The following is a 56,650-nucleotide window of genomic DNA, read 5'->3' as shown; positions in this document are numbered from 1 at the left end:
TCAATATCCCCAACATTTGCATTTTGATTCTCTTGTGAATAAGAAGGTTGATTTGAATTGGTTTCATTATTGTTCATGATATTCCTCCTTTTTGAGAACAGCACTAGTCTCATTTGCATCATATGCTTTAAATGTAAAAAAGGAGACTGAAAAGGAATATTGTTGTAGAAAAATTTAGTCGCATCTAACCAGATGTGGCTTTTTACTATGCATGATTGAACGGAGCATTTTGGTTATTGACAAATTAATTAATCAATAATATCGTTTATTTATTAATTGATTAATTAATTAATAAACGAAATGTTTGGAGGTCTAACATGTTAAGAGTAGAAAATTTGGTTAAAAGTTATCAAAATGGTCGTGAATTGCTTTATGCATTAGATTCAGTTTCATTGTCAATTGATGATGGGGAATTCGTTGTCATTTTAGGCCCTTCTGGATCCGGTAAATCTACGCTTCTTAATGTAATTTCAGGTTTAGAGCAGCCAGATTCAGGGAGTGTTACTTATGATGACTATGAGATTTGTGGGTTAAATCAGAAAGAACTAACGTTGTTTAGACGTGATAAAACAGCTTTTATCTTTCAAGCATATTATTTACTCCCATTTTTAAATGTAGAATCTAACATTAAAATGGGTGCTGATTTAAAAGGGAACAAAAATATTACTGAAATAATGGATGGTTTAGGACTTCGAGGATTAGAAAAACGTCTTCCTTATGAACTTTCAGGGGGACAACAACAACGAGTGTCTATTGCCCGTGCATTAGCGAAAAAACCGGATTTTTTGTTTTGTGATGAGCCTACTGGAGCATTAGATGAAGAAACGAGCAAACAAATCTTAACTTATTTGAAGCAACTTCAAAAACAATTGAAATTTACAATTATTATGGTAACTCACAATGTTAGTATTGCTCAAATCGCAACAAAAATTATTAAAATGGGTAGCGGAAGAATCGTAGAAGTATCTAGCAATGCTGATCCAAGAGATGTTAATGAAATTACATGGTGAGAAAGGGAGTACATTTGATGAGAGTAAAAAAACAGTTTCCGCTCGTAATGGTTGTTGCCTGTGCAGTATTTATTTGTACGTTACTGGTTTTCTATCTTCAAAACATAGACTCCATAAAGAAGGTACAAGAACATCAACATCAGCAGGACTTTACGCTTATTCTACAAGGAGGGGATATAACGGACCTTTCAAATAAGTATTCTTTTACGTATGATCCTGTAACATATAAAGTCATTTATGATGAAAAAAATATATATCGTGTTATGCGAAATACGCGCAACATTGATATTCCAATATACTTGGAAGGCGTTGCTCCAAAAAGAACAACTGAAATTGCAATAGATAAAAATTATTCACAGGAGAATAAATTAGCACTAGGAGATACAGTTACTATTAGCAATACAACATATTCAATTAGTGGAGTTTTTACTTTACCTGACGCAATTTCACCGCTGGTAGCTAATAATGGTGCTGGCTACAAACCTACTACTCAAGCATTAATACTATGTAGTGAAGAAGTTTACTCAAATTGGGATGAGCAGGAAAAAACAAGTTATTCGGGCCGTTTTTTTGAAAGTGTATCTGAGGAACAGAAACAACTCCTTCTAGAAAAAATGCTTATGGATTCAAATATAAAGTCCGTGTTGAAGAAAGAGGATAATCCACAAATACTTTCTACATTAATCGCAAAAGAAAAAATGTTTAAAATCTGTCTTATTAGCGCTTTAAGTTTCTTCGGTTTAACTGTAATGGTTTTGCTTGTTACTATCATTATCCAAAATATAAATGAAGCAAAATCAAATATGGGTGTTTTAAAAGCACTTGGCTACTCTAAGCTACAAATTGCTAAAAGATATTTCCTAATTGGACCTTTCTTGTTTATAGGCGCAGTTGTAGGATATTTAGTTTCCTATGCAGTTAGCCCTCTGTTCATTAATAGAATGAATGCTACATTTCTCGTGCCAAATGTTTCACTAAATTTTGATCTTGTACAATTCATACTGTTTATAACAATCCCCGCGCTGTTTTTCTCTATAATGGCTTTTGGGATTGCCGTATTTACCTTGCGTAAACCGCCATTAGAAATGATTCATAATGCAGAATCAGTAAAATTAAATTTTCTTGTTAAGCGAATTAGGAAAAACAGATCAACTAATCCTTTTAAGAAAGCGGTCTTTAAAGCAATCGTATTAAATAATTTTCTGTTAGTCTTTTTGGCGTTGCTGACAGGATTTATGGCTAGCGCTAATTTACAGATTGCTTTTTCTTTGCAGGCAATGTCTGATAAGGTATCCTCTTTAACACTTAAAGGTTCCGAATATAAAAGTAATGTTCGATTTATTGAGGCGAAGGAAATGAAACTTTTAGATTCTGAAACACCTTATTTTTCAGAAGACTGTAAAATAGAATTTCCGAATGGTGATGTATTAAATAACGGCCAATTTATGGCATTATCTAGTAGTCGTTCTCTTTTTAAACTTTATAGTGTTCAGAAACAGGAGAATATAGATATTTCAAAGCAGGAAGGCCTTGTGGTGAATGATTGGATGCGCAAGAAATATGATTTGACGATTGGTGACGCTGCGAAAATTCATATAAATAATGTTACGTATCAGTTACCTATAACAGCTTTTGAGCAATCAGTGTATGGGGAAGTAGTTTACAGTAATATGGATGTTGCAATCAATACTGGCCTTTTAGAAAAAGAAGGATATAATGGTGTATTTACTAAAGACAATGTCGAGTTTGACAACAAGCAGCATATGTTTGTTTCAAAACTTGAAGACGTATTATTTGCAAGCTCTCAGCAAAAAGGTACGTATTTCGCACTATCCTTTTTATTCATCTCAATTGGCTTAGCTTTAAGCATTTTAACGATTAGTATTGTAATGAAAATCATTATTTCCTCTAATCGTAAATACTTGGCGATGATGAAAGCATTTGGATATACAAATGCAGAATGCAATCGTATCGTATTATCGGGCTTTCGAATAATTGCCTACATCGGATTTATAATTGGCACACTCTATGCTATTGTTTTAACTAAATTTTTATTTGATTTATTGGCTAAAGCATCAACTGTAGCAATACCAATGACACCAGATAGCAAGGTAATAACAATTTCTCTCGTGATCTTTGCTGTTTCATACGAGGTCATTATGTTACTCTATAAAAAAAGCATGAATGCAGTAACTTTGCAGGAGGTTATGATGAAATGAATAAACGCCGCGAACAGAAGGAAGTTAGACGAGAGCAAATTCTAAACGCGGGCTTGGATTTGTTTATTAGAAACGGTTATCAAGGAACTACAACAAAAGAGATTGGTGACTCAGTTGGAATAAGCCAAGGATTACTGTTTCATTATTTCGGTTCTAAAGAAGAGGTATACCTTGAACTTTTAAATCGAGCTAAAACTAGTATGTCTGTTATTGGTATTTCTGAAGGGGAATTTGCACAACCGTTAGAGTATTTAAATGGAATAGTTACTTCAATACTTGATTCCTTTAAAACTCACCCATTATCGCCAAAATTATTAATGTTAGTTGCGCAAACGCAAATAGCAAGTAACTTACCAGATACTATAAAACAAGTTGCTAAGGATCTTGCAGCATCTGAGGGATTTGAAAGTTTAGTAAAAGAGGGTCAAGTTAAGGGAGTAATACGAGATGGTGATCCTAAAGCACTCGCAGGTTGTTTTTATTCAGCCATTCAAGGTGTTGCTCAAACGTACGTATGCTTCCCAGATATCCCGTTACCACAAAGTAGTTGGTTAGTTGATATTTTGAAGAAGTAAAAGCGAATAAATACTGTTTTGAAGGCCTGACATTTCTTATGGGGAATGTCAGGTTTTTTAGATTCTCCATAATTTACCTCGAAAATCAAATAACTTCGCAAAATTGTCAAAAAAATTTTTGCTATGTTAGAAAAAGAAATCAATTTGTAAAAACAGCGCAGTTTAGCGGTTTAAAGCGGCAAATTGAATGAAAAGATAAAATATTTAGCTGGATTTAAAAGTCAGAACATTCATAATGTTGTTGACGAACCTTGATAATAACGATAATATAGCGATACGTTCACACTTTGCTTGGATAAAGTGTGATAAATATCAGAGATCAAAATCGGGGGGATTATTTGTGAAAAGCAATTTAAAAAAGCTTTCGTTCCTGTTATTGGGGTTAGTTTTAATGCTTGCTGCTTGTGGTAGCAGTGGTTCTAGTTCGTCGGATTCAAAAGGGAACGAAACGAATAACGCAAGTGAGAGCGGCAATGCAGATGATAAAACATATAAGATCGGGATTACTCAAATTGTGGAGCATCCATCTTTAAATGCTGCAACTGAAGGTTTCAAAAAAGCAATTGAAGAATCTGGCTTAAAAGTTGATTACGATCCGCAAATAGCGCAAGGTGATAACAGTCTTAACACGACGATTGCAAACAATCTAGTAAGTGCCAATGTAGATTTAATCTTTGCTAACTCTACGCCATCTGCACAGGCGGCGGCGACGGCTACTAGTGATATTCCAATTGTCTTTACTTCTGTAACAGATGCTGTTGGAGCACAGCTCATTGACTCTATGGAGAAGCCAGGGAAAAATGTAACAGGAACAATCGATTTACATCCTGATACTATTTCGAAAACAGTGGCATTCTTAAAGGAATTGGGTGCGAAAAAAGTAGGTATGGTTTACAACGCTGGTGAGCAAAACTCAGTAGCGCAAGTAAAAGAAGTGAAAAAAGTGATGGGTGAACAAGGCTTAACAGTGGTTGAGGCATCTGCGGCAACGTCTGCAGAAGTAAAACAAGCTGCTGAATCGTTAATCGGTAAAGCCGATGCATTCTATATCATTACTGATAATACAGTAGTTTCGGCACTAGAGTCTGTCATTGATGTAGCGAATGCAAATAAATTACCATTAGTTGTAGGTGAGCTTGACTCTGTGGCACGGGGTGGCTTAGCGGCATATGGTTTTGAATATTATGACATCGGTTATGAAGCAGGGCAAATGGCTGTGAAGATTCTAAAAGGTGAAGCAACTCCTGCTGATGTTCCAGCTCAATATCCACAAAAGCTAAAACTATTAATAAATAAAAAAGTAGCGGATGATTTAGGAATCGACATTAAAGATTCTTGGGGTGCAGAGCTTGTAGAAAAGTAATGGCCTAACATGATCATCTTATGAGACGAAGCGGGGGAGAACTAAAACTGCCTCCGCTTTATCTACTTTTAGAGTAAAAATTGAAATCAATTATGCGGAAGAATCACCGTTCTATTTAGAATTATGTATTGATTCACAAGTATGATGGGATAATCTTTTCTAGTTTCACCTTATTGAGAAGGTTATGGTTCAAGTCTTGTTAAAAGTATGCCATGTGGATAAGTTGATTGGAGTGGAGGCTGGGCGACTTCTTGGGGATTAGCGATAGAGGAACGAAGGCTAAAACCATCACATCCTGTGATAACGCCTTCGTGACCAACATCGGTGCTGTTGCTGTCGCTTCGTTGCACTACGCTTTTGCACAGAATGAAACCCTTTTGCTGCCGCTACGTTAGCACTTCGCTTTCGCGCAAAAAACATCTGTTGGCCCAAGCGGCTCATTGGACGCCCCCAGGAAGCTTTGCTCTGCGCGAAAGCGAAGCGTCAGCAACAAATGTTTTAACTGTGCGAAAGCGAAGCGTCAGCAACAAAGCGCCCAGCCGGAACGGAAATCAACTTCAAGTTATGGTGATGAGCCAAATTATATATTAAGAAATTATTAGGAGATGATTCAACTATGTTTATAGCAATATTTGGCGCGATGGAGCAAGGGATCATCTATGCAATTATGGCACTTGGTGTGTATTTAACATTCCGTGTGTTAGATTTTCCGGATTTAACGGTTGATGGAAGCTTTGTAACAGGGGCGGCTACAGCGGCGACGATGATTCTGCTTGGCTACCACCCGATCTTAGCGACTTTAGTGGCAATTGTTGCTGGATTTATTGCTGGATGTATGACAGGAATTCTTCACACAAAGGGGAAAATTAATCCTCTATTATCAGGGATTTTAATGATGATTGCTTTGTATTCTATTAACCTACGTATTATGGGGTCAACGGCAGAAAATACGATAGGTCGTCCAAATATTCCACTATTAAATTCAGAGACTTTATTTTCAAAGTTTCAAGCGTTTTGGAGTAATTTAGGAATCGATACGGCATTAAATAACCTACTAAAAGGCTTCGGCGTTCAGCAACTACCTTCAACATGGAGCACAATAATCGTAGTGTTAATCATCACGATTTTAATTAAGTTCATTGTAGACTGGTTCTTAAAAACAGAGATCGGCCTAGCTATTCGAGCAACTGGTGATAATAAGCGTATGATTCGTAGCTTCTCGGCTAATACAGATACTCTTATTATTCTTGGGCTAGGACTTTCTAATGCACTTGTTGCATTTTCGGGTGCTTTAATCGCGCAATATTCGAAGTTCTCAGATGTAAGTATGGGGATCGGGATGATTGTGATCGGTCTTGCATCTGTTATTATCGGCGAAGCAATCTTCGGTACAAAAACGATTATGCGCACAACTTTCGCTGTTATAGCTGGAGCGATCATTTACCGCATTATTTTAGCATTAGCATTACGAGTAGATTTCCTAGATTCAGGGGATATGAAATTAATAACAGCTATCATTGTTATTATAGCGTTGATTTTACCTCAATTTATCAATAAGAGGAAGGCGCGCAAACGCAAGGTGAAACGCGCAGCAGAGAAGACACGCGTAAAGACGGTTGAGCAGGGAGGAAATGGCCTTGCTTAAATTAAACGGCATTAATAAGGTATTTAATGAAGGTACACCTGATGAAAAAATGGCACTTGCAGAAATTAATTTGCACTTAAAGCCAGGAGATTTCGTTACAATTATCGGCAGTAATGGTGCTGGTAAATCGACCATGATGAATATGATTTCTGGCGCACTAACACCAGACTTTGGCACGGTTTCAATTGATGAAAATGAGGTTACGACTTTACCAGAATATAAGCGCTCCCACTACATCGGTCGCGTATTCCAGGATCCAATGGCTGGTACAGCGCCAACAATGACGATTGAGGAAAATTTAGCATTAGCTTATTCACGTAATAAGAGTAGAGGCATGCGTATCGGTGTTGATAAAAAGCGCCGAGAATTTTTCAAGGAATCCTTGCAGATGTTGGGCTTGAATTTGGAAAATCGCCTATCTGCAAAAGTTGGCTTACTTTCCGGAGGGGAGCGTCAAGCGCTGTCTCTTTTAATGGCAACATTCACGAAGCCTTCGATTTTATTGCTAGATGAGCATACGGCGGCACTTGACCCATCTCGTGCTGAGTTAATCACACGTATTACAAAATATTTAGTTGAGAAAGACAGCTTGACGACATTAATGGTCACGCACAACATGCAACAAGCATTAGACTTAGGAAATCGACTGATTATGATGGATAAAGGTCAAATCATTTTAGAGGTTGGCGAAGATCGCAAGCATGAATTAACCATCCCGGATTTAATGGCAGAGTTCGAACGTATCCGCGGTGAGAAAATGAACTCAGACCGTGCATTACTAGGATAATAAATGATAAAACGCTCATACAAAATGTGTGGGCGTTTTTCGCTTGATGTCGATATTTTGGGGAGTTGGTTGATAAATTAAAAAAGTTGGTAGATAAATTAAAAAAGTTGGTAGATAAATTAAAAAAGTTGGTCAATAAACAATCAAAAGTTCTCGATAAATAAGCAAACTCTATCGATAAAGTGCATTATAATCTAGCTAAAGGAGGTGAAACTATGTTACTAAAAAAGCGCGAAGTTTCATCGAAGCAACTCGTGTTAGAAATGATCGAAAGAAGACTATCTAAATCTCACGCTAAGTATGATTATTTTCAAGAAATGCTAGGAAGAACAAAGGCTGGCATTGTTGGCGAGCAAAGAGTAGATCGAGAATGGCGGGAAATCTATTTGGAGCATGCATATTATTTATTGCATGATGTACAGCTTAATACTGGAGCTGGATCGATACATCAAATTGATACATTATTTATGTCGCGAAATTTTGTTTTAATAGTGGAAATAAAAAATATCGTTGGGCGTATAGAATATATGGAAGATCATCATCAATTTATTCGAATTACTTCTGATGGCAGAGTAGATGGCTTTAGAAATCCCTTTGATCAAGTGAAGCGGCATGCTAGGTTTTTGCGTCTGATTTTTCAAAAGGCAGGCGATCATATACCTATTGTTTATATGATCGTCTCTGCAAATCCGAATATGATTATGACGTCAAGTTTGTCGGCGCAACCGATTATTCATGTGAGTGGCTTGGCTGAAAAGATAGAGCAGTTGTTTTTACGATATTCACAAGTCTGTTTGAGTGAAAAAGGTTTGGAACATATCGCTGATCGCTTTCTAAAGAAGCATGAACCAACCCAATGGATACCAGATATCGAGTGGGATGAACTAAGAAAAGGGGCACTATGCTCGCAATGTGAGTACCAGCATACGGTCCAGTATTTCTTTGGAAAATGGCGTTGTAGCAATTGTCAACGGACAGATAATAAATCGATGCTAGTAGCATTACAAGATTATCAGCTAATGATGGGAAACAATATTTCTAATGCTCAATTTCGTAATTTTTTTGATATTGACTCAGAGAGAGTAGCTCATTACTTATTGAAAAAGTTAAAGTTTGAAGTGATTGGTGAAAATAAAAATAGAAAATATATAATCCCTGCTAAATTATTGGATTAAATGTAAGCGACGAAACTATCAGTGCGGTCAGATAGTGTCGCCTGTAAGGTAGATGTCGATATTTTTGGAAAGTTGGGTGATAAATTAAAAAAGTTGGTCGATAAATCGATAAAGTTGGTAGATAAATCGATAAAGTTGGTAGATAAATTAAAAAAGTTGGTAGATAAACAATCAAAAGTTCTCGATAAATCTCAAAAGTGCTCCGATAAACCTAAAAAAGCCACACTCACATAGTAAGTGTGACTCTTTATTTTAGACTAGTAAGCCAAATAGTTGAATGTCGTTGTTTACTTCTTTGTAATTGAAGCCGAATTCATTCATGCGTACTAGTAAGCCTTCGTAGTCTTCGCGATTACCAAGCTCGATACCGACTAAGGCAGGACCACTTTCTTTGTTGTTTTTCTTTGTATATTCGAAAGTAGTAATGTCGTCGTTTGGTCCTAGAACGCTTGTTAGGAATTGGCGAAGCGCGCCCGCACGCTGTGGGAAGCTTACGATGAAGTAGTATAGTAAGCCCTCGTGAATTAAAGATTTTTCTTTAATCTCCTGCATACGACCGATATCATTATTACCACCACTAATGATGATAACGACTGATTTCCCTTTGATTTCCTCTTTATAAGAGTCGAGAGCTGCTACTGATAATGCTCCAGCAGGTTCTGCGATAATGGCGTGTTTATTATAAAGATCTAAGATTGTTGTACATACTTTTCCTTCTGGTACTAGGACGATGTCGTCTAAGTAGCGACGACAAACATCATATGTGTGATTTCCGACGCATTTTACTGCAGCCCCATCTACGAATTTGTCAATCCAATCAAGAGCCACTGCACCGCCTTCAGCAAATGCAGCCTTCATACTGCCTGCCCCAGCAGGCTCTACACCGATAATTTTGCTATTAGGTGAAAGGTTTTTCACATAGGCAGAAACACCTGACATTAAGCCACCGCCACCAATACTACCAAATACGTAGTCAATCGGTTCCTCCATATCATTCATAATTTCAACAGCAACCGTTCCTTGACCAGCAATGACATCAAAATCATCAAATGGGTGGATAAAGATTTTATCGTGTTCATCACAGTAAGCGAATGCACTTTCTGCAGAATCATCGAAGGTATCACCAGCTAAAATAATTTCTACATAATCACGACCAAACATACGCACTTGATCAATTTTTTGCTTAGGTGTTGTTTGAGGCATAAAAATACTTGCTTGAATTTTCAATTGTGCACAGGCGTAGGCAACACCTTGGGCATGATTGCCCGCACTTGCACAAACAACGCCAGCTTTACGAGCCTCTTCTTCAATTTTTTTAATCTTATAATAGGCACCACGAAGTTTAAATGAGCGTACATGCTGTAAATCTTCGCGTTTAAAATAAATATTAGCTCCGTATTTCTCGGATAAATAGTCATTTTTTTGTAGTGGCGTGTGTACCACTACGTCTTTTAAGAAATGATGTGCAATCAAGATATTTTCTACTTGCACGGTTCTAGTGTCAGCAGCTTCCATAATGTTCATCCTCCGTTATGCGTATAAAACATTTATTTATGATAGCACACTTTATAAGCTTTTTGTCATTAATTTTTAGTTAATTCTAAATTTTCTGTGTCCACTTAATGCAAAATAGATTTCTTCGAGAATTTTTTTTGGAGAAATAAAGGATGCACACATTTCCTCATAACGAAAATGGCCAAGCATATACTAGAATACCTTAGGACAAGTAGGAGGGTATGTAATTGGAAATCATTCAAGGAATTCTATCTACATACATTCAATTTTTCAATTGGGAAATGTGGAAGGAAATTTTGACTGACCCTGTATCTTGGGGGTTAATATCAACACTCATTATAATAGAAGGTTTACTTTCGGCTGATAACGCACTTGTATTAGCAGTGCTAGTAAAGCATTTGCCAAACAAGCAACGTAAACGAGCTTTAATGTACGGGATGTTGGGGGCCTATTTTTTTCGATTTTTATTTATTGGGATAGGTGTTTATTTAGTAGAATTTTGGTTTGTTAAATTGCTAGGAGCGCTGTATTTAGGTTGGCTATGTGTCGCTCATTTCCTACAGATTGGGGAAGCGGATAGTGCCAAGGAGATGAAAAAAACAGGGTTGTTGGTTCGTCTTTTTGGAACGTTTTGGGCAACGGTTATTTCGGTAGAACTGATGGATATTGCCTTTTCAATTGATGCGATTTTTGCAGCTTTTGCGATATCCAATCAAATTTGGATATTACTAATCGGGGGAATGCTAGGTATTTTAATGATGAGAACGATTGCAGGTTTATTTTTAATCATTATTGAAAAAATACCAGAATTAGAGGCAACAGCATTTATTATTATTGGCATTATTGCACTGAAAATGCTAGCAAGCGTTATCGGTATTCACATTCCACATTATATGTTTTTTGTTGTGTTAATTATTATATTTGCTATAACCTTCATGATTCATTTCTTAAAAAAAATGAAGGTCGCTTAACATAAAAGCGGTTCTGTTCTCTATTTAGAAAGAGAACAGAACCGCTTTATTGTTAGTAAAGAAACTATAGCTTCTTATTTTACATACTGATCAGGATTCACAATATAGAACTTTTCAATATTAAGCCAGCTTTCGCTCATTGGCTCACCGTCATCAATACGTTTTTCTGTTTCTTGCATCATCCAAGCAGTTTGGGATGCGTGTGCTTGTAAGGCATTAATTTTATCCGTCTTCATTTCACTTATATTGACGACAACATGTGGCTCTCCATTTTTTTCAATGGTATCATTTGCAAAGGCACAGCCTAACACTTGTGGGCGTGCGGCTTTTGGCATACGACGAACAGCTTCTACTACAGCACGTGCAGTTGCCTCATGGTCAGGATGAACTGCGAAACCTGGTAAGAATGTAATGATAAGAGAAGGCATTAACTCTTCTATTAAACCTTCAACAAGCTTTACCATTTTTTCATCGTCTTCAAATTCAATCGTTTTATCACGGAAACCAAGCATACGTAAATCTTGTATTCCCATAGCATCTGCTGCTGCAATAAGCTCCTTACGTCGAATTTCTGGTAAGGATTCACGTGTTGCAAAAGGTGGATTTCCTAAATTACGCCCCATCTCGCCTAAAGTTAAACAGGCATATGTAACAGGTGTATTCATTTTCTTTGTATAGTAGGCAATTGTTCCAGCAACTGAAAAAGCCTCATCATCTGGGTGAGGGTAAACAATTAAAATATGACGTTGCGGTTGTAAATTCAAAAAGTCGTCCCCCTTAGTAAGTAAACGGCGTTTCGCTAATTTCAAGTGCAATCGCCAATTTTCCTGAGTAGTCTAGTCCAGCCATTAATAAACGGCCTAAATCATCTAATTCAAAATGTGTGATGCCTTGCGCATAAACCCAGCCATGTGCCATTTTCAAGCCAACACGATGGGGTGAATCATCTACCACTTTAGCAAGTTCATAGTTGATTTTAGCATTACGAATAAAAGCACCTGCATTAAAAAAATTCTCATCAAAGTGTGCTGCATAAGAACCGTTCGTCGTCTCAAGATGGATATAAACGTCTTTGTTGGCGAAAGAATTCAATAATTCCTGTAACGTCTTTACTTGTACTTCTTGCATCTTAACACTCCTCTCGATTATTTCTATTTTAAGTATAGTCAAAAAAGATGACAAAGGGAAATTGAAAGGCTTTTGTTGCCAACCTAATAAAAAACGCCGTTGATAAATACAGAAATTTCTTTATTTTAAAATAATTATTATTCACTATTTATATAGGGTTAATTACTTGAAAAAACTATTCTGATGTATCAATATAGGACACATGAAACAGATTAATATAAATTGTGTCGTTATAATTTGTATGCGGTTTCATAAATAAAATATGGGGAGATTGATACTATGATTTATGCAAATCCTAATACTCCGGGAGCAGTAGTAAATTTCAAAGAAAAATATGATAACTTTATCGGTGGCGAATGGGTTCCTCCAGTAAAAGGTCAATACTTTGAAAATAAAACACCTGTAACAGGTCAAGTTTTCACAAAAGCAGCTCGTTCAACAGTTGAAGATATTGAGCTTGCTCTTGATGCAGCACACGCAGCAAAAGATGCATGGGGTAAAACAAGCGCAACTGAGCGTGCATCTATTTTAAATAAAATCGCAGATCGTATTGAAGAAAACTTAGAAATGATTGCTGTTGCAGAAACATGGGATAATGGTAAAGCAGTTCGCGAAACTTTAAACGCAGATATTCCTTTAGCAATTGATCACTTCCGTTATTTTGCAGGTGTCATCCGTGCACAAGAAGGGCGTACAACACAATTAGATAACGACACTGTTGCATATCACTTCCAAGAGCCACTAGGTGTAGTTGGCCAAATCATTCCTTGGAACTTCCCAATCTTAATGGCTGCTTGGAAAATTGCTCCTGCACTTGCAGCAGGTAACTGTATCGTGATGAAACCAGCTGAGCAAACGCCAGTTTCATTATTAGTATTAATTGAAACGATTCAAGACATCCTACCAAAAGGCGTCCTTAACATTGTAAACGGCTTTGGTGTTGAAGTTGGTAAACCACTTGCAACGAACAAACGAATTGCAAAAATTGCTTTTACAGGTTCAACAGCTGTTGGTCGCCAAATTATGCAATATGCAACTGAAAATATTATTCCTGTAACGTTAGAGCTAGGTGGTAAATCACCAAACGTATTCTTTGAGGACGTAATGGCTTCAGATGATGAATATTTAAATAAAGCAATTGAGGGCTTTGTGATGTTCGCATTAAACTCAGGTGAAATTTGTACTTGTCCTTCACGTGCACTTGTTCAAGAATCCATTTACGATAAATTCATTGAACTTGCATTAGAGCGCGTAAAAGCTATTAAAATTGGTAATCCATTAGATACAGAAGTCATGATGGGTGCTCAAGCTTCTAATGAACAAAAACAAAAAATCCTTTCTTACCTAAAACTTGGTAAAGAAGAAGGTGCTGAGTGCTTAATAGGTGGAGAAGAAAATATTCTTGAAGGCGACCTTGCAGGAGGTAACTACATTAAACCAACAGTTTTCAAAGGTCATAATAAAATGCGAATCTTCCAAGAAGAAATCTTTGGCCCAGTGCTTGGCGTGACTACATTCAAAGATTTTGATGAAGCAATGGAAATTGCAAATGATACAGAATATGGTTTAGGTGCTGGTGTTTGGTCACGTTCTGGTGACATTGCTTACCGTGCAGGTCGAGCTATTCAAGCTGGTCGTGTGTGGACAAACACTTATCATCAATATCCAGCAGGTGCTGCATTTGGTGGATTCAAACTTTCTGGTATCGGTCGTGAAAACCACGCAATGATGTTAGATCACTACCAACAAACTAAATGTCTTTTAGTGAGCTACAAAAAAGAAGCACAAGGATTTTTCTAATACCAAAGGATGAATAACAACATGGTAGAACGAGTGATTGCAACAAAAGAGGCTTTAAATTTGATAGAGCTAATTAAGAGTCAGCATGGCGCTATCATGTTTTATCAATCTGGGGGTTGCTGTGATGGCTCAGCGCCGATGTGTTATGTAGAAGGAGATTTTAAAATTGGTGAAAACGATATCTATCTTGGTACAATAGGTGACGTTCCTTTTTACATTCATAGAGCGCAATATGAATATTTTAAGCATACGCAATTGATTATTCATGCGATTGAGGGCAGAGGTGCAAGTTTTTCTTTAGATAGTGTTGAAAATATGCATTTCATTACGAACTCTAGAGTATTCACAACAGAAGAGTACTAAGAAGTAATTATAGAGGGATTCAGTCTAAAAACGCCACATCCTGTGGCATTACCGAAATGACTGACATCGTGTCGGCCTAAGCACAAAACCGATTCCGGACGCATTGTTTATCTGTGCGAAAGCGAAGCGACAGCAACAATTATGCCGAGGCATAATAGATTTGATTGCATCTTTAAATCTATGAAGATTTTTCGAGCAATATTCTTGAAAAAATTATTGAAATATATCAATATAATGAGTGTGAAAGCAATTTTGTACAAAATGTGTCGTTTTGTATTGTATGCGGTTTCACAAACGAATAGATACTGCGACCATGATTTCTTCCTTAATTGACGGTTAAAAAGCGCATAGTGTTGAAGGGGATTTTAAACTAGGTAATAACGAATTCTATCTTGGTACAATAGATGACGTTCCTTTAACATTTTATGTATGGCTGTGATAAGGGAAGAAGACGGAAAGATCATTATCATAGTATAGTAAAAAAGCCGCGATTCTCTTTTATGACGGAGAATCGCGGCTTTTTATAATTAACGGTTTTTGGGGGTATGTATTTGTTAATATCGGTTGAGTTTTCGTTCAATGGAATCTAGACGATTGTTGAGATGTGATAGATGTTTATGCATTTGTCTAAATTGTACACTTTGATTTTGCGCATCGGATGTTCTTGTTTGTTCCTGTGCCTCTTCTTCCTGCAATGCTAAAATGGTGGAGAGGGTTGCTAATGAATACCCTATTGTCAAAACCATTGAAGATATTAATTCTACTTTGGTAGAGGTTACATTTCCACCTTGGATACCTATGTCTTCACCTAGGAGACCTGCTTCTTGACCGCCTAGATTAGGTGGATCATCATTTATGTTTTGTTGATTACGTCTTTTCATTTTTCTCCCTCCCATATACAGCTAATATATGGCATATGAAGTAGTAGCGTATCTTGTCCTAAGCTTTTTACATTAGAAGTAATAATTCTCTCGCTTCTTGTTAAATTGAAAATTCTTAATTTTCTAATAATAAAATTGATTTTTATGGAAAAATAGAGCAATATAGTAGAAATAAACAGTTGTTTTTAGGGGGGATAGATGTGAATAAAGACTTTAAATATTGTAAAGAATCAAGAGTTATGCGTACAAGTCGCGTTTTTCCGAATGATATTAACAATCATAATACACTATTTGGCGGTCGATTAATGAGTGACATCGATCTAGTAGCTTCAATTTCCGCTGCTAAACATAGTCGTAGAGATTGTGTCACAGCCTCAACGGATTCTGTAGACTTCCTGCATCCAATACGCCCGACCGATTCTGTCTATTTCGAATCTTATGTAACGTGGACAGGGACATCTTCAATGGAAGTTTTTGTAAAGGTCATTTCTGAGAATTTGAAAACGGGCGAACGCAAGGTAGCGGCAACAGCATTATTAACCTTTGTTGCATTAGATGAAAATAATAAACCAACGCCAGTGCCATCTGTCATTCCGGAAACAGTAGAGGAGACAAAGCTACATGAAACCGCAGCTGTACGAGCAAAAGCGCGTGCAGAGCGTAAAAAGGAAAGTAAGGCAATGGCCCAATTCATTTCCATGAACGATCCATGGGATTGCTCGAAATGATGGAGAACTACAAAAGGCATCTGATAACTATACAGATGCCCTTTTCGTTTTTAAATTTCTGTCACTGTTACTTGTGGTGTGCCGAAACGAGATTTAGCACCGTGCATAACTGGTCCTACATAGTCATTTAATGCCCAACCGTGAGCGATTGCAGCTGAAACGAATTCTTTTGCTTCGATTACAGCCTCTTTTACTGAAAGACCGTTTGCCAAGTTTGCTGTTACTGAAGCAGCAAATGTGCAGCCTGCCCCATGGTTATAAGTAGAAGCGACTTTTTCAGATTCTAATAAGTAGAATTTTTCACCGTCGAAGAATAAGTCAGTCGCTTTTTCAGTAGCTAATGCTTTTCCACCTTTAATCACAACAGCTTTGGCACCAAGTTCGTGGATTTTACGAGCTGTTGTTTTCATTTCCTCGATTGTTCTTGGTGTGCCAGTTCCGGCTAATTGCCCGGCCTCAAACAGGTTAGGTGTTGTAACTGCGGCTAAAGGTAAAAGATGTTGAATCATTGCATCTGTGTTACCAGGGTTCAAAACTTCATCTTCTCCTTTACATACCATTACAGGATCAATAACAACATTTGCCGTACCAGATTTTGCAATAGCATCACCTGCGATACGAATAATTTCTTCAGTTGATAGCATACCGGTTTTTATAGCGTCAATGCCTGTTGAAAGAGCCGTATCGATTTGTTTTTGCAAAAGCTCTGTCGGTAATGGCGTTACGTTATGAGTCCAACCGTTTGGATCCATTGTTACGACAACTGTTAATGCCACCATGCCATATGTGCCGTGCTCTTGAAATGTTTTAAGGTCGGCTTGCATACCTGCGCCGCCTGATGTATCTGAACCAGCAATCGTTAAAGTTTTTTTAAGAACCATGTGGAAGATCTCCTTTATAGATGGAATTTTAAAATTATCATCTAGTATAGTCTTATTCTGGGTGTATAAAAATAGTCAGAATTATATATTTTCACAAGGTCAGTTTAACTTCTTTTTCTGATGCTTGAATTCAACATTATTTTTTTGTACCGTTGTAAGAAGAGAAAGGGGCTTATATTACGATGAAACAAGCATTCCCGAATGATTGGCAAGAAATACTTGTAGAAGAAATAGAAAAAACATACTATACAAAGCTACGTCAATTTGTAGCAGATGAATATGCAGCACAAACAATTTATCCCCCGATAAATGACATAATGAATGCATTTTATATGACGGCTTATCATGACGTAAAGGTCGTAATTTTAGGTCAGGATCCGTATCATGGACCAAACCAAGCACATGGATTAAGCTTTTCAGTCATGCCGGGAATCCCACATCCACCAAGCCTACGAAATATGCTAAAGGAATTACAGGATGATCTTGGCTGTCCAAGCCCTCAGAACGGAACATTAACAAAATGGGCACAGCAGGGTGTAATGTTATTGAACACTGTATTAACTGTTCGAGCAGGTCAGGCGAACTCCCATAAAGAACAAGGATGGGAGCAATTTACGGATGCTGTCATCGATAAATTAGCATCAAGAGATAAACCAATTATTTTTGTGCTTTGGGGTAAACCAGCACAACGAAAAAAACAATTAATTCGTAAATACTCAACGCCACATTTAATTTTAGAAGCACCTCATCCAAGTCCACTTAGTGCTTATCGAGGTTTTTTTGGCAGTAAACCATATTCGAAGATCAATGCACAGTTAGTGGAATGGGGAGAGCAACCAATTGATTGGTCTCTAGCTTAGATTGGCACAAATCATATATCTTCATTCAAATGTTTTGTAGCAAAAGTGAAGCATCAACTATAATAGACTCCTACCTCTGAGGATGGTTACCTGAATGAAGATAAGCCTCCGGCGGATGTCACGGATTTTGAATTGTGCTGGCACAATTCAAAATCCGGACGCAATTACGCCAAGGCGAAATTGATACACTTATAATTTCATGTTACAGTTTATAATAGAAGAAAGTGAGGAACAACGATGAAGGTAAATTGTTTCAAATGTCAATATTTCAAAGTAACATGGGACCCACAAACGCCGCGGGCCTGTGTAGCATATGGCTTTAAAACGAAGCAAATACCATCCGTTGTCGTTAAACAATCCTCTAGCACGGACTGTCTAAAGTTTGTGCCAAAAGCAGAAAGTGGGAGAATGCAATGATTCCTTATCAAGCCGTTATTCAACAACTAGAAAAACAATTATCTGGTGTCAAAAATGCTGGAAACGAACAACAAATTCGTGAAGCCTTAACAGCAATCCGAGCATTATGCGATGTGGTATTAGACGCATCTGACGGAATTTCTAAAGCGCAGTCAAAACATCTGCCACAAATGCTAGTATCAGAGCCAAAGCAAACAAGTTTATATACAGCAAAAATTGAAGAAGAAGATGGATCAAATGGTGATTCAATTTTTGACTTTTAATCATGATTAAAGGTAGGGTAAATGATATGAAAAAATTTATCGTGACAGGTGCACTTCACGGCTTTTTAGCAGTGGCACTTGGTGCATTCGGTGCACATGCTTTAAAAGAAGTTCTAGACGATTATAGTCGCGGGATTTGGGAAACAGCTGTGCAGTACCAGATGTTTCAAGCTACGGCTATCCTTATTATTGGTATATTGATGAGCTCCAAACTACTAGGTGAGGTCAAGCAGTTAAATTTGGCTGGAATCTTTTTCAACCTAGGTATTGTCTTCTTTTCAGGAAGCTTATATGTACTGGCAATCAGCGGCGTTAAAGTTCTAGGTGCCATTACACCAATTGGTGGTGTTCTATTTTTAGCTGGCTGGGTTTTAATTATAGTAGCTGCGCTTAAACATGCTCGATAAAATTCAGTTGAATATAGATATTCCTACAAAGTTACTCCTTTGCACTATGTGTGAGGGAGTTTTTGTTTATTACAAACATGTATGTGGATTAGCCATTTTTATCCACCTTGATTTATTAGAAGGCGCTGATTTCCGCTGCGGGCTACTCGCTTTCCTGCGGGAAGCTTTGCTCTGCGACGGGAGCACTCGAGTAGCCCTACGCTACAATCAGTTGAATGAGAATATATTAGCAAAATAGCAATAAAAAACTCTTTTTATCGCTCAATAATAAACCTATTTTTTCCTAATCAACGATATAATTTCTATAGAATGGTAGTTTTAATTCCTATTGTTTTTGTAAGGATTTATAGTACACTATAGTTATCAAATAAGTTCGACAAATGGGAAGTGGGGTTTTGTAATATGGAGAAGCTTTTTACTTTACTAGATCATAACTATGATGAAATGGTAGCGATTCGTCGTCATCTACATGAATATCCGGAATTATCCTTTGAGGAAGTGGAAACACCAGCGTATGTAGCTGCTTTTCATCGAGCGTTAGGACATGAGGTTCGTGAGCATGTAGGCGAACGTGGTGTTGTTGCAACTTTACGTGGAGGGAAGCCGGGTAAAACAGTGGCATTACGTGCTGATTTTGATGCACTAGCCATTCAGGAGGAAAATGACATTCCTTATAAGTCAAAAGTAGATGGTAAAATGCATGCATGTGGACATGATGGTCATACTGCAACATTACTAGGGCTTGCTAAAGCTTTGCATGCAATGAAGGATGACATTGCAGGTAATGTAGTTTTTATTCATCAGCATGCAGAAGAAATGGCGCCAGGTGGAGCAAAACCTATGATTGAAGATGGCTGTCTAGACGGGGTAGATGTTATTTTCGGTACACATTTATGGGCCCCTACACCATTGGGCGATATATTGGTGAGAGATGGGGCAATTATGGCTGCCGCGGATAAGGTGGAAATTACGATTCAAGGTAAAGGTGGTCACGGTGCGGAGCCGCATCATTCTATTGATGCTGTTACACTTGCGTCGCAGTTTGTAGTCAATGCGCAGCAGGTTATATCTCGCCGCATTGATCCATTAAAATCAGCTGTTTTAACAATTGGTCATTTTGAGGCCATTAATCCATTTAATGTTATTGCAGAACGAGTAGTGTTAGCTGGAACAGTCCGAACTTTTGAGGAGTCGGTACGCAAACAAATGGAGCAAGAGCTTGAAGCCGTTTTAAATGCCACTTGTTTGGCCTTTGGTGCAAGCTATGAGTATCGTTATACAAGGGGCTATCCACCTGTTTACAACCACGTGAAAGAAACAGAATTTATTGCACAACTGGCAGCTGATATACCAGGAGTAGAAAATATTATAACGTGCCCACCATTTATGATTGGTGAGGATTTTGCGTATTATTTAGAGAATGTACCAGGTACATTTTTCTTCACGGGTGCTAAAAAGCCAGAGTGGGAAGTAGCATATCCTCATCATCATGCACGCTTTGATTTTGATGAGCGTGCAATGTTGATTGCTGCTAAAACTTTAGGGAAAGCAACATTGCAATTTTTACAGGAAAATCAATAATAAGCTCTCTTAGGGCTTTCAATAAAAATTGGCATGCTAGGAGGTATCCTACCATGCCAATTTTTGATCCAACAGTAAATATCCACGTATATTACTCATTTTATACGAAGGACATTTGCGGACAATCAAAAAAATGAGACCCAATTGGGAGCCAAAACGAAACTTGTATTGCAACGAAGTATGAGCAAAACGTAGCGAAGGAGTACCCTTTTGCTCTGATCCTCCTTGCTATTGAGGAGTGGAATTTAGAAAAAAATACGAACTTATGAATAGCTCATTTCAATTATGGATTTTGGTTAAAATAAGCCATTTCTTCATCATATTCAGCAAAATCAAAGTAAATCATTGGGAATAGGAAACGATGATTTGATTTGAGTTCACGTAAAATAACATGGTCTCGGCCAGCAGCTTCTACAACGCCTCGCACTATTTTCGTGTTTTTTCCTGGCTCAACCGCATGCTCGAAGGAAAAATGGAAAGTACCAGGCTTTCCGCGATTCAAACGAAAAATATTTTCAATATACGATTGCTCCCGTCCAGGTGGTCGTGCTCCAGTCGTCTGTGGAGGCATTACCTGTGGAGGCATTTGTTGTTGCGTTGTCGGTGTCCAATAATAAGGCATCATAAGTTATCAACCTTCTTTCTTTTAGATTTGAGAACAATCTTCTTCGGTTGGCGAGAAGAAGCAATGTGCTTTGAATCTTCCCGTGTTCCACTGACCATACCATTGTGCTGGACAATCTCCCTCAGGTCTGAAAAACCATAATGAACGAGTCGCCGGATGGAATCTTCGCCTTGAATAACTCTCCTTGCTAATCGGAGGTCTTGATCACGTGCTCGTTGATAAAAATAGCCTTTTACTGTCGCTTCAAAGCCCCCAGGACGCTGATAAACTATTTGTTCAATTGTACGAACATCCGTAAAATCTAAACAATCTGCTCGTACACGATTGACGCCAACATTGCCGACCATCAGCTTACCTAAGTTCCCTTCACCTTCTGCCTCGGCGCGCATAAGCCTTGCTAGCATGGCTGTTTGTGCATCATTCGTCTTTATAACAGCGATTTTTACTCCTCCTCGCAGACAGTATATGCATGATGGTATTGTAGACATGTTCAATTTCGATGAAAGAAATTCACAATTTAAAATTGCTAAGCATATATTAGTAATGACGAGTCGTTTGTAAAAGAGGGCCAGGTTTAAAAAAATTTGATTCATGACCATAACGTGGGGTTGATTCGCATAGGCCGTGTAACTTTAGCCATCATCTACTACGTTCGCTCCAGATATTATCTGTGACGCTAATCCCCAAGATATCTCCTAGATTCCGCTCAATTAAATGGCATGCGTTTTAACAAATTTCAGCCCCAACTTTGGTGATACGCCTAATTTTTATAAAATGGGTAAAGAGAGAATAGAAAATATAATCGGAACGTGAGATAGGGAATTGCATGTGTATTGAATACATGTGAGGTGACAAGGTATGGAGATTGGTGTTTGGGTAGGTATTTTGTTGAGTGCTGTGCTGGCATTTTTAGTAGGGAGTTTTTACGGACAGCCACTCCATTGGTATCTCTTTATATTAATAATCGTAGTAGGATTTTTCATTAATACGATTATCTTAATTTTGAAGGTTAAGGATGAAAGGTCTTAAGGTACAGTGCAGCCATATGAAAATAAGAAAGTGTCATCGTAATGGGTGACACTTTCTTATTTTTTGATTGAGTAGGTGGAATCTGATGTTTTGCAAGTATATTAAAAATAAACGGTGACATACTAAAGTTGGAAATTATTTTTTTGCTTGCATGAAGGAGTGTTATAATGCATATTTTTGGTACGTTTGTAGCAATTATCATAAGTGCATTCATCGCCGTTGGAATAGCAGAATACTATCACCAACCTTATAATTGGTATTTAGTTTTCTTGATGATTCTAGCTGGTTTTTTTATTCATACAATTATTTTAATATTGGAAACAGAGAACAGCGAAGAAAACGAATACTAAAAAATGCGAGTCCGATTGTATGGACTCGCGTTTTTATATTTACAGGAATTTAAATTAGACAGTTAAGAATGTCACAAGTTTTTCTTGATCAAGAAGGTTACCAACGAAGAATGCACCGAACTCACCGTAGCGAGCTGAAACTTCATCAAACCGCATTTCATATACTAATTTTTTGAATTGTAGTACGTCATCTGCGAATAGTGTTACGCCCCATTCGTGATCGTCGAAGCCAACAGAACCAGTAATAATTTGTTTAACTTTACCAGCGTAGCCACGACCAATCATACCATGAGAACGCATTAGAGATTTGCGTTCATCCATTGGAAGCATGTACCAATTATCGTTGCCTTGACGACGCTTATCCATTGGATAGAAGCATACATGCTTAGCACGAGGAAGTTCAGGATATAGACGAGCACGCACATGTGGATTTTGGTAAGGGTCTTCGTCTGAATCACCTGCTAAATAGTTAGAAAGCTCTACAACAGATACATATGAATATGTAGGAATTGTAAAATCAGCAATCGCTAATTTATTGAATTCAGCTTCAAGCTCTTGTAGCTCCTCCATTGTTTCACGTAAAGTCATAATCATAAAGTCAGCTTTTTGACCAACGATTGCGTAAAATGCATGGGCACCTGTTTTAGCGATATCAGCTTCGTTTAATTTTTCTAAATAGGCAATGAATTCTTCTACTGCTGCTTGGCGTTCCTCAGCAGAAACTAGTTTCCATGAAGCCCAGTCGATTGAGCGAAAATCATGTAAAGCGTACCAACCATCTAAAGTAATTGCTGCTTCATTCATTATTAAAAACACTCCTTTATAAGTGAATACCATTCAAATTTTAGTTTATCATAGTTTGTACAAATTCCCTAAGTTCATGATAGCATTTCACGAATTTGACACCTTCCATAGATAATGTATTCTAAAGAGAAGAGATGTAAAAAGAGGAGCTCCAATCATGAAAAGTATTTTACAACAGCCGATTTGGCGTTTTTACGATCAATCCATTAGCGCGAAGCAAAGATCGCCGCTTGAATCCTTTGCAACAGACGATACTTTATGTCAGCTAGTTGGGCAATTAGCCTCTCCGCCAACTATTCGTACATGGGTAACTAAACTGTTACGATAAATTTAGACAAAACTATACAAATCTGTATAGAAGCATAGATTTATAACAGAATACCCTTCGTATCAAGCGATTGGTGCGAACTCCACGTTAATTGCTTTTAACTCCTAAAGCCTTGTGACCAAAGCGGAGCTGGAAACGGCAGACGTAACGGTGCGAAAGCAGAAAAAACAACAAGGATGGCATAAGCTGAAAAAAATTACTCAGTGTCCGTAAAGGATCATCGTGACAACGGAAAACGGTAGCGCTAAGTGCTTTGGCAATGGATGTTTAGCAGCGAACTCCTAAATCTCTCATGAGACAAGGAAGACGTTCAACGACTATCTCCTTGAGGGAGAGTAAAACCGCAAGCGAATGGCGGAAGAAAAATGTGGCTCTTATCAGAAGATAAGATGAAGATATAGTCTGCGCTTATGTGAAAGCATAAGAGGTCTACTTGTGAGAGAAAGACTGCATGAAGGGTTGCGCCTTCGTGTGAACAAGAAAAATAGATACAAATTTTAAAAATGTTAACAACCTCTCTAAATAGGGTAAAGTGATTTTATCATAGCGAAAGAGAGGTAGTGCACATGGAATGAATGTCCATTGGAAAATTTGCTAAACGCTGTAATTCGTAATTTTTATAAGCGACTTAACGACATCCGAACAAACCATTTACATCAGTGTTCTAATGAGATTGTGAAAACCAAGCCATCTCGTATTGTAATGGAACATTTAAATGTAAAAGGGTTGATGAAAAATAAACATCTGGCGAAGGCGGTAGCCGGGCTATGAATTTAAACGACAAATTCAATATAAATGTGAAAAGAAAAGTATGGAATTGAATTTGTTGAAGCCGACAGATGGTTTCCATCATCAAAAACTTGTTCTTCTTGTGGACAAATCAAATCCTATTTGAGACTGAAAGACAGATTATTTATCTGCTCTTGCGGATTAAAGCTGGATAGAGATTTGAACGCAATGATTAACTTAGCAAATTATTCAATCTAAGGAATTTAACTGAAACTAATCCTTAGATGTGTACGCAACGATACTGCGGAATTTAAGCCTTTGGAGAGTCATACTAAATGGCAGTAGCTTCGGCGAAACCAGACTCGGAGAATAAGGAAGACACAAAACGAAAGTCATAAGATATAAGTTGTGTCACAGTAGAGATGTCTACATTTTTTAAGAAATGTATATGTTTTTCGTATCGGTACATGATGCATCTGTCGTGCTCGGTATTCAGGATCACCGTTTACCATATGTGCAGCACGGTATGGACTTGCTCAAAGCACATGGCTATCATCCTATTGTACGCAATTCAGGCGGATTAGCAGTTGTGCTTGATGAAGGTGTACTGAATGTTTCAATTGTATTATCTGAACAAACGGAAGCGCTTAGTATTAATGATGGTTATGATGTAATGGTAGCTTTAGTAAAAAGCTTGTTCCCTGAAGTAGCAGATCAAATTGAAGCCTACGAAATTGTAGGCTCCTATTGTCCGGGTTCCTATGATTTAAGTATTAAAGGAAAGAAATTTGCTGGTATTTCTCAGAGACGCTTACGTCAAGGGGTAGCAGTGCAAATTTATTTATGTATTGAAGGAAGCGGCTCAGAACGAGCAGCACTCATTCGTGACTTTTATGCGGTAAGTCTAAAAGGTGAGGAAACAAAATTTACGTATCCTACTATTGTCCCTGATGTGATGGCGTCATTATCTGAACTTATAGACGCATCATTAACAGTGGAAGCTGTAATTATTCGTTTACAGCAACTTCTTCACAATATGGCAGAAGAAATTCGAGTTGAATCTTTTCATGATGAAGAAATAACGCTATATGCGTTTTATTTACAACGTATTTTAGAACGGAATACGAAAATGCTTGAACCGAAGTGAAGCATAATCAGTGAGGGGTACCACGCGAGATAGATCGTTTCAAAGAAAAAAAGCGATGCTGCTAATTAAGCGCATCGCCATTTTCTTGAAAAGGGCTACTTACAACAAGATTTCCGTTTTTCTCCATTTTGAAAACAGGTGCAATTCGTTCATCCTCTTCATCTAGTGTTACTAGTCGTCTAGCACGGTTCATAATTTGTACAAATTGTTCGTAATCTTTTCGAATAGCTCTATTTTCTTCTTCTAGCTGTGTAATGGTTTTCTCTAGTTTTTTATTTTTCTCAGATGTTACGTGTACTAGTTGTCTCCATTTTGTAGACTCATTACCTATTTCACCAGAGTGTTGTAAACGTAGTAAATAGGCTATGACAATATCAAGATTTAATGCAGATAGAGGAATTGATTTACCCTCTGCGGCGCTACTATTGACTGTAAACATACTAGAAGCACGGCGTCTTGCTGGAGCTCCTAACACTCGCATTCTTTCTTTTCTTTCTTTTTTGGCTTCTGATAATTGTTCCTCGTATTCTTTGCGAACAACAGCATTCCAACGAAAACCACATGCAGCAGCAGTACGATTTAAAGCATCACCAGCTTCTTCAAAGGCATTTAACTGTGTACTACCTTCCGTCACATGACGAATAACCGCCTCTGCTAATAATTCATCATTTTCTTCTAACCAAGCATCTTGTCTGACTTTACTCATATTAAAATCCTCCCACCTTTATTTGGAACTTTTTATTTACAACTAGCATGACCAATCTTTTAACCTTTTATTCATCTATGTGGAAGGAATTATTATGCTTGAATACAAGGGGAAAAATGCGATACAATACCCGATGTAGGTTTGTACGTATGCTACATACTTAACTATGTGAAAGTCATACGTTCAATAGAGACGAATTTTTGATTTTTTGATTAAAAAAATACTATATAGAAAGGGTTGTTGACAAAATGGCAAACGAATTTAAAGTTTGCGATGAATGTCAGGCCGTTAACTTAAAAACGTTAATTCCAAAATTAAAGGAAATCGATCCTGATGCAACCATCGAAATTGGCTGTCATTCCTATTGCGGCCCAGGACGTAAAAAAACATTTACCTTTGTAAATAGCCGTCCTGTTGCTGCATTAACGGAAGAAGAACTAATGGAAAAGGTTTTAGCAAAGTTAAAGAAATAAATAAACAAAACGCTATCTTCACTAGTCTAGTTGGAGATAGTTTTTGTTTTTTTTGTATGGATTTTTAATATCGACGGAAAGAAGAGTTAGAACGACGGAAAGAATCGACGAAGCGACGGAAAGAACTATCGAAGTGACGGAAAGAAGAGCCAGGGCGACGGAAAGCCATGCAGGCGACGGATAGAAGAGGCGAACCGACGGAAAGAACTATCGAAGTGACGGAAAGAAGAGCCAAAGAGACGGAAAGAACCGTCGAAGCGACGGAAGGTTCACGTTCAAATCGCCTCATCACTTGGAAATTAGGTCAATAGAAACCTAAAATAAGTCGAGAATACAGTGAGTTAGGTTGATAGTCTCTATAATTAAAAGGTAATATGTATGCTAGTCCTGTATTTATCGCATATAATAGAACAAATAGGAAACGGGGGTGCTGTACAATTGACACATTATGCAAAAGCTAAATTACAAGAGGAAAAAGTATTCAAGGATCCAGTGCATCGCTATGTGCATGTACGGGATCAAGTAATTTGGGATCTAGTTGGCACGAAAGAATTTCAGCGACTACGTCGAATTCGCCAGCTCGGTACAACATTTTTAGTATTCCATGGAGCAGAGCATAGCCGCTTTAGTCACTCACTTGGCGTTTACGAAATTGTACGCCGCATAGTAGATGATATATTTGCAGGTCGTCCGGAATGGGATGAAGATGAACGCCTGCTTGTGCTTTGTGCAGCCCTATTACACGATTTAGGGCATGGGCCATTTTCACATGCCTTTGAAAATGTTTTTGAGCTCGATCATGAATTTTATACAAGACAAATTTTGCTCGGTGATACAGAAGTGAATGCCGTATTAAAAAAAGTATCGGCTGATTTCCCAGAGAAAGTATCACAGGTCATTGAAAAAACATATCCGAATAAGCAGGTCGTTAGTTTAATATCAAGTCAAATCGACGCTGATCGTATGGATTACCTACAGCGCGATGCTTATTTCACTGGTGTAAGCTATGGTCATTTTGATATGGAGCGTATTTTAAGAGTAATGCGTCCACGAAAAAATCAGGTCGTTATCAAGGCGACGGGGATGCATGCGGTAGAGGATTATATAATGAGCCGCTACCAAATGTACTTACAAATTTATTTCCACCCAGTATCTCGCAGTGCAGAGGTTGTATTAAATAATATTTTAAAACGAGCTAAGCAACTAAGCTTGGCGGGCTATAAATTTAAGCACGAGCCTACACACTTTTTAGCATTTTTCCGCAACTCCATTACGCTTGAGGATTATCTTGCATTAGATGAGAGTATTCTTTTTACATATTTTCAACTTTGGATGCAAGAAGAAGATGCTATATTAAGTGACTTAAGCCGCCGCTTTGTCAATCGAAAGCTATTTCAGTACATCGATTTAGATCCAGGTGTAGAGCTAGATAAATATCAAAAACTACAAGAGCTCTTCAAGCAAGCTGATTTAAATCCAGAATATTATCTTGTCCACGATACGACAGCAGATTTACCTTATGACTTTTATCGACCAGGAGAAGAAGAAGTCCGTGTTCCTATTTTCTTAGAAATGAAAAATGGAGAGCTACGAGAGCTTTCACGTGAATCTATTATTGTTGATTCTATTTCCGGCCGCATGAAGCGAGATCATAAAGTATATTTCCCACTAGATTTCCTAGAGGACAACAGTACTCATACTGCTGTGAAGAAACAAATATTAGCCTTGATTCAAGCACAGGGAAAAAATTAATAAAAAATTTTTATGTATAAAAATGTGTATATTAAATAAAGTGGAATAAATAGTATTCCAACATACCAATAGTGAAAAACAGCGAAAGTACTCTATTTGAGTTATTTTCGCTGTTTTTTTGTCGTTGTATAAAGATGAAAAAAGTGGAAACTATATAGAAATTTTTAGAATTTTATAATTAGAAAGTCCGGGATTGTTTAGAATTTGTTTAGTGTACTCTTTTATAATGAGGCTTAAACCCTAATGGTGGTGAGACCTATTATTAAAGGTGTCACCAAAGTACTATGGATATATTCTAATTGTACATCGCACATACATAAGTAATCGTGAGTGCCTATTCGAGAGTACTTATTTGAGTGTATTCATATAGACGACCATTGAATAGAAGGAAAGAGGGACCAACCTATTGTTTGTGGCATACCTTTACAACATACCAAAAGGGTGTAACGTCGTCAGCAAACGCTAACAGGTAGCTCTCTGAACTTAGAAAAGGAGAGAAACATGCAAAAATTTAAAAAACTAAACATAGCAATAATCTTAATGCTACTCGTTTTCCAAACAGTCCTATCGCCGATTTCGGTGTATGCGATTGATGAAGGTTCTATCGATGAATTAGGTAGAGTAGCTAATGGTGATGACAGTGAGGATTCAAATTCAAATGATGATGGAAATGCAGATGCAAAACAAGATGCAGAAACAGAATCAGTTACAGGTGATGATGATGGCGCTGAAATACTAAAAGATAATGAAGTACCAAAGGATAATAGTTCACTTGGGCAATTAGAAGGTACGAATTTACCTAATTCTAAAGAAACTGCTAAAGAAAATAGTGATCTACGACCATCTGGAAAAGGTGAAGAAAATCCGTCTGAAATAATTGTAGATGAAGAGGAGATTTTACCTGAATCATCCGAAGAAATTCAGGAAGAAGAATCAGAAGTCTTTGACCCATCCAGTATGCAAGAAGACATAAAAATGTCATTCGGTGGTTTACAACTTTATAACCCAAATGGTGCCCTTATTCAAAATTCTACTGATATAGAAGGATATTCAGGTCCTAATCCTAAAAAAGGTGATAAGGTTTATCTGAATTATACATTTGATGTAACGCCAGGGGGAAATTACGGGAAAGGCTCTACATTTACCTTCCAGTTACCTCAAAATATGATTGAAGAATATACACGAGGATCATTCAATCAAACAAGAACTTTAGAGGACACTGATGGCTGGGTAGCCTATTCTTCAAAATATGATCCAAGTACTAAAACAGTAACGGTGACTCTGGATAGCGATCTTGAAAAAGATATCGATGGTAAGATGTCTTTTAAATTCGAAGCAAAGTTCGGTAATTTTGCTAATGAAGAAGACTTAGAGCAGGAAATGATTATTCCAACTGGGGGATCTGAAAATGTTGAGATAAAATTTACATTTGATCCAACAGGTAGTGGTGACGTATTAACAAAAAGTGCCGGAACTATTTCGCGTGATGCGAATGGTACAGTAACGATTCCGTGGACAATTTGGGTTAATACAGCTGGTAAACATTTAAGTGACGCAACTTTAGAAGACGTAATTGGTGAAGGTCATGAATTGGTAGGGAACATTACTGTAGAACGATACAAAGTAGGTTTGAATGGATTTAATCCAAATAAACCTGGAACACCAGTGTCTAGTGTTGCAGACAAATTCCCAATCAAGTTAGATGATGGTTATTATGCCTATAAGGTTACTTATGAAACTCAAGTAACTGCTGAACCAACAAAATCGGATATGCATTATGTAAATACAGCTACACTAAAATCAAAAGGTAGCAAGGATACTTCAGTAAATGGTTCTGCGACAGTAAAGTATGGTCCAAGTTTAGAGAAATCCCGAAGTGGAGATAAATACGAATCTACATGGACTATTAAGTATAATTGGTTAGGTCAAAAAATTGATCCTAGTAAAGCTCGACTAACTGATTCGATGACAACAAGCTCTAATAAGACTGGAAAGCATAAAATTGACTACAAAACTTTTGAAGTATATAAGGTAACATTATCTGCTGATGGTAAAAATGAAAAAGAAAAAACTCCTCTTAAAGAAGGAGATGATTATGCTTTTATTACTAAAGACGAATATGGATTTACGTTAGACTTCAATAAAGAGTCAAATATTACTGATGGCAAGGTTACATCAGCTTTTAAAATTGTATACCACACAGTACTTGAAGATTCATTTGTAACGGATAAGAATCAAGGTGTAATTACTAACACGGTAACGAGAGAGGATACAGAAGAAAAAGGTGAAGCTTGGGTAGAATTAGAACCTGCGATATTTACTAAATCGGGAGGTAGCTTAGGAACAGTTGACTATGTAAATAAAACAATTACATGGACATTAACAATTAATCCTGAAAAGCCTTTAAAAGACTTTAAAATTACAGATGAATTTACAACAATAAATAAAGATGGCAAGACTTTAAAACATACATTAACACCATGGGATAAAGAAAATAGTGAGGAATTTTACAAAGTTACTGGTGTAGATGCTAAAGACTATATCATCACAAATTCTAAAGGTAATGAAGGATTTGAGATGAAGTTCTTAAAAGAAATTCATAAACCAGTAACAATTCAATATAAAACTAAATACGAAGTTGAAGCAAATGGTGGAGTTGCAATAGCATATCATAATAAGGCAAATGCAACTTGGAAAGACGATAAAGATAATGTGTATGAAGAATCGAGAGACGCTGAGTACAAGCCAGATCAACAATCACCGACGCATAACAATGGTTATAAAAAAGTTTCTGTAGATAATAGTGCACAAGAGTTTTCTTGGAGTATTGGTATCAATATCAATAATAAAGATATTAATAATGCTACTGTTACAGATAAACTTGGCGAAGGACATTATATTCCTGTTCCAGAAGGTCAAACATTAAAAGATCAAATTACGATTTCAAAATTAAAGCTTACGACTGAAGAGGGAGAAAAGGATGGTTCGTTAAGTTCTAAAAAGTGGGATATCGTAGATACAATCTCTACCGATGATGGAAAAGTAAGAGGTTTTACGATCAAATTTAATGATCTTGACGACGAAACTGAAAACTATGAAGCGTATTTAATAGAATACAAATCAAAGGATTCGGATGATGTTTATGGTCAAAATTCAAAAAATAAAAGAGAATATACGAATATTGCAACATTAACAACAACTGAAGACGGAAGCTATGAATATTCTGCTACAGCTCAAATTACTGAAAAAGCAAATGAATTAATTGCAAAATCAGCAGAAACTAAACCTGAACAGGATATTATCAATTGGACAGTAACTGTCAATGCTTCAAATTCGAAGTTGGGAAATATTACTTTAAAAGATAAGCCATCTAGCAATCAAAAATTATTGATGGATACTTTTACTAAGCAAGAAATTAAGTTGGGTGCTGATGGAAGACTCGTAACAACTAGTGAAGAAGTTTCAATTAAACCAAGTGAAATTAAGCTAAACGATGATGGAAGCTTCAGTCTTGACTTAGGTAAATTAGATAGAAAAGGCTATATCATTAAGTACTCTACATTCTTCATGGGTGATGGTAACAAAGGTGAAACAGTCTCAAATGATGCATCAATCAATTATGATGGAGCATCAGAAGAAGGTACAAGTAATAAAGACGAAGAAAGTGCAAAGTTTGAATATAGCTCGTCAGATACTAACGCATCCGCAACAAAAGGTACTCTGCAATTAAATAAATTCAGCGTGAATCCTTTAACAGGAGAGCGTAAAGAATTTGACGACGTTAAATTCGAGCTTTGGAATAAAGATAATACAATTAAGCTTGATGAAGGCATAACTGAAGATGGTGGAATAATTACCTTTAAACAAGTTCGTTACGGTAAATATACGTTGAGAGAAATTACTCCAGAAGGCTATGTTGAAATTTCCTCTATTAATATCACAATGAATAAAGAGTTCGACATGAAAGTTGATGGAAAACCATATATTATTGATAATATCGAAGATGTAGATTTATCCTCAGCATGTCAAATTTTCACAATAACTGTGAAAGATATTGATGGGGATCCGATTTCTAAACAAGCTATTACGTTGATCGATAGCAATGGTTTCGAGAAGTTCAGTGAAACAACAAACGAGGATGGAAAAGTAGTTATCCCGAACAAAATCCAAGCTGGTGAATACACAGTAGTAGATAGTAATGGCAAACCAGTAGGACAAGGAAAAGTAACTGTGAAGTACGGTAAAGATAGTAACGATGAGGAATGTGGGGCTATATTACAGCCTACAAATTCGTGTCCACTATTTACAATCACACTAAAAGACGAAAATGGTAAACCACGTCCACATGTAACAGTTACATTAAAGGATAAAGACGGCAAAGAAATAACAGCAAAAACTGATGACAATGGAAAAATTAAAATAGAACCAATTCCATCTGCAGGAGAGTATTATCTTTACGAAGGAAAACAATTCCTTAAAGAAGTGAAGATTAGTTATAAAGAAGGCTGTGAAACTGAAGTACAACAAGTACCTACATGCCCTGAATTTACATTAACTGTAAATGATGTAGATGGTAAGCCTCGTGAAGGTGTAAAAGTTTCACTTGAAAATGTTGATACAAATAAAACTATTGAAGTTGAAAAGTTAACTAATAGTGAAGGGAAAGTAACAATTCCTAAACTAGAACCAGGAAGATATGTGGTTTATGATGATGAAGGTGAAAAAATAGATGGGTTTACAGTAACAACAGACTGTGAAGCAACTGTTCAACCAGCACCTTCATGTCCGCTATTCACATTAACGGTGAAGGATGAAAATGGAAATCCACGCCCTAATGTTAGCAATATCACAATCAAAGATATAACAGGAGCAATTATTGCTACAGACAAAACGACAAATGAATTAGGTCAAATTACTATTGAGACTAAAGTAATTCCTTCAGGTGACTATTCTGTTTATGAAGGTGATCTATTCATTGGTCATATAGAGGTTAAATATTCAGTTAAGTGTGAAGCAGAAGTATCAGCAGCACCTGCTTGTCTCGCATTTACATTAACAGTGCTAACTATACTTGGAACGCCTAATGCGAATGCAAAGATAACAATAAAAGATGCTAAAGGTAATATCGTTAAAGGTGCAGACGACATTGAAGTTCTCACAACTAGTATGGTAGGAACGGTTATATTACCAGAAAAAGCTATTAAACAAGGTACGTACAATGTATATGAGGGAAATAGTTTAATTGGCTCATTTACAGTAACAGATACATGCTCTGCAAAAGTACAACCTACATCAACAGGTGGCGGTGGAGGCGGCGGTGGTTGGACGCCTAACCCAGATCCAGATCCAGAAAAACCAGTTGATCCAGGAAAACCAGAAAAACCAGAAAAACCGGTTGACCCAGATCCAGACCCGGAAAAACCAGTTGATCCAGGTAAACCAGAAAAACCAGAAAAACCAGAAAAACCGACTCCAGAACCAGAGAAGCCGGTTGATCCAGAAAAACCAACAAAACCAACACCAGAGAAGCCAGTTCATCCAACAAATCCAGGTGATTCAGGTAACCAAACAGATCCAAAAGATCCAGCAAACCCTGGAAAACCATCTGTTCAAGAAGTCATTGACCAAGGGAAAGAGTTAAAGCCATATAATCCTTCTACAGTAGATAAAGACACTTTAGATGCATATAAGGATTTCCTCAATAAATACGACAATCTATCTAAAGAGGAACAGGCAGAAGTAGCACAATACCTTGATATTGACAAAATCAAAGCAGATGCCAAAGAAATGGAAGCGCAGTTAAACGCGCAAGGCAAACTGCCGCAAACAAATGGAGCAAACCAAACCGCTCTTACACTAATTGGTGTAGCGCTCGTTCTAGGTGCAGTATTCTTATTGCGTCGTCGCAATACAGAAGCGAAATAATTTTCAATAAGAAAACCCCAAGATCGTAAAAATCTTGGGGTTTTTCTTATGTTAGAAGGTTTCTGATAGTTTTGCAGGTGCTTTATCGAATGGATATTGCTCGACAAATTCTGCTTGAACGGCAAGTCGTTTCGTACCCTCCTCAGCGCATGTAACGAGGGTTAAAAGAGTTTTATCAGGGATATCATCAATAACATAAACATCCGTTGCAGCGATGATCTCTTTGAGTGTTATCTTGTACTCATAAATATTCGTTAAATCCGTTAAATAAATCGTATCTCCTATGCTTGCTTTGTATAAGGGGCCAAATAAAATATCTTTTTCCTCAAAATAATGACCTGCTAATGCGTAGTTTCCTTGTCCAAGTTTTTGATTAGGCTTCATCGTGCCTGCTCCAACAGCAAGAGAGGCGTTACCAACTCCTTTGACGATAGGAAGTTTCATATCCACACTAGGGATTGCGATACTACCGATGACAGGCATTTTACTGGCAGTTGTCTGAGCTTTTAAAACTTCCGCAATGGAAAGGGATTGCACGGCTTCAAATTCAAAATCGGCATCTGCATCTTTGTTTTTTGCAATCTCCTCGGCACTGTAATCAGCTGTATTTAATTGTTTACTCAAATGGGCGATAATTGCATGTTGAATGGGGTTGATAAAAATAAGTAAGAGGCCAACGATGAGCATACAAATGAGTAGTGGCAGTTTAAATTTATTCATTTCATAGATCACATCCTAGTATTGAAATTACGAGTTGCCGGTACAACAGATTAGTTCCGCCGGTAGCAGGCTATTCCGTAGCTAGAACCGAAAAAACGCCGTAACAAGGCAATGACAGCCTTCTAAACGTTGCAAAGCACTAGAAGGCTACATACGTTAAAAATGGGTAGAGCTTTATGGGCTCTACCCGTTCTGACCTTTATTTATCGCTGAAGCGTACGCCTGCAACACCGTAATGGTTTTTAGACATTTCTTCGATGAAGACTGTTACATTTTCTGGTGGCGCATTCACTGTACGAGAAACGGCTTCTGTTACTTCTTTTACGAGTGCACGTTTTTGTTCTTCTGTACGACCTTCAAGCATTTTCACTGTTACGTATGGCATAATATTGCCTCCTTTATTGAATAATGTTGTATAGTTAGTTTATAAGAAAGTATATACTTCTTTTTGCGCAATGTCGCGTTCATGACGGTGCTCATGCGCATAACTATGCTTTACTTTTATAATAGCAGAATGGAGGTAGTTAAAGTATGGCAAATGAAGAAAAATCAAAACAAAAAATGGGCTTTACTATTATTAAAAATGATCCAACAGACGGACATAAGGGATTTGGTATCGGTTCGCTTTCACTTGAAAACGTATCGCCAGTCATGATCGATATAGAAGAGGGGACAGCTTCAGTTGAAATCGGTGCTATGCATGCTCGCAGTGATCTGGAACGAGGTATTAAATTTACGACTGATCGCGCTGATTCAGAAGGTGGGAAGGCGTATTGGCTAGTGTGGGTGACGATCGACCATAAAGCCGATGGACCTTACTATGCAGGTGTAACTGCGTGTGAAATGGTAGTTAATCGAGAAAAACGTCGTGGCTATAAAATTTTAGCCGATCATGTGAACAAAATGGATAAATCTATGAAGCGTCATATTATTGTAGAACATATGGATGCGCCGTCTAAAAAAGTGTTAGCTTCTTTCCTAGAAGAGCTCAATCCGGACTTGTGGGCACATAGTGAGGAGCAATTGCGTCAAGATTTATTTGTTTCATAGACCTACAATGATTGAACAATCTGTGACATTTTGCTATCGCTTTCGATATAAGGTTGAAAGTGGGTTTGAAACAAAGTAAACTTGATAAAGAGCTTACATTTTAGTAAGCTAGGACACTTGGTTCTGCGAATGTGATGAGCGCTATGCGGCATTTGAACAACCCAAACCCAAGCCAAATGCCCCATGATGCTCATCTACTTCGCGAACCATAAATAAGAAAAGCTTTCTGTTCCCACGGACACGGCTCCGGGGAAGAGAAAGCTTTTCTTTTTCATATATATCTGTTACTTTGTCGAGAGCCTTCGCTTATAAAACGCTTAACGCTGATAAAGGTTCCGCATGATTTGTTAATTTTTAAAAATGGAGAATGGAAGCATATTCCAGAAATTTCCCCACGTATTGGTATCGAGAATATCAAAGTTTGAACATTTTTCAGTTGGTACATCTTTCGCATCCATATAGACGAGACGTTGCTGAGGGCAGGCATCTGTCGCTAATTTACCGGATTCAATATCGATGACCACACCTTTAACGTCTTTCGGTTTTTTGAAATCCTCATTCTTTGTTCCTTTATTGACAGTCTCCATAAAGTCGATCCAAATTTGCTTTGTAGAGGCAGTATCTTCTTTTGCTGTTAGATTTTTTCCTTGATCATAGCCGTTCCATACCCCAGCGGTTAAGCTAGGTGTAAATCCAATCAGCCACTGATCGCTATTTGTAGAGCCAGATTTTGCTGCATACGTATGCGTCATACGAGAGCGAATGCTAATCCCTGTAGCGGGAGAATAATCGCTAAAGACTGGATCGAAAATACCCGTCATCATTTCTGTTAAGATAAACGTATTTTCCTTTGACAGAACTGTTTCATCTTCTTTACTAACTTCTTTATTTTCGTAGATAACATCGCCGTTAGCATTTTTAATAGTAACAATAGTAGTAGGAGTAGTTTTTTTACCTTGCGATGCTAATATATTATAAGCATTCGTCATTTCATATAATGTTGTTTCAGTCGTTCCAAGCGCCATGGATAAATTGTCCTTGGCACCGATAGTCACGTTGAAGCGATCAGCCATTTCGTGAAATGGTTTAAATCCAATCTCCTCTAAAGTTTTAACAGCGTAAATATTATCGGAGATAGCGATAGCTTGTGCCATTGACATATCATGGTTTGCAAATTTCCCGTTAACATTTTTTGGTGAATATGTGGCCCGTCCATGATCATAAGTGAAAGTTGTCTCACCTACATTTAAATATGTTAATGGTGTATAACCATTCTCTAAAGCTGCCGCATATAAAATAGGTTTAATGGTCGAGCCTGGCTGACGTTTTGCCTGTGTAACTCTGTTAAATGAACTTGCAGCATAGTCACGACCTCCAACTAATGCTGTAACGGAACCTGTTTTGGATTTCATACTAACAAAAGCAGTTTGAAGGTCATCAGCAGGCATATGTTTGGCTACAGCTTCTTCAGCTGCCTTTTGGTGTTCTAGATTAAGAGTTGTCTGGATAGTCCAGCCACCTTCACTAATGTCGAGATTTTTTGATTTCAAAATTTCACTAGCCTCTTGCCATGCTACGTCAAGGAAAAATGGTGCAACAGATTTTGTGGCTACCCAGCTATCACTCTTTAAGACAAGCTTTTCACTTTCTGCACGTGTTTTTTCATCTTGCGTAATAGCACCTTGATCGGTCATCAGTTTTAAAATAACGTGTTGGCGATTAGTTGCCTTATCTAAATTAACAATAGGAGAGTAAATACTTGGCCCTTTTGGAACCCCAGTTAACATTGCTGCTTCCGCAAGTGTTAAATCTTTTGCAGATTTTCCAAAATAAAATCGACTTGCCGCTTCTACGCCGTACATACCATGGCCGTAGTAAACAGTATTTAAGTAACCTTCCAGTATTTCATCCTTATCATAAAAAACTTCTAATCTATAAGCATACAGTGCTTCATTTAATTTTCGTGTCCACGATTTCTCATGTGAAAGATATAGATTTCGAGCATATTGTTGTGTAATTGTACTTGCTCCTTGAACCTTACCACCAGCCTTAAGATCCACTAATAATGCACCAGCGATACGAGAAAAATCCAGACCGCCATGCTTATAAAAATCTTTATCCTCAACAGCTACTACTGCTTGCTTCAAATAGGGGGACATCTCATCAAGACTAACCCAATAACGTCGTTCATTCGTAAAGTGATCCCCAATTTGGTTCTCATTTTCATCTAAGAAAATAGAGGCTTTAGGTACGGTTAAAGGCGGGGCACCAGCCACTTGAACATAGACGCGTAAAGCTATAAATGCTACAACAATTGCGGATGTAAAGGCAACAAAAAAGATAAATGTTTTACGTGTGCGCTTTGAACGTTTTTGTTTACGTTGATAGCTTTTTCTCTTCATCCGACTTCACCTCGTTTTCTCACACTTGCGTATAGTATGTGTCTGAACATTCTTATTTAATCGAAATTATTGGTAAAAACTATTGCACTTTATTCAAAAACATCTATACTTTTTTTGTACTGTTTGAAATGCTAGCTTTCGACAAAAGAATAGTACATTGTAGATTTTAATCGAATTTTGCTAGACGTTCCAATAATGTATACGAGGATACAAGGATAGAGGTTTCATTACATTCCTGTAAGCCCTTAATAGAGTAATGGTAAAAGGTCCATCACTGAAGGTTTTGGCATGACATTTGAACGCCCGAGGAAAGGGTCAGTGATGATAATGAATTTAGTAATTTCTAAAAGTGGAGGTCGAGTAATGAGATTTGATGAAGCTTATTCCGGAAATGTTTTTATAAAAAGTCATCCTACATATGAGGATGCTCAGGCGGTCATTTATGGTATGCCAATGGACTGGACAGTTAGTTACCGTCCGGGCTCACGTTTTGGCCCGCAGCGTATTCGTGAAGTATCCATTGGTCTAGAAGAATATAGCCCATATTTGGACCGTGAGTTAGAAGAAGTGAAGTATTTTGATGCGGGGGATATACCGCTTCCATTCGGCAACGCACAGCGCTCGTTAGATGAAATTGAAAAATATATTGAGACGCTTTTAGCAGATGGTAAAATTCCTGTAGGTATGGGTGGCGAACATTTAGTATCGTGGCCTGTAATGAAAGCTGTATCAGCAAAATATGATGACCTAGCAATTATCCACTTCGATGCACATACAGACTTACGTGTAGAATATGAAGGGGAGCCACTTTCACACTCAACGCCTATTCGCAAAATTGCTGAACATATCGGACCAAAAAATGTCTATTCATTTGGTATTCGTTCAGGGATGAAGGAAGAATTCGAATGGGCAAAGAAAAATGGCATGCACATTTCGAAATTTGAAGTGCTAGAGCCATTAAAAGAGGTATTACCGACTTTAGCGGGACGTAATGTTTACGTTACGATTGATATAGATGTACTTGATCCATCACATGCACCAGGTACAGGAACAGTAGATTGCGGAGGCATTACATCAAAAGAATTACTAGCGTCAATCCATGCAATTGCAGCAAGTAACGTCAATGTAGTGGGCTTTGACCTAGTTGAAGTAGCACCGATCTACGACACATCAGAAATGACAGCGAATACAGCGAGTAAGTTGCTGAGAGAAATGATTTTGGGCTGGGTAAAATAAGAAATGAAATTGGAGTGGGGTTTAGCTTTAAGCTAGCCTCATTTTTCTTTTATATTCTGAATACAGTTATTCTAAAAAAGAAAGGCGCCATCCAACATACATCGGATACCGCCTTGATATTTCGAATAGTTCTATTAAGGGTTCGTAGACCAAAGTCCAGCATGTTTTAAGACAACACGTGGATGAAGTTTTAGCTGTGCAACCATTAAATCTGCTAAATCTTCTGCTTGCATCACTTTTTCTGGATTGCCGTCTGTTAAGTTAAGCTCAACCGCCATATCTGTAGCAACTGTACTTGGCGTTAATGTTGTAACGCGAATATTTTTCTTACGTACTTCAAGCATTAATGACTCACTTAGTCCGATAACGGCAGCTTTTGAAGCCGAGTATGCACTTGTAATTGGTGCCCCTTTTTGACCAGCTGTTGAGGAGATATTAATGATATCGCCTGTGTTGCGCTCGATCATCTCTGGTAATACAGCGCGTGTTGTGTAGTACACACCTTTTACGTTGACATCGATAATATTTGTCCATTCTTCAGGTGTTAAGTCCATGAAGCTACCGAATTTTGAAATACCGGCATTGTTTACTAAAATATCGATGGCACCAAGCTCACCACGAATAGATTCAACAGCTGTAGTAATAGAGTCTAAATCCGCTACATTTGCCACAGCGATGGCTACCTTCACATCATACTGTTTAAGTTCCTCTGCTACTTGTTGTAAATTTTCAAGCGTACGTCCAACAAGACCTACGTGAATACCTTCTTGCGCAAAAGCTACTGCTGTTGCACGTCCAATTCCACGTCCTGCTCCTGTAATTAACGCCACTTTTCCTGCGATTGTTTGCATGTTTTTCTCTCCTTTAGATGAGATCGTTTTATTTAGACGAAAAAATAGATTAAGATTTGTCTTTAAGACTAACCTCATTTTACTACGGTTTTCTATATTGTGAAGAGTGCACTTTTTTGTGCGGAGGTTACTAAAAGTTACTTACAAGAAAAGGAGTCAGTTAGCTCTATGTCAGATAAATTAAGAGAAGAGATAAAAGAGAGAATAGTAAATAATGATTATCATTGTGAAAAAGAACTTACATTATCGATCATTAGCGGTAAATGGAAGGTTGTTATTCTGTGGCATTTAGGCGTCGAAGGACCACATCGCTTCAGTGAGCTTCAAAGACTTTTTCCGAAAATATCTCATAAGATATTATCGAACCAATTACGTGAACTGATGGAAGATGGGATTGTTCATCGAGAAGTGTTTCCAGAAGTTCCTCCGAAAGTCGAATATTCAATGACTGAACTAGGAATGACGTTACTACCAATCGTTGAGATGATGTATGAATGGGGGAAAAATAGAATCGATCAAATTAAACAAGAAAGCAATAATGAGGTCATTTAAGATAATTTAAAATGTCGGTGCTGTTTTTAAAAATTTTAATATAGCTGATAGATGGGCACTTTATTTCTATACACAAGCTGATTGAGATGGTAGAACTTTCCTTAACTTTTAACGTCTTATTTGTAAAAGGGGTGAACTAATGGGAGTTTGGTATTTCTTAATCTTATTTGTAGGGTTGTTTTTGATATTTAAAGGACTTTTTATGAAAAAGCAATCTTTGTTAATGAAGAAGATTGGCATTGTATTTGTAGGAGTATTATGTATTTCACTCTCAATATTTATGTTTTCACCAGGAAGTGCAGAAATAATTTCCGATTTGCTAAATTTGGAATAATAGAATCCGCTAAGAGAATTGGTACTGGGCTAGGTAAAACAATTTATTTTATAAGGTGGGGCTAAAAGTGGGGAGGCGTGATGAGATCACTTTTAGCCCCACTTGTTTTTAAAGTTTGGCTAACATATTCCAATAAATATTGGGAGTCCGAGGACTTCCTTGGGGAAAACTTGGCTCACGATAAGTGGGCCTTTTTTATTTCTTGGAATTTTTTTGAATACCTCATTGACATAGAAAGGAAATTACTGTTACATTATAGGTAACGGATGTTACCTATTGAGAGGAGGTAAAATTTTTGGCACCAAAAGAGCGATTTACAGAGGAAATTTTAATGGATTGTGCTTTTGAAATGACTAGGAAGAGTGGCATTGATAGTGTGAATGCAAGAGATTTAGCAAAAGAGCTAGGCTGTTCGACAAAGCCTATATTTCGATTATTCTCGAATATGGATGATTTGAAGTATGCAATATATGAAAGGGCTGGCAATCTATACAACGAAAGAATGTTTCAAGGCTTGCAAGAAAGTTCTTTTTTAGGGATGGGTTTGGCTTATATTAACTTTGCTCGCGAAGAAAAAAAGCTATTTGAGCTATTATTTCTATCCAATAAATATAAAATCTCCAGCTTTTCGGATTTATTAAATGACGTAGAAAACCAAGGGATTATAGCAATAATTTCAAAATTAACAGGATTAACTCAAACCTCCGCTAAAACTCTATTTATCGATATATGGTTAACTACACATGGTATTGCGACAATGTGTGCGACGAATACTTGCGATTTAGATAGCTCGGAAATTGAAGATATTTTAAAGGACGTATTTGAAGGCGTTAAACAAAAATTATTGAATGGAGAAAATAAATGAAGATGAAAAATTCACCTATTCTTTTAGCCATACTATTTACTTTGCTTGCACTTGTTTTTCCTTTCATAGCTGGTGTAATTATAGCTGTCAATAATATAAGTAGCTTAAGCTCTATATGTTTAATTCAATTTATTGCCTTTGCAGTTGGTGTACTAGTTACTCTTTGGATAATGAAAAAAAGTAAATTCTCTTTCCAAGATTTCGGATTTAGAAAGTTTAAAGCAGAGGCGTGGATGGCTGTTATCGTTGTCTCTGAGCTGGTTGCATTCTTGAGTGGTATTACAGATAAAGATGGTTTTTCTGCGCAATATGTACTTATTTTGTTTCTATTTGTTATTGCCGTTGGACTTTATGAAGAGTTTATTTTCCGTGGCCTAATTTTCAAATATTTATCAGCGAAAGGGCTTAAAACGGCTATTATAGGCTCCTCTTTTTTGTTTGGAATAGGACATCTTGAAAATTTACTTGCCGGTCATGATTTCTTATTGACATTACTACAAGTAGCTTTTGCTTTCCTCTTTGGGTTAGTTTGTGCAGAAATTGTTGTAAAGACAAAAAGTATTATTTTCCCAATTGCCTGGCACGCTTCGCACGATTTTATTGCTTTCTTGACTGATCAAAGTGAGCCAACTGTTCTTGCTACTTCTCTTTATATTTTTCATTGTCTAGTGTTAATTGGTCTCGCAATTTATTTCTGGAAAGCTTTATTTCCTAAAAAGGCTGTTATGAATATAAAAAATACTGAGAGTTACGTTTAAACTCGACAACACAAAAGCATCTACTCGTTAATTTTGAGTGGATGCTTTTTTATCTAAAGCTTCTAATCCAACATTGCCTCCTGAAATAAGGAAGCACACTTTTTCGTTTTTGCGAAAAGATAAAGCTCCTTGCAGGGTAGCTCCTATCCCGATAGAAGAGGAAGGCTCTGCGATAATTTTTCCCTCGGTGAGTAAGGTTTTCATTCCGCGTTGAATCAATGCTTCATCTACACTCACAACCTCATCGACAAGTTGTTGAACAATTGGAAAATTCCGTTCCCCAGGCTGTAAAGTGAGTAGGGCATCTGCCAAAGATTTTTGTTCCGCTAAAAGCAATCTTTCACAGCTTCTAAGATTTTTGTATAACGCGAAACAACAGCAGGCTCCACACCAATTATGTTGATATGGGGGGGCATGGATTTGACAGCAGTTGCAACGCCACTAATTAATCCACCACCGCCAATAGGAACAACAATAGTATCGACATCAGGAAGCTGTGCTACTATTTCCAAACCTGCTGTTCCTTATCCTGCCATAATATCGTAATCATCATAAGGATGTATGTTGCAATAGCCATAATCACGACTGAGTTTTGCTGATAGAACATGTCTTCTGCCAGCTTACACTGGACAACCTCTGCACCTAAGGCACGAATTCCTTCCACTTTAACGCTAGGTGCTGAATTTGGTAGCCTTACTATTTAATAGGGCAGCATAGGCGACACCCTTGCCATGATTACCTGAGGAAACAACTACGCCTTGTTGTAATTGTTCTAATGGTATGGAAAGCATTTTATTGAGAGCCCCTCGAAGCTTAAAGGAGTTTGTTTTTTGCATATTCTCGGCTTTTATGTAGACGTGACATCCTAAAAGATGATCGAGCCCTTGTAATTGAATAATAGGCGTTTCAAATATATAAGAGGAAATCCTTCGTTTAGCAGCATGAATTTGTTCAAGTGTTAACATACAGCACACCTCATTTTGATGAAGTGTTTGAAAATTCTAACTTTGTAACATAGCTGTAGATTTACAGGGGATTTATGTCAATCATTAAATGGTAAGTGATTATGCACAAATTACTGCCACATCAGATAGAATACTTACTTCTATCTTGAAAAATTATGAGTATTCATCCTATAATAAAAAGGTTATAGTAAAAACATTAAAAGGGAGCGTCCATAATGGCGAACGAAGCAAGATCGCAGGTGAACATTAAGCTCATTTCTACGATTCGACCGATTGATGGGGAATCTGAAGGTTATGAAATGTTGCTGACAGGGCAGCTACTTGAAAAAGCAGGAAGCATCTATTTGAAATATGAAGAGGTGCAGGAAGATAAAACGATCCGCACAACTATGAAGCTAGGCAATGAACAGGCATTAATTATGCGTAATGGAGCAGTAAAAATGCGACTACCACTGAACATAATGGAACAACAAATGGGTCATTATGAAAGTGAATTCGGTTCAATGCCACTCGTCATAGTCACGAAAGAAATGACGTTTACAAGGCAGGCAGTAAGCGGAGATTTCCATGTACAGTACGATTTACTAATGGGTGGGCAATCCGTTGGCAATTATACATTAGACATTACATTTACGGAGGTACAATGATGAACGCAGTAGAACAAGTACAACAAGCCATTAAAGTGGCAATTGCGCAGGCTATTGAAAAAGCTAGCTTAGTCGAAGCTGGCACAGAGTTAAATATTCACCTAGAAACACCGAAGGATAAAGCAAATGGGGACTATGCAACAAACATTGCTATGCAATTAACGAAGTTAGCAAAAAAACCACCTCGTGCCATTGCAGAAGCTATTTTAGAGAATATTGACACAGCAGGTACAGATATTGAAAAAATCGATATTGCAGGCCCTGGCTTCATGAATATTACTGTGCGTAAAGATTTCCTATCAGGTGTAGTAAAAGCAGTACTTGAGCAAGGTGCTGACTATGGTCGTTCTAATGCTGGAGCAGGTGAAAAAGTTCAAGTTGAATTCGTATCTGCGAATCCAACAGGTGATCTTCATTTAGGTCATGCGCGTGGAGCTTCTGTAGGGGATTCATTATGTAACGTATTAGATATGGCAGGTTTCGATGTATCTCGTGAGTACTACATTAACGATGCGGGTAACCAAATTAACAACTTAGCTTACTCACTTGAAGCGCGTTATAAGCAAGCTTTAGGATTGGAAGCTGAGATGCCAGAGGATGGCTACCACGGTTCAGATATTATTGAAATCGCTGGTAAATTAGCTAGCGAGCATGGCGATGCAATTTTATCTAAAACAGATGAAGATCGTTTTGCATTCTTCCGTCAACATGGTTTAGCGTTAGAATTAGACAAGCTAAAAACAGACCTTGCTAACTTCCGTGTAAACTTTAATGTGTGGTATTCAGAAACTTCACTATACGAAAACGGCAAAATCGAAGTAGCGTTAGATAAACTGAAAGCGAATGGCCATGTATTTGAAGAAGACGGTGCTACTTGGTTCCGTTCAACAACATTTGGCGACGATAAAGACCGCGTGTTAATTAAAAATGATGGCTCTTTCACATATCTGACTCCAGATATCGCCTACCATGAAGATAAAATTGTACGTGGCTTCGATAAATTAATTAATATTTGGGGCGCTGATCACCACGGCTATATCCCACGTATGAAAGCCGCTATTCAGGCGCTTGGTTACGACCGTGATACACTTGAAGTAGAAATCATCCAAATGGTTCAACTTTATAAAAATGGTGAGAAATTCAAAATGTCTAAACGTACAGGGAACGCAGTTACAATGCGTGAGCTTGTAGAAGAAGTTGGCTTAGATGCAGTTCGTTACTTCTTCGTGAAAACTGCAGGCGATTCTCACATGGACTTTGACCTTGACCTTGCCGTATCTCAATCAAACGAAAACCCAGTGTATTACGCACAATATGCGCATGCACGTATTTCTTCAATTTTACGCTCAGCAAATGAGCAATGCTTTGCTGCAACAACAGATCATTTAAGCCTGCTAACTGCTGAAAAAGAAATTGATTTACTGAAAAAAGTGGGCGACTTCCCGAAAGTGGTAGCAGATGCTGCGAAGCACCGTACACCACACCGTATCGCCAACTATATTCAAGACACGGCAGCTGCATTCCACAGCTTCTATAACGCTGAAAAAGTGTTAGATGCTTCAAATAAAGAGCTAACAGAAGCTCGCTTAGCCCTTATCACTGCTGTTCGTACAACAATCGCCAACGCACTACGCTTAATCGGCGTATCAGCACCAGAAAAAATGTAATAATCGTCATTCTAGCCCCCGGCACAACAATGTGCCGGGGGTTTTTTGTGTAGATATGTCTTTGACGGATATAGCAGTTGAAGCGAAGGATAGAATGGACGGGGTGACGGAAAGAACAGCCAGAGCGAAGGAAAGATTTATCAGAGCGACGGAAGGAGCAGCCGGGGCGACGGAAAGAATCCGGGGCGACGGAAAGAGCCGCCAGAGCGACGGAAAGATTCATCAGAGCGACGGAAAGAGCAGTCGGGGCGACGGAAAGAGCCGCCAGAGCGAAGGAAAGATTTATCAGAGCGACGGAAGGAGCAGCCGGGGTGACGGAAAGAACCGCCAGGGCGACGGAAAGAACAGCCGAAGCGACGGAAAGAGCAGTCGAAGTGACGGAAAGAATCCAGGGCGACGGAAAGATTCATCAGAGAGACGGAAGGAGCAGCCTGAGCGACGGAAAGAACAATCGAAGCGACGGAAGGAATCATCAGAGCGACGGAAAGAGCAGTCGAAGTGACGGAAAGATTCATCAGAGCGACGGAAAGATTCATCAGAGCGACGGAAAGAACAGCCGAAGCGACGGAAAGAATCCGAAGCGACGGAAGGAATCATCAGAGCGACGGAAAGAGCAGTCGAAGTGACGGAAAGAATCCAGGGCGACGGAAAGATTCATCAGAGCGACGGAAAGATTCATCAGAGCGACGGAAGGAGCAGCCGGGGTGGCGGAAAGAACCGCCAGGGCGACGGAAAGAGCAGCCGTGGTGACGGAAAGAACCGCCAGGGCGACGGAAAGAACAGCCGAAGCGACGGAAAGAACAATCGAAGTGACGGAAAGAACAATCGAAGTGACGGAAAGAATCCGGGACGACGGAAAGATTCATCTGAGTGACGAAAAGACCTGCCAGAGCGAAGGAAAGCCCCCACAAACCAACGGAAAGCGCCGCTAAAGAAATGGAGGGTAACCCGAAATAATCATATTCATCTCCTTAAATCAATAATTTTCTGTAATTTTCAGATATTTTGTTGATGTTTACGTTAGCGTCAATGATATACTGATGAAAAATGGGAAAGGGGAGATGATATTGAAGACGATTCAAGAAGTGGCTAAGCAGTTTAATGTTTCGACACGGACAATTCGTTATTATGAGGAGCTAGGGCTGCTTCATCCTAATCGATCATCTACTAATCAACGAACCTTTTCAAAAAAAGAATTAGCGAAGCTTAAGCTTATTTTCCGGGGGAAGCGGTACGGTTTTTCACTTGAGGAGATCAAGGAGATGGTATTGCTGTTTGATTATGATCGCACGGGTCTTCAGCAGTTGGAGCGTACGGTCGAATATGGGGAGCAAAAAATTCAAGAAGTTAATGGCAAAATAGCAGAGCTTGTACAGATGAAACACGAGTTACAGCAATTACAAGGCATGTTTACAGAAAAATTAGCGACTTTAAAGGGAGAGATGGACGATGAATAGTTCGAATTTGTTAGCACGTAATGCGCGAAAATACCCTATGAGTGAAGCGGTTGTTTGTCAGGACAGACGAGTGACTTATCGTGATTTAGATGAGCAAGTGACACGTCTTAGTCATGCTTTAGTCGAGCAGGGTGTGCGGCAAGGCGATAAAGTAATCATTTTTATGCCAAATGTTGTAGAGTTTGTTGTTAGTTATTTTGCTATTCAGCGCATTGGGGCTATTGTCGTTCCAGTAAATGCGAAATTTACGCTGCAAGAGGTCGAGTATGTAGCTCGGCATGCTGATGCTAAAGCTATTCTTGTACATGAGGCAATTTTTGCAGCAGTCGAAAATATTACGATAGTCCCTTTAAAAATCAAAACGGGTCAAGAGCAGGCTGGCTGGCTAAACTATGAAACACTTATTGAACATGCAAGCATCCAAACAATTGATTGCCAGTTGAATGAAGATGATGTCTCAACGATTTTATACACATCGGGTACAACGGGAAAACCAAAGGGTGTATTGTTTAGCTATCGCAATATTTTAACTGTAGCGCAAATGATTGCAGTGGAAATGGAAGTAAAGCCAGAAAGTCGAATTCTTCTTATGATGCCGTTGACGCATTCAGCTCCATTACATTTATTTTTAATGGCAGGGGTACTTGTAGGCTCAACAAACGTGTTAACACCAACGTTTACACCTGATTTATTGATTGATTCGATCGAGCAGGAGCGGACAACGCATTTCTTTGGGGCACCTGTTGCATATTTGTTAACGGCCCAAATGCCAAGATTGCAAACGGCTGATTTATCATCGATGAAATGGTGGGCTTATGGTGGCGCACCGTTATCACAAAACGAAGTCCGTCATTTACAACAAGCTTTCAGAACAAAAAATTTAACATGTGTCTATGGCTTAACAGAGGCTGGTCCAAACGGTTCAATATTGTTTGGTGAAGAGCATGCTACGAAGGCGGGTAGCGTTGGGAGGCGTGCACCACTTGGAGCGGAGCTACGTATTATCAACGACAATGGAGAAGATGTCAGTGTTGGTGAAGTAGGAGAAATTGTGTTATTCGGTGAGGGCAATATGAAGGGCTATTACAAGGATGAAATCGCAACAAAGGCCGCATTTATAGATGGCTGGCTGAAAACAGGTGACTTAGCTCGCTTAGATGAGGACGGCTATATTTGGATTGTCGATCGTAAAAAGGATGTCATTTTTTCAGGCGGTGTGAATATTTACCCGAAAGAAATTGAAGATCGTATGTTGAGCTATGAGGGGATATTTGAAGTGGCTGTAATCGGTGTACCGCATCCGGAGTGGGGAGAAACGGTGAAGGCTGTTTATGCTACTAAAACAGATATTGACGAGAACGGACTTAAAGCTTATTTAGAGGAGCATCTTGCTAAATATAAAATTCCACGCATTTTTGAACGTGTGGAAGCGTTACCACGAAATGCATCAGGCAAAATACTAAAACAAACTTTGAAGGGACAAGAGGTGAGATAAACATGAAGATTTTACAGCAGGAAGAAATGAAAACAAAGAACTTTTTTAAAGAGAATGATACACTTCATAAAGTTTTAGAAATGATGCTAGATAAAGAGTTTGTAAAATATGCAACACGTGAGCTAACAGATTTCGGTGAGCTTTGTGCAGGGGATATTGATGTGAGAGCCAAGCATACGGATAGAGAGGGTGAACCTCGATTACAAAGGTATAATGCCTATGGTGAAGAAGTGTCAGAGATTTGGGTTAATGATGGCTATAAAAAAACAATTGAAGAGACGTACAATACCGGCATTGTGGGCTATGTGCATAAAGATATTCCGCAATTAGGTAGAAAGGGCAATTATGTGTATAGCTTTGCTCAAGGCTATATACTATCACATGCTGAGCCAGGCTTTTACTGTCCTGTTACGTTAACGATGGCAACTGCTTATTTACTTGATCATTATGCGAGTGATGAGGTGAAGGAGCGCTTTTTACCACATGTATGTGCAACAGGAGAGACGGAGCTCTATGAGGGGGCTACATTTTTAACGGAGCGTCAAGGTGGCTCTGACGTTGGCGCGAATGTTGTAGAGGCAAGGAAGGATGGCAATCAGTATCGTTTATATGGTGAGAAATATTTTGCATCTAACGCAGGAATGTGTGGAGTAACTATGGTATTGGCTCGCATGGAAGGGGCTCAGGCAGGCTCAAAGGGCTTAACATTGTTTGCAGTTCCATGGCGAAATGAGGATGGCGCTGTTAATAACCTCCGTATTCGACGTTTAAAGGATAAACTTGGTGTTAAAGCAGTCCCTTCTGGTGAGGTGGAATTTGATGGTGCATTGGCTTATGTTGTAGGTGACCCAAATAAAGGAATTTATTATATGCTGGAGGCGCTTAATTTATCAAGAATTTGCAATGCGGTTGCTTCTATCGGCATTATGCGGCGCGGCTATTTAGAGGCGAAGCACTATGTGACGAATCGCCATGCATTTGGTAAGCCTTTAACGCAATACCCTATGATTCAGGATACACTAGGGAAATTTGCTGCCAAACTTCATGTAGAAGTTGCTACGGTTTTTGACCTTATTCAGCTGTACGATAAAGTAACTAGTGGGCAGGGGAATAAAGAGGACATCATTTTGAATCGCTTGTATATTGCGATCATGAAAAAAGAAACAGCAGAGCAAGCTGTACATTATGCGAGTGAAGCCATTGAATTACATGGCGGAAACGGCTATATTGAAGATTTTGTTACACCTCGGTTATTAAGAGATGCACAGGTACTTACTGTGTGGGAGGGGACTGCGAATATTTTAGCTTTAGAGCTCATTCGTTTAGTTGATAAGTTTCATGCGCACGAAATGTTTGTTCGTGTCATGGAAGAACGTCTAGAAAAACTAGCTGACAATCCATTAGTCGAAATTGTCGTGGATCAATTAGCAACACTAGATGCAACTTTGCAAACATTTAGCCGTTTAGATGATGCAACAAAAACGTTTGAAGCAAAAAAAGTCGCTGAGAAAATGGCACATTTATATGAAAGTGTTGTAGCAGTCGAATGGGCACAAAGATTCGGCGGCAAATATGAGAAACTAGCAGATATTTATTTAGAGAACACATGGGCATTACGAGAAATGGGTGCACCAATGAAAACGGTACAGTATTTTTCAGATATAGTTTAACTTTTTTCAGCGGGTGTCCAAACATCTGCTGAAAGAAGTTAAAGCGTCACAGATTCGGAAAGGGGTTCTTGTAGAGGATGTTAGTCTAAAATCATCGCAACCATGCGATAACGGTTAACTGACCTGCATCATGCCGCTGACGCTACGCTTTCACGCAAAAAACATCTGCAGGCCTAAGCACAAAGCCAAATCCGGACGCAATTATGCCGAGGCATAATTGATTTGATTAGGAGTCGTCTCGAATGGAGGCGACTTCTTTGATTTTCATGTATAATACAATCAACTGAATATTATAAAGGTTCTTTACTTAAGTAAAGTGAAAAGGGAAATCGGTGTAATTCCGATGCGGTCCCGCCACTGTATGTGTGAGTTTTTTCAATCAGCGCCACTGAAAATTTCGGGAAGGTTTGAAAAAGCGTATGAAGCACGAGCCAGGAGACCTGCCTTTATAGAAAACACGTTGTAGCCTACGAGGATAGGATGGTGGATTTTGTATATTTATATTGTGCAAATTTGACCCCCTCATTTTTTTATGATGAGGGGTATTTGTTTTGTAAGATGAATATCGATAAATTTGGAAAAGTGGGCGATAAATCCGCAAAGTTGGGTGATAAACCCAAAAAGTTGGGCGATAAATCCGCAAAGTTGGGCGATAACCTCAAAAAGTTGGGTGATAAATCCGCAAAGTTGGGTGATAAACTCAAAAAGTTGGGTGATAAATCCGCAAAGTTGGGTGATAAACTCAAAAAGTTGGGTGATAAATCCACAAAGTTAGGCGATAAACCCAAAGTTGTGCGGTAAACCCCAAAAGTTGAGTGATAAATCCGCAAAGTTGAGCGATAACCCACAACGTTGGGCGATGAATCCAAAATTGGATGATAAATCCGCAAAGTTAGGCGATAACCCACAACCTCGAGCGATAAAAACCTAAATTGTATCGATGAATCAGAAAAACAAGTCGTTCACTATATGCACAGATAGACTAAGGGGGATTCACATGAAGAAATTTTGGAAAATAGGATTATCAGCATTTTTAGCTGTTGGCTTGCTTGCAGCATGCAACACAAAAGAGGCGACAAATGACAAGCCGTCATCTGCTGAGCAGCAAGAGACATCAAAAGTAGATCAAGCAACATTCCCAATGACGATAACGGATGCTTCTGGCAAAGAGATTACGCTAGAAGCACCTCCTGAAAAAATAGTCTCTCTCATTCCAAGTAACACAGAAATTTTATTTAGCCTTGGCTTAAATGATGAAATAGTGGGTGTAACAAATAATGACGATTATCCACCAGAGGCTGCTAAAAAAGAAAAAGTTGGCGGTATGGATTATAATATTGAACAAATTATTGCTTTATCGCCAGATATCGTTCTTGCGCATGCATCGGGTATGAGTTATTCAAAAGGAGCAATTGAACAGCTTGAGGCTGCAGGTGTGAAAGTATTTGTTGTAGCGGATGCCAAAAACTTTAATGAGACTTACACGACGATTGAACAGCTTGGTCGTGCAACAGGAAAACTAGAAGAGGCTAAAAAAGTGGTCGCAACTATGAAGGCAAAGGTTGCAGAAGTTGAAACAAAACTTGAGGGTGTTAAGCCAAAGAAAGTTTTTGTAGAGTCGACTGATGAGCCAGAAATTTATACAGCTGGTAAAGGTACATTTATGAATGAAATGCTAGAAATGATTCATGCCGAAAATGTAGCAGCAGATACAAATGACTGGTATCAAATTGATGCTGAACAAATTATTGCGAAAAATCCAGATGTCATTGTTGTGACATATAATTATGTACCGAATATTTTAACGAAAATTCCGCAACGTCCAGGCTTTGAGACAATTACTGCTGTAAAAAATAAAGCCATTGTACAAGTGGATGAAAATACGACAAGTCGTCAAGGTCCTCGATTGGCAGATGGTTTTGAGGAATTAGCAAAGGCCATTTACCCAGAGGCGTTTAAATGAGTAAAACAATTGTAGCCTATGTAACAGCAATTACGCTTTTAATCATTAGCATCTGGTGTGGTGTGGCGATAGGCTCAGTTCATATTCCATTAGAAGTATTGTGGAATAAGGACGCTGATGAAACAGTTGCCAATATTTTATGGAAGATTCGTTTACCTCGAGTTCTACTAGCAGGGCTTGTAGGGGCATCACTTGCTATTGCAGGGGCAGCTTTTCAAGGCTTATTAAAAAACCCTTTGGCTGATCCTTATACGTTAGGTGTTTCTTCTGGTGCATCAGTGGGCGCAGTGATGACGATTTTCTTTAGTGTCTCAATACCTGTAGTCGGTCATTTTACATTGCCAGTCTTTAGTATGATAGGTGCCATATTAACGATGGTAGCTGTTATGGGCTTTGCTAGAATAGTAGACCGTTCACTAAAAATGGAAACTCTTATTTTAACAGGGGTTATATTTAGTTCATTTTTAGGTTCCTTGATTTCATTAATGATTGCATTATCTGGTGAGGAGCTACGCCAAGTAATCGGATGGCTGCTCGGCTCAGTATCGATGCGTGGTTGGCCTTACGTTCAGATGATAATCCCATTTGTTATCATTGGTTCCATTATGCTTTGGACACAAAGACGCGAGTTAAATGTTCTGTTATATGGAGAAGAACGTGCGAAGCATTTAGGTGTCAATGTTAAGCGTAGTAAATATATTATTTTAGTGGGTGGATCCATGTTGACAGGAGCAGCGGTAGCTGTTTCTGGAACGATTGGCTTTGTTGGTTTAGTTGTTCCTCATATGACGAGAATGGTTTGGGGTTCAGATCATCGTCATTTATTGCCATTATCATTTTTAAATGGGGCAACTTTACTAATTATTTGTGATTTAGTAGCACGAACAATTATTGTGCCAAGAGAGCTGCCGATTGGTGTCATTACTGCATTTATTGGGGCGCCCGTTTTTTCCTATATTTTTTATAAACAACGTAGAGGCAAGGGGGTACGGGCATGATTGTTGTTGAACATCTTTCTGGTGGCTATGAAGATGTACCGATCGTCCATGATATTAGTTTTTCCGTTGAAAAAGGAAAAATACTAGGGATTTTAGGGCCGAATGGTAGTGGGAAATCCACACTGTTAAAAGTAATAAGTGGCATACTACCAGCAACAGCAGGCACTGTATTAGTAGATGGTAAAAATAGTAGCTCTTACAATGCTCGTGCATTAGCAAAGAAGATGGCAGTGCTGCCACAATTACATGCTAATGCCTTTTCAAACAGTGTAAGGGAGGCAGTATCACTTGGACGTTATCCACATCAAACAGGCTTCTTTTCAAGCTGGACTGATCGTGATGAACAAGCCGTTCAACATGCAATGATACAAACAGATGTGAAACGCTATGAACAGACACCGATGGAATTTTTGTCGGGCGGTGAACAGCAAAGAGTGTTTGTCGCCCAAGCTCTTGCACAAACAGCGGAAATATTGCTACTAGATGAGCCAACCAACCATCTAGATATTGCGCATCAACGTCAAATTTTAGATATGGTGCGAAAGGAAGCAATAGAATGTGGTTTGACCGTTATTATGGTACTGCATGATATGAATTTAGCTTCTCTTTATTGTGATGAATTATTACTAATGGAGGAAGGACGGATGCGGGCATTTGGGGCGCCACATGAAGTATTAATCGCTTCGCAAATCGAAGACGTTTATCATGCCCGAGTGGCAACTTATGCACATCCAGAAATTCCAAAGCCTCAAATTACAATGATGCCAGCCTCCGTTGAACAGCAGCAACGTGCTGTCATTAAAAAAGAAAATTTCACTGTTACAGATCATTACATTCAGCTTCAATCAGAGTTTCCTTTAAAAACGGTGTCCTCAGCTGTCCATAATCCGGGTATCGGTTGGTATGATTGTCTGTTAAATCGCTCTGTACCGATAGATTATGTCATTAATGATGTAAAGAGAGAGGTCGCTGAATTTTTACAAAAGGAGCATTTTTCATCTACAAGTACAGTCGTCATGTTAACAGCTGTCCCAACAAATCTTGTAGCTATTAATGAATTTCAAGCTTCCTTTGGTAGCGTTCTTGTGGCTGTTACGGCTGGAGTTGGTAATGCTGTTGATGTGTCTCGTGCCCATGAAAGACAAGATGAACCATATATTGGTACTATAAATACGTGGGTTATCGTGAATGGTTGTTTATCAGAGGAAGCATTTTTTCAAGCAATGATGACAGCTACTGAGGCGAAAACAAAGGCATTGCAATCAGAAAATATTCGTGATGAGCTTAGTGGTACGATGGCGACAGGTACTTCTACAGATAGTTTATTGATTGCTGCGACACAAAAAGGGGAAGAAATGCTGTACGGCGGTCCTATTACTGAAGTAGGTAAAATGATCGGTAAAGCTGTTTTTGAAACAACTGTGCAGGCAATAAAAAATTACAAAAATAATTTTAGGAGATGAGAGAGATGAAGCTTTACACGAAAACAGGCGATACAGGGAAAACAAGTCTTATCGGTGGACGCGTTGATAAAGATAGCTTACGCGTAGAGACATATGGGGCCATTGATGAATTAAATTCTTTTATTGGTAAGGCAGTTAGTGAATTAGATCGTGAGTTATTCAAGGATATTCTAATTGATTTAGAAACGATTCAACATGAGCTTTTTGATGCAGGCGGTGACCTTGCTAATGTCATGAAGGAGCGTCATTATAAGCTGACAGAGCAGCCAATTGAAGTGTTGGAATCGCGTATTGATGCATTGTCAGATGAAGCACCACCGTTACAGCGTTTTATTCTACCAGGTGGTGCACCAGCAGCTGCAACTTTACACATTGCTCGAACAGTAGCACGTCGAGCAGAGCGTCAAATGGTAACGCTTATGAAGGAAATCGAAGATGTACCGACAATTGTACAAAAATATTTAAACCGTCTATCGGATTATTTATTTGCGGTTGCGCGTGTTGTTAATTTTAGATTGAATGTCGCGGATGTTGAATATATTCGAAGTGGCAATGTGTTTAAAAAATAGCTTGTAATTTATCGTCATTTAGCAAATGGTTTTTGTAGCTAAAGAAATGCATCAGTAACAAATGTTTTTTGTAGAGAAAACAAAACGACAGCTAAAATTATGTCAAGGCGAAGTTGATTCATAGACATAGGGCACTCATTATCAAAAATTATGGATAATATTTGATATAGGTTGATTGGAGTGGAGACTGGGCGACTCCTCGGGGATTAGCAATAGAGGAACGAAGGCTAAAACCATCACGTCCTGTGATAACGCCTTCGTGACCAACATCGTGTTGGCCCGAGACCCTGGAGCGAGCACCGCGAGTGAAGCGGCTCATCGGACGCCCCCAGGAAGCTTTGCTCTGCGCGAAAGCGAAGCGTCAGCGACAAAGCGCCCAGTCGGAACGGAAATCAACCACACGTTATGGTGAGAATTAGTATTATAAAGAATGAAAAAAATGGTCACTTTGAAAATTAAACTGTACCCTATAAGATAGACACTTTGAAAAAAGTCTATCCTATAGGGTACTTTTGTTTATAATGAGAAAAAAGATGTCGGAGCGGAATGAA

The 56,650-nt window shown here is 38.3% G+C and carries 60 protein-coding genes, 4 pseudogenes and 1 riboswitch (1 of these 65 cut by a window edge); of the genes and pseudogenes, 45 read left to right on the top strand and 19 right to left on the bottom strand.

Annotated features, from left to right (window positions below):
• On the bottom strand, positions 1 to 77 hold the 5' portion of the coding sequence (locus ACFCYJ_RS16425) for a hypothetical protein (protein WP_376075053.1). The gene continues 178 nt to the left of window position 1, outside the view; only the first 77 of its 255 coding nucleotides appear in the window; its start codon is at positions 75 to 77; its stop codon lies off the left edge, out of view.
• A 240-nt stretch (positions 78 to 317) separates the two neighbouring features.
• Here ACFCYJ_RS16425 and ACFCYJ_RS16420 point away from each other — a divergent pair, with 240 nt between their 5' ends.
• From ACFCYJ_RS16420 to ACFCYJ_RS16405, 4 genes are all read left to right on the top strand, one after another.
• Positions 318 to 1,010 carry an ABC transporter ATP-binding protein gene (locus ACFCYJ_RS16420; RefSeq protein ID WP_376075052.1) on the top strand — a complete coding sequence of 231 codons (693 nt, stop codon included), beginning with the start codon at positions 318 to 320 and terminating at the stop codon, positions 1,008 to 1,010.
• A gap of 17 nt (positions 1,011 to 1,027) precedes the next feature.
• Positions 1,028 to 3,229: an FtsX-like permease family protein gene (locus ACFCYJ_RS16415; protein ID WP_376075050.1), complete on the top strand. Its 2,202-nt coding sequence runs from the start codon at positions 1,028 to 1,030 to the stop codon at positions 3,227 to 3,229.
• Positions 3,226 to 3,804 carry a TetR/AcrR family transcriptional regulator gene (locus ACFCYJ_RS16410; RefSeq protein WP_376075049.1) on the top strand — a complete coding sequence of 193 codons (579 nt, stop codon included), beginning with the start codon at positions 3,226 to 3,228 and terminating at the stop codon, positions 3,802 to 3,804. The genes ACFCYJ_RS16415 and ACFCYJ_RS16410 overlap by 4 nt, the downstream gene beginning before the upstream one ends.
• Positions 3,805 to 4,144: 340 nt before the next feature.
• Positions 4,145 to 5,167, top strand: coding sequence for an ABC transporter substrate-binding protein (locus tag ACFCYJ_RS16405; protein WP_376075047.1), 1,023 nt, complete (start codon positions 4,145 to 4,147; stop codon positions 5,165 to 5,167).
• Between the two features lie 182 nt (positions 5,168 to 5,349).
• On the opposite strand, the gene ACFCYJ_RS16400 is transcribed toward ACFCYJ_RS16405, so the two are convergent.
• The gene (locus ACFCYJ_RS16400; RefSeq protein WP_376075045.1) at positions 5,350 to 5,517 is read right to left on the bottom strand and encodes a hypothetical protein; all 168 of its coding nucleotides are present in this window, start codon (positions 5,515 to 5,517) and stop codon (positions 5,350 to 5,352) included.
• Between the two features lie 73 nt (positions 5,518 to 5,590).
• Between ACFCYJ_RS16400 and ACFCYJ_RS16395 the strand changes: the two genes are divergently transcribed.
• The 4 genes from ACFCYJ_RS16395 to ACFCYJ_RS16380 all read left to right on the top strand — a co-directional run bounded on the left by ACFCYJ_RS16395 (position 5,591) and on the right by ACFCYJ_RS16380 (position 8,774).
• Positions 5,591 to 5,758 (top strand): hypothetical protein, encoded by a 168-nt coding sequence (locus tag ACFCYJ_RS16395; RefSeq protein WP_376075044.1) that lies wholly within the window; start codon positions 5,591 to 5,593, stop codon positions 5,756 to 5,758.
• A gap of 25 nt (positions 5,759 to 5,783) precedes the next feature.
• Entirely contained in the window at positions 5,784 to 6,812 is a 1,029-nt protein-coding gene (locus tag ACFCYJ_RS16390; RefSeq protein WP_376075042.1) for an ABC transporter permease, read from the top strand.
• On the top strand, positions 6,805 to 7,599 hold the full coding sequence (locus ACFCYJ_RS16385) for an ABC transporter ATP-binding protein (RefSeq protein ID WP_376075040.1): 795 nt from the start codon (positions 6,805 to 6,807) through the stop codon (positions 7,597 to 7,599). Before ACFCYJ_RS16390 ends, ACFCYJ_RS16385 begins: the two co-directional genes overlap by 8 nt.
• Positions 7,600 to 7,814: 215 nt before the next feature.
• On the top strand, positions 7,815 to 8,774 hold the full coding sequence (locus ACFCYJ_RS16380; RefSeq protein WP_376075038.1) for a nuclease-related domain-containing protein: 960 nt from the start codon (positions 7,815 to 7,817) through the stop codon (positions 8,772 to 8,774).
• 252 nt (positions 8,775 to 9,026) lie between these two features.
• On the opposite strand, the gene ilvA is transcribed toward ACFCYJ_RS16380, so the two are convergent.
• On the bottom strand, positions 9,027 to 10,289 hold the full coding sequence (ilvA, locus tag ACFCYJ_RS16375; RefSeq protein WP_376075036.1) for a threonine ammonia-lyase IlvA: 1,263 nt from the start codon (positions 10,287 to 10,289) through the stop codon (positions 9,027 to 9,029).
• A gap of 227 nt (positions 10,290 to 10,516) precedes the next feature.
• Here ilvA and ACFCYJ_RS16370 point away from each other — a divergent pair, with 227 nt between their 5' ends.
• Positions 10,517 to 11,260: a TerC family protein gene (locus ACFCYJ_RS16370; protein WP_376075035.1), complete on the top strand. Its 744-nt coding sequence runs from the start codon at positions 10,517 to 10,519 to the stop codon at positions 11,258 to 11,260.
• A 74-nt stretch (positions 11,261 to 11,334) separates the two neighbouring features.
• Here the strand turns inward: ACFCYJ_RS16370 and bshB2 are convergent, their stop codons facing one another.
• Entirely contained in the window at positions 11,335 to 12,024 is a 690-nt protein-coding gene (gene bshB2, locus ACFCYJ_RS16365; RefSeq protein WP_376075033.1) for a bacillithiol biosynthesis deacetylase BshB2, read from the bottom strand.
• 13 nt (positions 12,025 to 12,037) lie between these two features.
• Positions 12,038 to 12,388 carry a YojF family protein gene (locus ACFCYJ_RS16360; RefSeq protein WP_376075032.1) on the bottom strand — a complete coding sequence of 117 codons (351 nt, stop codon included), beginning with the start codon at positions 12,386 to 12,388 and terminating at the stop codon, positions 12,038 to 12,040.
• Between the two features lie 279 nt (positions 12,389 to 12,667).
• Here ACFCYJ_RS16360 and exaC point away from each other — a divergent pair, with 279 nt between their 5' ends.
• Positions 12,668 to 14,188 carry an acetaldehyde dehydrogenase ExaC gene (gene exaC / locus ACFCYJ_RS16355; protein WP_328007773.1) on the top strand — a complete coding sequence of 507 codons (1,521 nt, stop codon included), beginning with the start codon at positions 12,668 to 12,670 and terminating at the stop codon, positions 14,186 to 14,188.
• Positions 14,189 to 14,209: 21 nt separating this feature from the next.
• Entirely contained in the window at positions 14,210 to 14,551 is a 342-nt protein-coding gene (locus ACFCYJ_RS16350) for a DUF779 domain-containing protein (RefSeq protein WP_376075031.1), read from the top strand.
• A 554-nt stretch (positions 14,552 to 15,105) separates the two neighbouring features.
• On the opposite strand, the gene ACFCYJ_RS16345 is transcribed toward ACFCYJ_RS16350, so the two are convergent.
• Complete coding sequence (locus ACFCYJ_RS16345) at positions 15,106 to 15,432, bottom strand: hypothetical protein (RefSeq protein ID WP_376075029.1); 327 nt, start codon at positions 15,430 to 15,432, stop codon at positions 15,106 to 15,108.
• 239 nt (positions 15,433 to 15,671) lie between these two features.
• On the opposite strand from ACFCYJ_RS16345, the gene ACFCYJ_RS16340 reads away from it, so the two are divergent.
• Entirely contained in the window at positions 15,672 to 16,160 is a 489-nt protein-coding gene (locus ACFCYJ_RS16340) for an acyl-CoA thioesterase (protein ID WP_376075096.1), read from the top strand.
• Between the two features lie 50 nt (positions 16,161 to 16,210).
• Here ACFCYJ_RS16340 and thiD read toward each other — a convergent pair whose 3' ends face one another.
• Positions 16,211 to 17,041 carry a bifunctional hydroxymethylpyrimidine kinase/phosphomethylpyrimidine kinase gene (gene thiD, locus ACFCYJ_RS16335; protein ID WP_376075027.1) on the bottom strand — a complete coding sequence of 277 codons (831 nt, stop codon included), beginning with the start codon at positions 17,039 to 17,041 and terminating at the stop codon, positions 16,211 to 16,213.
• A 182-nt stretch (positions 17,042 to 17,223) separates the two neighbouring features.
• On the opposite strand from thiD, the gene ACFCYJ_RS16330 reads away from it, so the two are divergent.
• From ACFCYJ_RS16330 to ACFCYJ_RS16310, 5 genes are all read left to right on the top strand, one after another.
• Positions 17,224 to 17,901 (top strand): uracil-DNA glycosylase, encoded by a 678-nt coding sequence (locus ACFCYJ_RS16330; protein ID WP_376075025.1) that lies wholly within the window; start codon positions 17,224 to 17,226, stop codon positions 17,899 to 17,901.
• A 237-nt stretch (positions 17,902 to 18,138) separates the two neighbouring features.
• Positions 18,139 to 18,318 carry a uracil-DNA glycosylase gene (locus ACFCYJ_RS16325; protein ID WP_374963953.1) on the top strand — a complete coding sequence of 60 codons (180 nt, stop codon included), beginning with the start codon at positions 18,139 to 18,141 and terminating at the stop codon, positions 18,316 to 18,318.
• Entirely contained in the window at positions 18,315 to 18,581 is a 267-nt protein-coding gene (locus ACFCYJ_RS16320; RefSeq protein WP_376075024.1) for a YwdI family protein, read from the top strand. Before ACFCYJ_RS16325 ends, ACFCYJ_RS16320 begins: the two co-directional genes overlap by 4 nt.
• A gap of 26 nt (positions 18,582 to 18,607) precedes the next feature.
• Entirely contained in the window at positions 18,608 to 18,988 is a 381-nt protein-coding gene (locus tag ACFCYJ_RS16315) for a DUF423 domain-containing protein (protein ID WP_249075208.1), read from the top strand.
• A gap of 402 nt (positions 18,989 to 19,390) precedes the next feature.
• Positions 19,391 to 20,569 (top strand): M20 family metallopeptidase, encoded by a 1,179-nt coding sequence (locus ACFCYJ_RS16310; protein WP_376075023.1) that lies wholly within the window; start codon positions 19,391 to 19,393, stop codon positions 20,567 to 20,569.
• Positions 20,570 to 20,852: 283 nt separating this feature from the next.
• Here ACFCYJ_RS16310 and gerQ read toward each other — a convergent pair whose 3' ends face one another.
• Positions 20,853 to 21,194 (bottom strand): spore coat protein GerQ, encoded by a 342-nt coding sequence (gene gerQ, locus ACFCYJ_RS16305; protein WP_082172840.1) that lies wholly within the window; start codon positions 21,192 to 21,194, stop codon positions 20,853 to 20,855.
• A gap of 21 nt (positions 21,195 to 21,215) precedes the next feature.
• Positions 21,216 to 21,598 (bottom strand): annotated as a pseudogene (locus tag ACFCYJ_RS16300) (cell wall hydrolase).
• Between the two features lie 792 nt (positions 21,599 to 22,390).
• On the opposite strand from ACFCYJ_RS16300, the gene ACFCYJ_RS16295 reads away from it, so the two are divergent.
• Positions 22,391 to 22,573: a hypothetical protein gene (locus ACFCYJ_RS16295; protein ID WP_370048164.1), complete on the top strand. Its 183-nt coding sequence runs from the start codon at positions 22,391 to 22,393 to the stop codon at positions 22,571 to 22,573.
• Positions 22,574 to 22,627: 54 nt separating this feature from the next.
• On the opposite strand, the gene hemQ is transcribed toward ACFCYJ_RS16295, so the two are convergent.
• The gene (gene hemQ / locus ACFCYJ_RS16290; protein WP_376075021.1) at positions 22,628 to 23,377 is read right to left on the bottom strand and encodes a hydrogen peroxide-dependent heme synthase; all 750 of its coding nucleotides are present in this window, start codon (positions 23,375 to 23,377) and stop codon (positions 22,628 to 22,630) included.
• Positions 23,378 to 23,534: 157 nt separating this feature from the next.
• Here hemQ and ACFCYJ_RS16285 point away from each other — a divergent pair.
• From ACFCYJ_RS16285 to ACFCYJ_RS16275, 3 genes and pseudogenes are all read left to right on the top strand, one after another.
• A pseudogene (locus ACFCYJ_RS16285) lies at positions 23,535 to 23,687 on the top strand (octanoyltransferase); the annotation flags it as partial.
• A 624-nt stretch (positions 23,688 to 24,311) separates the two neighbouring features.
• Positions 24,312 to 24,692 (top strand): annotated as a pseudogene (locus ACFCYJ_RS16280) (RNA-guided endonuclease InsQ/TnpB family protein); the annotation flags it as partial.
• A gap of 190 nt (positions 24,693 to 24,882) precedes the next feature.
• Entirely contained in the window at positions 24,883 to 25,581 is a 699-nt protein-coding gene (locus ACFCYJ_RS16275; RefSeq protein ID WP_376075019.1) for a lipoate--protein ligase family protein, read from the top strand.
• A 61-nt stretch (positions 25,582 to 25,642) separates the two neighbouring features.
• Here the strand turns inward: ACFCYJ_RS16275 and ACFCYJ_RS16270 are convergent, their stop codons facing one another.
• Complete coding sequence (locus ACFCYJ_RS16270) at positions 25,643 to 26,287, bottom strand: RsfA family transcriptional regulator (RefSeq protein ID WP_376075017.1); 645 nt, start codon at positions 26,285 to 26,287, stop codon at positions 25,643 to 25,645.
• A gap of 248 nt (positions 26,288 to 26,535) precedes the next feature.
• Here ACFCYJ_RS16270 and ACFCYJ_RS16265 point away from each other — a divergent pair, with 248 nt between their 5' ends.
• The 5 genes from ACFCYJ_RS16265 (at position 26,536) to ACFCYJ_RS16245 (ending at position 34,437) form a co-directional block, all read left to right on the top strand.
• Positions 26,536 to 26,760 (top strand): YuzB family protein, encoded by a 225-nt coding sequence (locus tag ACFCYJ_RS16265; protein ID WP_049667962.1) that lies wholly within the window; start codon positions 26,536 to 26,538, stop codon positions 26,758 to 26,760.
• A 43-nt stretch (positions 26,761 to 26,803) separates the two neighbouring features.
• Positions 26,804 to 26,944, top strand: coding sequence for a hypothetical protein (locus tag ACFCYJ_RS16260; RefSeq protein WP_376075015.1), 141 nt, complete (start codon positions 26,804 to 26,806; stop codon positions 26,942 to 26,944).
• Positions 26,928 to 27,071 (top strand): hypothetical protein, encoded by a 144-nt coding sequence (locus tag ACFCYJ_RS16255; RefSeq protein WP_376075014.1) that lies wholly within the window; start codon positions 26,928 to 26,930, stop codon positions 27,069 to 27,071. Before ACFCYJ_RS16260 ends, ACFCYJ_RS16255 begins: the two co-directional genes overlap by 17 nt.
• Positions 27,072 to 27,138: 67 nt before the next feature.
• Entirely contained in the window at positions 27,139 to 28,512 is a 1,374-nt protein-coding gene (locus ACFCYJ_RS16250; RefSeq protein ID WP_376075012.1) for an HD domain-containing protein, read from the top strand.
• A 501-nt stretch (positions 28,513 to 29,013) separates the two neighbouring features.
• Complete coding sequence (locus ACFCYJ_RS16245) at positions 29,014 to 34,437, top strand: collagen binding domain-containing protein (protein WP_376075010.1); 5,424 nt, start codon at positions 29,014 to 29,016, stop codon at positions 34,435 to 34,437.
• 51 nt (positions 34,438 to 34,488) lie between these two features.
• Here the strand turns inward: ACFCYJ_RS16245 and ACFCYJ_RS16240 are convergent, their stop codons facing one another.
• A complete protein-coding gene (locus ACFCYJ_RS16240; protein WP_376075008.1) occupies positions 34,489 to 35,157 on the bottom strand; it encodes a class A sortase in 669 nt (222 codons plus the stop codon).
• A 199-nt stretch (positions 35,158 to 35,356) separates the two neighbouring features.
• A complete protein-coding gene (locus ACFCYJ_RS16235; RefSeq protein WP_053484500.1) occupies positions 35,357 to 35,542 on the bottom strand; it encodes a 2-hydroxymuconate tautomerase in 186 nt (61 codons plus the stop codon).
• Positions 35,543 to 35,688: 146 nt separating this feature from the next.
• Here ACFCYJ_RS16235 and ACFCYJ_RS16230 point away from each other — a divergent pair, with 146 nt between their 5' ends.
• Positions 35,689 to 36,207, top strand: coding sequence for a YwhD family protein (locus ACFCYJ_RS16230; RefSeq protein WP_376075006.1), 519 nt, complete (start codon positions 35,689 to 35,691; stop codon positions 36,205 to 36,207).
• 347 nt (positions 36,208 to 36,554) lie between these two features.
• On the opposite strand, the gene ACFCYJ_RS16225 is transcribed toward ACFCYJ_RS16230, so the two are convergent.
• The gene (locus ACFCYJ_RS16225) at positions 36,555 to 38,609 is read right to left on the bottom strand and encodes a transglycosylase domain-containing protein (protein WP_376075005.1); all 2,055 of its coding nucleotides are present in this window, start codon (positions 38,607 to 38,609) and stop codon (positions 36,555 to 36,557) included.
• A 363-nt stretch (positions 38,610 to 38,972) separates the two neighbouring features.
• On the opposite strand from ACFCYJ_RS16225, the gene speB reads away from it, so the two are divergent.
• The gene (gene speB / locus ACFCYJ_RS16220) at positions 38,973 to 39,845 is read left to right on the top strand and encodes an agmatinase (RefSeq protein ID WP_376075003.1); all 873 of its coding nucleotides are present in this window, start codon (positions 38,973 to 38,975) and stop codon (positions 39,843 to 39,845) included.
• Between the two features lie 134 nt (positions 39,846 to 39,979).
• Here the strand turns inward: speB and ACFCYJ_RS16215 are convergent, their stop codons facing one another.
• Positions 39,980 to 40,696 carry a 3-ketoacyl-ACP reductase gene (locus ACFCYJ_RS16215; protein WP_376075001.1) on the bottom strand — a complete coding sequence of 239 codons (717 nt, stop codon included), beginning with the start codon at positions 40,694 to 40,696 and terminating at the stop codon, positions 39,980 to 39,982.
• A gap of 168 nt (positions 40,697 to 40,864) precedes the next feature.
• Here ACFCYJ_RS16215 and ACFCYJ_RS16210 point away from each other — a divergent pair, with 168 nt between their 5' ends.
• From ACFCYJ_RS16210 to ACFCYJ_RS16195, 4 genes are all read left to right on the top strand, one after another.
• Positions 40,865 to 41,248 carry a winged helix-turn-helix transcriptional regulator gene (locus ACFCYJ_RS16210; RefSeq protein ID WP_376074999.1) on the top strand — a complete coding sequence of 128 codons (384 nt, stop codon included), beginning with the start codon at positions 40,865 to 40,867 and terminating at the stop codon, positions 41,246 to 41,248.
• Between the two features lie 139 nt (positions 41,249 to 41,387).
• A complete protein-coding gene (locus ACFCYJ_RS16205; protein ID WP_376074997.1) occupies positions 41,388 to 41,582 on the top strand; it encodes a hypothetical protein in 195 nt (64 codons plus the stop codon).
• Between the two features lie 295 nt (positions 41,583 to 41,877).
• The gene (locus ACFCYJ_RS16200) at positions 41,878 to 42,447 is read left to right on the top strand and encodes a TetR/AcrR family transcriptional regulator (RefSeq protein ID WP_376074996.1); all 570 of its coding nucleotides are present in this window, start codon (positions 41,878 to 41,880) and stop codon (positions 42,445 to 42,447) included.
• Positions 42,444 to 43,205, top strand: coding sequence for a CPBP family intramembrane glutamic endopeptidase (locus ACFCYJ_RS16195; RefSeq protein ID WP_376074994.1), 762 nt, complete (start codon positions 42,444 to 42,446; stop codon positions 43,203 to 43,205). Before ACFCYJ_RS16200 ends, ACFCYJ_RS16195 begins: the two co-directional genes overlap by 4 nt.
• A gap of 27 nt (positions 43,206 to 43,232) precedes the next feature.
• Here the strand turns inward: ACFCYJ_RS16195 and ACFCYJ_RS16190 are convergent.
• From ACFCYJ_RS16190 to ACFCYJ_RS16180, 3 genes and pseudogenes are all read right to left on the bottom strand, one after another.
• Positions 43,233 to 43,717 (bottom strand): annotated as a pseudogene (locus ACFCYJ_RS16190) (pyridoxal-phosphate dependent enzyme).
• Positions 43,708 to 43,869, bottom strand: a complete 162-nt coding sequence (locus ACFCYJ_RS16185; protein ID WP_376074993.1) for a hypothetical protein — start codon at positions 43,867 to 43,869, stop codon at positions 43,708 to 43,710. Before ACFCYJ_RS16185 ends, ACFCYJ_RS16190 begins: the two are co-directional and overlap by 10 nt.
• Before the next feature lie 7 nt (positions 43,870 to 43,876).
• Positions 43,877 to 44,170 (bottom strand): pyridoxal-phosphate dependent enzyme, encoded by a 294-nt coding sequence (locus ACFCYJ_RS16180; RefSeq protein WP_376074991.1) that lies wholly within the window; start codon positions 44,168 to 44,170, stop codon positions 43,877 to 43,879.
• Between the two features lie 215 nt (positions 44,171 to 44,385).
• On the opposite strand from ACFCYJ_RS16180, the gene ACFCYJ_RS16175 reads away from it, so the two are divergent.
• The 13 genes from ACFCYJ_RS16175 to ACFCYJ_RS16115 all read left to right on the top strand — a co-directional run bounded on the left by ACFCYJ_RS16175 (position 44,386) and on the right by ACFCYJ_RS16115 (position 56,099).
• On the top strand, positions 44,386 to 44,817 hold the full coding sequence (locus ACFCYJ_RS16175) for a YwiB family protein (RefSeq protein WP_376074989.1): 432 nt from the start codon (positions 44,386 to 44,388) through the stop codon (positions 44,815 to 44,817).
• A complete protein-coding gene (argS, locus tag ACFCYJ_RS16170; RefSeq protein WP_376075094.1) occupies positions 44,817 to 46,484 on the top strand; it encodes an arginine--tRNA ligase in 1,668 nt (555 codons plus the stop codon). Before ACFCYJ_RS16175 ends, argS begins: the two co-directional genes overlap by 1 nt.
• Before the next feature lie 103 nt (positions 46,485 to 46,587).
• A complete protein-coding gene (locus ACFCYJ_RS16165) occupies positions 46,588 to 46,986 on the top strand; it encodes a hypothetical protein (RefSeq protein WP_376074987.1) in 399 nt (132 codons plus the stop codon).
• The gene (locus tag ACFCYJ_RS16160) at positions 46,983 to 47,234 is read left to right on the top strand and encodes a hypothetical protein (RefSeq protein WP_376074985.1); all 252 of its coding nucleotides are present in this window, start codon (positions 46,983 to 46,985) and stop codon (positions 47,232 to 47,234) included. Before ACFCYJ_RS16165 ends, ACFCYJ_RS16160 begins: the two co-directional genes overlap by 4 nt.
• Before the next feature lie 59 nt (positions 47,235 to 47,293).
• Positions 47,294 to 47,416 (top strand): hypothetical protein, encoded by a 123-nt coding sequence (locus ACFCYJ_RS16155; protein WP_376074984.1) that lies wholly within the window; start codon positions 47,294 to 47,296, stop codon positions 47,414 to 47,416.
• A 135-nt stretch (positions 47,417 to 47,551) separates the two neighbouring features.
• A complete protein-coding gene (locus ACFCYJ_RS16150) occupies positions 47,552 to 47,941 on the top strand; it encodes a MerR family transcriptional regulator (protein WP_376074982.1) in 390 nt (129 codons plus the stop codon).
• Complete coding sequence (locus ACFCYJ_RS16145) at positions 47,934 to 49,436, top strand: class I adenylate-forming enzyme family protein (RefSeq protein WP_376074980.1); 1,503 nt, start codon at positions 47,934 to 47,936, stop codon at positions 49,434 to 49,436. The genes ACFCYJ_RS16150 and ACFCYJ_RS16145 overlap by 8 nt, the downstream gene beginning before the upstream one ends.
• A 2-nt stretch (positions 49,437 to 49,438) precedes the next feature.
• Positions 49,439 to 51,106, top strand: coding sequence for an acyl-CoA dehydrogenase family protein (locus ACFCYJ_RS16140; RefSeq protein ID WP_376074978.1), 1,668 nt, complete (start codon positions 49,439 to 49,441; stop codon positions 51,104 to 51,106).
• Between the two features lie 279 nt (positions 51,107 to 51,385).
• Positions 51,386 to 51,568: riboswitch (cobalamin riboswitch) on the top strand.
• Between the two features lie 18 nt (positions 51,569 to 51,586).
• Positions 51,587 to 51,907: a hypothetical protein gene (locus ACFCYJ_RS16135; protein ID WP_376074976.1), complete on the top strand. Its 321-nt coding sequence runs from the start codon at positions 51,587 to 51,589 to the stop codon at positions 51,905 to 51,907.
• 196 nt (positions 51,908 to 52,103) lie between these two features.
• Entirely contained in the window at positions 52,104 to 53,069 is a 966-nt protein-coding gene (locus ACFCYJ_RS16130) for an ABC transporter substrate-binding protein (protein ID WP_376074975.1), read from the top strand.
• Positions 53,066 to 54,067 (top strand): FecCD family ABC transporter permease, encoded by a 1,002-nt coding sequence (locus tag ACFCYJ_RS16125; protein ID WP_376074973.1) that lies wholly within the window; start codon positions 53,066 to 53,068, stop codon positions 54,065 to 54,067. The genes ACFCYJ_RS16130 and ACFCYJ_RS16125 overlap by 4 nt, the downstream gene beginning before the upstream one ends.
• The gene (locus ACFCYJ_RS16120; protein ID WP_376074971.1) at positions 54,064 to 55,530 is read left to right on the top strand and encodes an adenosylcobinamide amidohydrolase; all 1,467 of its coding nucleotides are present in this window, start codon (positions 54,064 to 54,066) and stop codon (positions 55,528 to 55,530) included. The genes ACFCYJ_RS16125 and ACFCYJ_RS16120 overlap by 4 nt, the downstream gene beginning before the upstream one ends.
• Before the next feature lie 5 nt (positions 55,531 to 55,535).
• Entirely contained in the window at positions 55,536 to 56,099 is a 564-nt protein-coding gene (locus ACFCYJ_RS16115) for a cob(I)yrinic acid a,c-diamide adenosyltransferase (RefSeq protein ID WP_376074970.1), read from the top strand.
• A gap of 148 nt (positions 56,100 to 56,247) precedes the next feature.
• Here the strand turns inward: ACFCYJ_RS16115 and ACFCYJ_RS16110 are convergent, their stop codons facing one another.
• On the bottom strand, positions 56,248 to 56,418 hold the full coding sequence (locus tag ACFCYJ_RS16110) for a hypothetical protein (RefSeq protein ID WP_376074968.1): 171 nt from the start codon (positions 56,416 to 56,418) through the stop codon (positions 56,248 to 56,250).
• Positions 56,419 to 56,650 lie beyond the last annotated feature (232 nt).

It is taken from the genome of Lysinibacillus sp. NPDC056232 (assembly GCF_042267565.1).
In the GTDB taxonomy this organism is placed as follows: domain Bacteria; phylum Bacillota; class Bacilli; order Bacillales_A; family Planococcaceae; genus Lysinibacillus.
The sequence above is the reverse complement of the archived record's forward strand: the minus strand, read 5'-3'. Positions and strand labels throughout refer to the sequence as shown.

Coding starts and splice junctions, on each gene's coding strand:
- ACFCYJ_RS16420 (WP_376075052.1), top strand. CDS start 318: ATGTTAAGAGTAGAAAATTTGGTTAAAAGTTATCAAAATGGTCGTGAA.
- ACFCYJ_RS16415 (WP_376075050.1), top strand. CDS start 1,028: ATGAGAGTAAAAAAACAGTTTCCGCTCGTAATGGTTGTTGCCTGTGCA.
- ACFCYJ_RS16410 (WP_376075049.1), top strand. CDS start 3,226: ATGAATAAACGCCGCGAACAGAAGGAAGTTAGACGAGAGCAAATTCTA.
- ACFCYJ_RS16390 (WP_376075042.1), top strand. CDS start 5,784: ATGTTTATAGCAATATTTGGCGCGATGGAGCAAGGGATCATCTATGCA.
- ACFCYJ_RS16380 (WP_376075038.1), top strand. CDS start 7,815: ATGTTACTAAAAAAGCGCGAAGTTTCATCGAAGCAACTCGTGTTAGAA.
- ilvA (WP_376075036.1), bottom strand. CDS start 10,289: ATGGAAGCTGCTGACACTAGAACCGTGCAAGTAGAAAATATCTTGATT.
- ACFCYJ_RS16360 (WP_376075032.1), bottom strand. CDS start 12,388: ATGCAAGAAGTACAAGTAAAGACGTTACAGGAATTATTGAATTCTTTC.
- exaC (WP_328007773.1), top strand. CDS start 12,668: ATGATTTATGCAAATCCTAATACTCCGGGAGCAGTAGTAAATTTCAAA.
- ACFCYJ_RS16350 (WP_376075031.1), top strand. CDS start 14,210: ATGGTAGAACGAGTGATTGCAACAAAAGAGGCTTTAAATTTGATAGAG.
- ACFCYJ_RS16345 (WP_376075029.1), bottom strand. CDS start 15,432: ATGAAAAGACGTAATCAACAAAACATAAATGATGATCCACCTAATCTA.
- ACFCYJ_RS16340 (WP_376075096.1), top strand. CDS start 15,672: ATGCGTACAAGTCGCGTTTTTCCGAATGATATTAACAATCATAATACA.
- thiD (WP_376075027.1), bottom strand. CDS start 17,041: ATGGTTCTTAAAAAAACTTTAACGATTGCTGGTTCAGATACATCAGGC.
- ACFCYJ_RS16330 (WP_376075025.1), top strand. CDS start 17,224: ATGAAACAAGCATTCCCGAATGATTGGCAAGAAATACTTGTAGAAGAA.
- ACFCYJ_RS16325 (WP_374963953.1), top strand. CDS start 18,139: ATGAAGGTAAATTGTTTCAAATGTCAATATTTCAAAGTAACATGGGAC.
- ACFCYJ_RS16320 (WP_376075024.1), top strand. CDS start 18,315: ATGATTCCTTATCAAGCCGTTATTCAACAACTAGAAAAACAATTATCT.
- ACFCYJ_RS16315 (WP_249075208.1), top strand. CDS start 18,608: ATGAAAAAATTTATCGTGACAGGTGCACTTCACGGCTTTTTAGCAGTG.
- ACFCYJ_RS16310 (WP_376075023.1), top strand. CDS start 19,391: ATGGAGAAGCTTTTTACTTTACTAGATCATAACTATGATGAAATGGTA.
- gerQ (WP_082172840.1), bottom strand. CDS start 21,194: ATGATGCCTTATTATTGGACACCGACAACGCAACAACAAATGCCTCCA.
- ACFCYJ_RS16295 (WP_370048164.1), top strand. CDS start 22,391: ATGCATATTTTTGGTACGTTTGTAGCAATTATCATAAGTGCATTCATC.
- hemQ (WP_376075021.1), bottom strand. CDS start 23,377: ATGAATGAAGCAGCAATTACTTTAGATGGTTGGTACGCTTTACATGAT.
- ACFCYJ_RS16275 (WP_376075019.1), top strand. CDS start 24,883: ATGTTTTTCGTATCGGTACATGATGCATCTGTCGTGCTCGGTATTCAG.
- ACFCYJ_RS16270 (WP_376075017.1), bottom strand. CDS start 26,287: ATGAGTAAAGTCAGACAAGATGCTTGGTTAGAAGAAAATGATGAATTA.
- ACFCYJ_RS16265 (WP_049667962.1), top strand. CDS start 26,536: ATGGCAAACGAATTTAAAGTTTGCGATGAATGTCAGGCCGTTAACTTA.
- ACFCYJ_RS16255 (WP_376075014.1), top strand. CDS start 26,928: ATGCAGGCGACGGATAGAAGAGGCGAACCGACGGAAAGAACTATCGAA.
- ACFCYJ_RS16250 (WP_376075012.1), top strand. CDS start 27,139: ATGCTAGTCCTGTATTTATCGCATATAATAGAACAAATAGGAAACGGG.
- ACFCYJ_RS16245 (WP_376075010.1), top strand. CDS start 29,014: ATGCAAAAATTTAAAAAACTAAACATAGCAATAATCTTAATGCTACTC.
- ACFCYJ_RS16240 (WP_376075008.1), bottom strand. CDS start 35,157: ATGAATAAATTTAAACTGCCACTACTCATTTGTATGCTCATCGTTGGC.
- ACFCYJ_RS16235 (WP_053484500.1), bottom strand. CDS start 35,542: ATGCCATACGTAACAGTGAAAATGCTTGAAGGTCGTACAGAAGAACAA.
- ACFCYJ_RS16230 (WP_376075006.1), top strand. CDS start 35,689: ATGGCAAATGAAGAAAAATCAAAACAAAAAATGGGCTTTACTATTATT.
- ACFCYJ_RS16225 (WP_376075005.1), bottom strand. CDS start 38,609: ATGAAGAGAAAAAGCTATCAACGTAAACAAAAACGTTCAAAGCGCACA.
- speB (WP_376075003.1), top strand. CDS start 38,973: ATGAGATTTGATGAAGCTTATTCCGGAAATGTTTTTATAAAAAGTCAT.
- ACFCYJ_RS16215 (WP_376075001.1), bottom strand. CDS start 40,696: ATGCAAACAATCGCAGGAAAAGTGGCGTTAATTACAGGAGCAGGACGT.
- ACFCYJ_RS16210 (WP_376074999.1), top strand. CDS start 40,865: ATGTCAGATAAATTAAGAGAAGAGATAAAAGAGAGAATAGTAAATAAT.
- ACFCYJ_RS16205 (WP_376074997.1), top strand. CDS start 41,388: ATGGGAGTTTGGTATTTCTTAATCTTATTTGTAGGGTTGTTTTTGATA.
- ACFCYJ_RS16195 (WP_376074994.1), top strand. CDS start 42,444: ATGAAGATGAAAAATTCACCTATTCTTTTAGCCATACTATTTACTTTG.
- ACFCYJ_RS16180 (WP_376074991.1), bottom strand. CDS start 44,170: ATGTTAACACTTGAACAAATTCATGCTGCTAAACGAAGGATTTCCTCT.
- ACFCYJ_RS16175 (WP_376074989.1), top strand. CDS start 44,386: ATGGCGAACGAAGCAAGATCGCAGGTGAACATTAAGCTCATTTCTACG.
- argS (WP_376075094.1), top strand. CDS start 44,817: ATGAACGCAGTAGAACAAGTACAACAAGCCATTAAAGTGGCAATTGCG.
- ACFCYJ_RS16145 (WP_376074980.1), top strand. CDS start 47,934: ATGAATAGTTCGAATTTGTTAGCACGTAATGCGCGAAAATACCCTATG.
- ACFCYJ_RS16140 (WP_376074978.1), top strand. CDS start 49,439: ATGAAGATTTTACAGCAGGAAGAAATGAAAACAAAGAACTTTTTTAAA.
- ACFCYJ_RS16135 (WP_376074976.1), top strand. CDS start 51,587: ATGGTGGATTTTGTATATTTATATTGTGCAAATTTGACCCCCTCATTT.
- ACFCYJ_RS16130 (WP_376074975.1), top strand. CDS start 52,104: ATGAAGAAATTTTGGAAAATAGGATTATCAGCATTTTTAGCTGTTGGC.
- ACFCYJ_RS16125 (WP_376074973.1), top strand. CDS start 53,066: ATGAGTAAAACAATTGTAGCCTATGTAACAGCAATTACGCTTTTAATC.
- ACFCYJ_RS16120 (WP_376074971.1), top strand. CDS start 54,064: ATGATTGTTGTTGAACATCTTTCTGGTGGCTATGAAGATGTACCGATC.
- ACFCYJ_RS16115 (WP_376074970.1), top strand. CDS start 55,536: ATGAAGCTTTACACGAAAACAGGCGATACAGGGAAAACAAGTCTTATC.
- ACFCYJ_RS16110 (WP_376074968.1), bottom strand. CDS start 56,418: ATGAGCCGCTTCACTCGCGGTGCTCGCTCCAGGGTCTCGGGCCAACAC.